At 71.0% G+C, this 56,087-nt stretch carries 52 protein-coding genes, 1 tRNA gene and 1 riboswitch (1 of these 54 running past the window's edge); of the genes, 19 read left to right on the forward strand and 34 right to left on the reverse strand.

Features of this window, described 5'->3' with window-relative positions; all coding sequences use genetic code 11:
* Positions 1 to 287 precede the first annotated feature (287 nt).
* A complete protein-coding gene (locus tag RIC31_RS13350; RefSeq protein WP_350108090.1) occupies positions 288 to 1,502 on the forward strand; it encodes an argininosuccinate synthase in 1,215 nt (404 codons plus the stop codon).
* Positions 1,503 to 1,599: 97 nt separating this feature from the next.
* Here RIC31_RS13350 and RIC31_RS13355 read toward each other — a convergent pair whose 3' ends face one another.
* On the reverse strand, positions 1,600 to 1,902 hold the full coding sequence (locus RIC31_RS13355) for a GIY-YIG nuclease family protein (RefSeq protein WP_350108093.1): 303 nt from the start codon (positions 1,900 to 1,902) through the stop codon (positions 1,600 to 1,602).
* 220 nt (positions 1,903 to 2,122) lie between these two features.
* Between RIC31_RS13355 and RIC31_RS13360 the strand changes: the two genes are divergently transcribed.
* The gene (locus RIC31_RS13360) at positions 2,123 to 2,929 is read left to right on the forward strand and encodes a glucose 1-dehydrogenase (protein ID WP_350108096.1); all 807 of its coding nucleotides are present in this window, start codon (positions 2,123 to 2,125) and stop codon (positions 2,927 to 2,929) included.
* 119 nt (positions 2,930 to 3,048) lie between these two features.
* The gene (locus tag RIC31_RS13365; RefSeq protein WP_350108099.1) at positions 3,049 to 4,653 is read left to right on the forward strand and encodes a flavin monoamine oxidase family protein; all 1,605 of its coding nucleotides are present in this window, start codon (positions 3,049 to 3,051) and stop codon (positions 4,651 to 4,653) included.
* A gap of 13 nt (positions 4,654 to 4,666) precedes the next feature.
* Here RIC31_RS13365 and RIC31_RS13370 read toward each other — a convergent pair whose 3' ends face one another.
* Positions 4,667 to 5,365 (reverse strand): NnrU family protein, encoded by a 699-nt coding sequence (locus RIC31_RS13370; RefSeq protein WP_350108102.1) that lies wholly within the window; start codon positions 5,363 to 5,365, stop codon positions 4,667 to 4,669.
* Between the two features lie 41 nt (positions 5,366 to 5,406).
* Here RIC31_RS13370 and RIC31_RS13375 point away from each other — a divergent pair, with 41 nt between their 5' ends.
* From RIC31_RS13375 to RIC31_RS13385, 3 genes are read left to right on the forward strand one after another with little or no spacing between them, the layout of a single operon-like run.
* Positions 5,407 to 5,751 carry a DUF3253 domain-containing protein gene (locus RIC31_RS13375; RefSeq protein ID WP_350108105.1) on the forward strand — a complete coding sequence of 115 codons (345 nt, stop codon included), beginning with the start codon at positions 5,407 to 5,409 and terminating at the stop codon, positions 5,749 to 5,751.
* A 2-nt stretch (positions 5,752 to 5,753) separates the two neighbouring features.
* Positions 5,754 to 6,650 carry a carbon-nitrogen hydrolase family protein gene (locus tag RIC31_RS13380; RefSeq protein WP_350108107.1) on the forward strand — a complete coding sequence of 299 codons (897 nt, stop codon included), beginning with the start codon at positions 5,754 to 5,756 and terminating at the stop codon, positions 6,648 to 6,650.
* Positions 6,647 to 7,126 (forward strand): pyridoxamine 5'-phosphate oxidase family protein, encoded by a 480-nt coding sequence (locus tag RIC31_RS13385; RefSeq protein ID WP_350108110.1) that lies wholly within the window; start codon positions 6,647 to 6,649, stop codon positions 7,124 to 7,126. Before RIC31_RS13380 ends, RIC31_RS13385 begins: the two co-directional genes overlap by 4 nt.
* A 452-nt stretch (positions 7,127 to 7,578) precedes the next feature.
* Here RIC31_RS13385 and folD read toward each other — a convergent pair whose 3' ends face one another.
* Genes folD through RIC31_RS13400 form a run of 3 tightly spaced genes read right to left on the reverse strand, consistent with a single transcriptional unit; the run spans position 7,579 to position 9,126 of the window.
* A complete protein-coding gene (gene folD, locus RIC31_RS13390) occupies positions 7,579 to 8,475 on the reverse strand; it encodes a bifunctional methylenetetrahydrofolate dehydrogenase/methenyltetrahydrofolate cyclohydrolase FolD (protein WP_350108113.1) in 897 nt (298 codons plus the stop codon).
* Positions 8,472 to 8,822 carry a DUF167 domain-containing protein gene (locus tag RIC31_RS13395; protein ID WP_350108116.1) on the reverse strand — a complete coding sequence of 117 codons (351 nt, stop codon included), beginning with the start codon at positions 8,820 to 8,822 and terminating at the stop codon, positions 8,472 to 8,474. The genes folD and RIC31_RS13395 overlap by 4 nt, the downstream gene beginning before the upstream one ends.
* Positions 8,823 to 8,835: 13 nt before the next feature.
* On the reverse strand, positions 8,836 to 9,126 hold the full coding sequence (locus RIC31_RS13400; protein WP_350108119.1) for a YggT family protein: 291 nt from the start codon (positions 9,124 to 9,126) through the stop codon (positions 8,836 to 8,838).
* Positions 9,127 to 9,364: 238 nt separating this feature from the next.
* Between RIC31_RS13400 and RIC31_RS13405 the strand changes: the two genes are divergently transcribed.
* The gene (locus RIC31_RS13405) at positions 9,365 to 10,498 is read left to right on the forward strand and encodes a sensor histidine kinase (protein ID WP_350108123.1); all 1,134 of its coding nucleotides are present in this window, start codon (positions 9,365 to 9,367) and stop codon (positions 10,496 to 10,498) included.
* A 103-nt stretch (positions 10,499 to 10,601) separates the two neighbouring features.
* A tRNA-Ala gene (locus RIC31_RS13410) sits at positions 10,602 to 10,677 on the forward strand.
* Between the two features lie 45 nt (positions 10,678 to 10,722).
* Here RIC31_RS13410 and RIC31_RS13415 read toward each other — a convergent pair.
* On the reverse strand, positions 10,723 to 11,385 hold the full coding sequence (locus tag RIC31_RS13415) for a sulfotransferase family protein (protein ID WP_350108125.1): 663 nt from the start codon (positions 11,383 to 11,385) through the stop codon (positions 10,723 to 10,725).
* A 236-nt stretch (positions 11,386 to 11,621) separates the two neighbouring features.
* Here RIC31_RS13415 and RIC31_RS13420 point away from each other — a divergent pair, with 236 nt between their 5' ends.
* Positions 11,622 to 12,821, forward strand: coding sequence for a hypothetical protein (locus tag RIC31_RS13420; RefSeq protein ID WP_350108128.1), 1,200 nt, complete (start codon positions 11,622 to 11,624; stop codon positions 12,819 to 12,821).
* A gap of 16 nt (positions 12,822 to 12,837) precedes the next feature.
* Here the strand turns inward: RIC31_RS13420 and RIC31_RS13425 are convergent, their stop codons facing one another.
* From RIC31_RS13425 to RIC31_RS13455, 7 genes are all read right to left on the reverse strand, one after another.
* Entirely contained in the window at positions 12,838 to 13,533 is a 696-nt protein-coding gene (locus tag RIC31_RS13425) for a class I SAM-dependent methyltransferase (protein WP_350108131.1), read from the reverse strand.
* 233 nt (positions 13,534 to 13,766) lie between these two features.
* Entirely contained in the window at positions 13,767 to 14,417 is a 651-nt protein-coding gene (locus RIC31_RS13430) for a WbqC family protein (RefSeq protein ID WP_350108555.1), read from the reverse strand.
* A 5-nt stretch (positions 14,418 to 14,422) separates the two neighbouring features.
* Positions 14,423 to 15,604: a DegT/DnrJ/EryC1/StrS family aminotransferase gene (locus RIC31_RS13435; RefSeq protein ID WP_350108558.1), complete on the reverse strand. Its 1,182-nt coding sequence runs from the start codon at positions 15,602 to 15,604 to the stop codon at positions 14,423 to 14,425.
* Positions 15,605 to 15,745: 141 nt separating this feature from the next.
* The gene (locus RIC31_RS13440; RefSeq protein ID WP_350108134.1) at positions 15,746 to 15,931 is read right to left on the reverse strand and encodes an FAD-dependent oxidoreductase; all 186 of its coding nucleotides are present in this window, start codon (positions 15,929 to 15,931) and stop codon (positions 15,746 to 15,748) included.
* Positions 15,928 to 16,314 carry an FAD-dependent oxidoreductase gene (locus tag RIC31_RS13445; protein ID WP_350108561.1) on the reverse strand — a complete coding sequence of 129 codons (387 nt, stop codon included), beginning with the start codon at positions 16,312 to 16,314 and terminating at the stop codon, positions 15,928 to 15,930. Before RIC31_RS13445 ends, RIC31_RS13440 begins: the two co-directional genes overlap by 4 nt.
* Before the next feature lie 5 nt (positions 16,315 to 16,319).
* Positions 16,320 to 16,676, reverse strand: a complete 357-nt coding sequence (locus RIC31_RS13450) for an FAD dependent oxidoreductase family protein (RefSeq protein ID WP_350108137.1) — start codon at positions 16,674 to 16,676, stop codon at positions 16,320 to 16,322.
* Between the two features lie 182 nt (positions 16,677 to 16,858).
* The gene (locus tag RIC31_RS13455) at positions 16,859 to 19,873 is read right to left on the reverse strand and encodes a multicopper oxidase domain-containing protein (RefSeq protein WP_350108140.1); all 3,015 of its coding nucleotides are present in this window, start codon (positions 19,871 to 19,873) and stop codon (positions 16,859 to 16,861) included.
* A gap of 298 nt (positions 19,874 to 20,171) precedes the next feature.
* Between RIC31_RS13455 and iolG the strand changes: the two genes are divergently transcribed.
* Together iolG and RIC31_RS13465 are read left to right on the forward strand one after the other, a co-directional pair.
* Positions 20,172 to 21,158: an inositol 2-dehydrogenase gene (iolG, locus tag RIC31_RS13460; RefSeq protein ID WP_350108143.1), complete on the forward strand. Its 987-nt coding sequence runs from the start codon at positions 20,172 to 20,174 to the stop codon at positions 21,156 to 21,158.
* 4 nt (positions 21,159 to 21,162) lie between these two features.
* Positions 21,163 to 22,875 (forward strand): CocE/NonD family hydrolase, encoded by a 1,713-nt coding sequence (locus RIC31_RS13465; RefSeq protein ID WP_350108146.1) that lies wholly within the window; start codon positions 21,163 to 21,165, stop codon positions 22,873 to 22,875.
* Between the two features lie 105 nt (positions 22,876 to 22,980).
* Here RIC31_RS13465 and RIC31_RS13470 read toward each other — a convergent pair whose 3' ends face one another.
* Positions 22,981 to 24,411 carry a pyridoxal phosphate-dependent decarboxylase family protein gene (locus tag RIC31_RS13470; protein ID WP_350108149.1) on the reverse strand — a complete coding sequence of 477 codons (1,431 nt, stop codon included), beginning with the start codon at positions 24,409 to 24,411 and terminating at the stop codon, positions 22,981 to 22,983.
* 218 nt (positions 24,412 to 24,629) lie between these two features.
* On the opposite strand from RIC31_RS13470, the gene RIC31_RS13475 reads away from it, so the two are divergent.
* Positions 24,630 to 25,697: a cyclase family protein gene (locus RIC31_RS13475; protein ID WP_350108151.1), complete on the forward strand. Its 1,068-nt coding sequence runs from the start codon at positions 24,630 to 24,632 to the stop codon at positions 25,695 to 25,697.
* Positions 25,698 to 25,763: 66 nt separating this feature from the next.
* Here the strand turns inward: RIC31_RS13475 and RIC31_RS13480 are convergent, their stop codons facing one another.
* The 3 genes from RIC31_RS13480 to RIC31_RS13490 are packed head-to-tail and all read right to left on the reverse strand — an operon-like array spanning position 25,764 to position 30,107.
* A complete protein-coding gene (locus RIC31_RS13480) occupies positions 25,764 to 26,834 on the reverse strand; it encodes an ABC transporter ATP-binding protein (RefSeq protein ID WP_350108155.1) in 1,071 nt (356 codons plus the stop codon).
* Positions 26,831 to 29,053, reverse strand: a complete 2,223-nt coding sequence (locus RIC31_RS13485) for an ABC transporter permease (RefSeq protein WP_350108158.1) — start codon at positions 29,051 to 29,053, stop codon at positions 26,831 to 26,833. Before RIC31_RS13485 ends, RIC31_RS13480 begins: the two co-directional genes overlap by 4 nt.
* A 16-nt stretch (positions 29,054 to 29,069) precedes the next feature.
* A complete protein-coding gene (locus RIC31_RS13490; RefSeq protein WP_350108161.1) occupies positions 29,070 to 30,107 on the reverse strand; it encodes an ABC transporter substrate-binding protein in 1,038 nt (345 codons plus the stop codon).
* Positions 30,108 to 30,260: 153 nt separating this feature from the next.
* Here RIC31_RS13490 and RIC31_RS13495 point away from each other — a divergent pair, with 153 nt between their 5' ends.
* Genes RIC31_RS13495 through iolE form a run of 4 tightly spaced genes read left to right on the forward strand, consistent with a single transcriptional unit; the run spans position 30,261 to position 34,675 of the window.
* The gene (locus RIC31_RS13495) at positions 30,261 to 31,103 is read left to right on the forward strand and encodes an inositol monophosphatase family protein (RefSeq protein WP_350108164.1); all 843 of its coding nucleotides are present in this window, start codon (positions 30,261 to 30,263) and stop codon (positions 31,101 to 31,103) included.
* Positions 31,100 to 31,894 carry an SDR family oxidoreductase gene (locus tag RIC31_RS13500; protein WP_350108167.1) on the forward strand — a complete coding sequence of 265 codons (795 nt, stop codon included), beginning with the start codon at positions 31,100 to 31,102 and terminating at the stop codon, positions 31,892 to 31,894. The genes RIC31_RS13495 and RIC31_RS13500 overlap by 4 nt, the downstream gene beginning before the upstream one ends.
* 37 nt (positions 31,895 to 31,931) lie before the next feature.
* A complete protein-coding gene (gene iolD / locus RIC31_RS13505; protein WP_350108170.1) occupies positions 31,932 to 33,779 on the forward strand; it encodes a 3D-(3,5/4)-trihydroxycyclohexane-1,2-dione acylhydrolase (decyclizing) in 1,848 nt (615 codons plus the stop codon).
* Complete coding sequence (gene iolE, locus RIC31_RS13510) at positions 33,776 to 34,675, forward strand: myo-inosose-2 dehydratase (protein WP_350108173.1); 900 nt, start codon at positions 33,776 to 33,778, stop codon at positions 34,673 to 34,675. Before iolD ends, iolE begins: the two co-directional genes overlap by 4 nt.
* Positions 34,676 to 35,123: 448 nt before the next feature.
* Here the strand turns inward: iolE and RIC31_RS13515 are convergent, their stop codons facing one another.
* On the reverse strand, positions 35,124 to 35,513 hold the full coding sequence (locus RIC31_RS13515) for a response regulator (protein WP_350108176.1): 390 nt from the start codon (positions 35,511 to 35,513) through the stop codon (positions 35,124 to 35,126).
* A 219-nt stretch (positions 35,514 to 35,732) separates the two neighbouring features.
* Between RIC31_RS13515 and RIC31_RS13520 the strand changes: the two genes are divergently transcribed.
* From RIC31_RS13520 to RIC31_RS13530, 3 genes are all read left to right on the forward strand, one after another.
* Positions 35,733 to 36,305: a GNAT family N-acetyltransferase gene (locus tag RIC31_RS13520; protein ID WP_350108179.1), complete on the forward strand. Its 573-nt coding sequence runs from the start codon at positions 35,733 to 35,735 to the stop codon at positions 36,303 to 36,305.
* A gap of 62 nt (positions 36,306 to 36,367) precedes the next feature.
* The gene (locus RIC31_RS13525; protein WP_350108182.1) at positions 36,368 to 38,002 is read left to right on the forward strand and encodes a PAS domain-containing sensor histidine kinase; all 1,635 of its coding nucleotides are present in this window, start codon (positions 36,368 to 36,370) and stop codon (positions 38,000 to 38,002) included.
* A 26-nt stretch (positions 38,003 to 38,028) separates the two neighbouring features.
* Positions 38,029 to 38,460: a TerB family tellurite resistance protein gene (locus RIC31_RS13530; protein ID WP_350108185.1), complete on the forward strand. Its 432-nt coding sequence runs from the start codon at positions 38,029 to 38,031 to the stop codon at positions 38,458 to 38,460.
* A gap of 36 nt (positions 38,461 to 38,496) precedes the next feature.
* Here RIC31_RS13530 and RIC31_RS13535 read toward each other — a convergent pair whose 3' ends face one another.
* The 16 genes from RIC31_RS13535 to RIC31_RS13610 form a co-directional block, all read right to left on the reverse strand.
* The gene (locus RIC31_RS13535) at positions 38,497 to 39,693 is read right to left on the reverse strand and encodes a mandelate racemase/muconate lactonizing enzyme family protein (RefSeq protein WP_350108188.1); all 1,197 of its coding nucleotides are present in this window, start codon (positions 39,691 to 39,693) and stop codon (positions 38,497 to 38,499) included.
* Between the two features lie 406 nt (positions 39,694 to 40,099).
* Positions 40,100 to 40,609, reverse strand: a complete 510-nt coding sequence (locus RIC31_RS13540) for a hypothetical protein (protein ID WP_350108193.1) — start codon at positions 40,607 to 40,609, stop codon at positions 40,100 to 40,102.
* 13 nt (positions 40,610 to 40,622) lie between these two features.
* Entirely contained in the window at positions 40,623 to 41,834 is a 1,212-nt protein-coding gene (locus RIC31_RS13545; RefSeq protein WP_350108195.1) for an agmatinase family protein, read from the reverse strand.
* Positions 41,818 to 42,624, reverse strand: coding sequence for an ABC transporter ATP-binding protein (locus tag RIC31_RS13550; protein ID WP_350108198.1), 807 nt, complete (start codon positions 42,622 to 42,624; stop codon positions 41,818 to 41,820). The genes RIC31_RS13545 and RIC31_RS13550 overlap by 17 nt, the downstream gene beginning before the upstream one ends.
* Positions 42,621 to 43,442, reverse strand: a complete 822-nt coding sequence (locus RIC31_RS13555; RefSeq protein ID WP_350108201.1) for an ABC transporter permease — start codon at positions 43,440 to 43,442, stop codon at positions 42,621 to 42,623. The genes RIC31_RS13550 and RIC31_RS13555 overlap by 4 nt, the downstream gene beginning before the upstream one ends.
* Positions 43,443 to 43,472: 30 nt before the next feature.
* Positions 43,473 to 44,540, reverse strand: a complete 1,068-nt coding sequence (locus RIC31_RS13560) for a putative urea ABC transporter substrate-binding protein (RefSeq protein WP_350108204.1) — start codon at positions 44,538 to 44,540, stop codon at positions 43,473 to 43,475.
* 102 nt (positions 44,541 to 44,642) lie between these two features.
* A riboswitch (guanidine-I (ykkC/yxkD leader) is annotated at positions 44,643 to 44,745 on the reverse strand.
* A gap of 261 nt (positions 44,746 to 45,006) precedes the next feature.
* Positions 45,007 to 46,890: an ABC transporter ATP-binding protein gene (locus tag RIC31_RS13565; protein ID WP_350108207.1), complete on the reverse strand. Its 1,884-nt coding sequence runs from the start codon at positions 46,888 to 46,890 to the stop codon at positions 45,007 to 45,009.
* A gap of 80 nt (positions 46,891 to 46,970) precedes the next feature.
* A complete protein-coding gene (gene glk / locus RIC31_RS13570) occupies positions 46,971 to 47,933 on the reverse strand; it encodes a glucokinase (RefSeq protein WP_350108211.1) in 963 nt (320 codons plus the stop codon).
* 10 nt (positions 47,934 to 47,943) lie between these two features.
* The gene (locus RIC31_RS13575; protein ID WP_350108214.1) at positions 47,944 to 49,314 is read right to left on the reverse strand and encodes an alpha,alpha-trehalose-phosphate synthase (UDP-forming); all 1,371 of its coding nucleotides are present in this window, start codon (positions 49,312 to 49,314) and stop codon (positions 47,944 to 47,946) included.
* Positions 49,311 to 51,107, reverse strand: coding sequence for a glycoside hydrolase family 15 protein (locus tag RIC31_RS13580; protein WP_350108216.1), 1,797 nt, complete (start codon positions 51,105 to 51,107; stop codon positions 49,311 to 49,313). The genes RIC31_RS13575 and RIC31_RS13580 overlap by 4 nt, the downstream gene beginning before the upstream one ends.
* A gap of 130 nt (positions 51,108 to 51,237) precedes the next feature.
* On the reverse strand, positions 51,238 to 52,338 hold the full coding sequence (locus tag RIC31_RS13585) for a mandelate racemase/muconate lactonizing enzyme family protein (protein WP_350108218.1): 1,101 nt from the start codon (positions 52,336 to 52,338) through the stop codon (positions 51,238 to 51,240).
* A gap of 91 nt (positions 52,339 to 52,429) precedes the next feature.
* Positions 52,430 to 52,858, reverse strand: coding sequence for a tetratricopeptide repeat protein (locus RIC31_RS13590; RefSeq protein ID WP_350108220.1), 429 nt, complete (start codon positions 52,856 to 52,858; stop codon positions 52,430 to 52,432).
* Between the two features lie 11 nt (positions 52,859 to 52,869).
* Complete coding sequence (locus tag RIC31_RS13595; RefSeq protein WP_350108223.1) at positions 52,870 to 53,757, reverse strand: S-methyl-5'-thioadenosine phosphorylase; 888 nt, start codon at positions 53,755 to 53,757, stop codon at positions 52,870 to 52,872.
* A 110-nt stretch (positions 53,758 to 53,867) separates the two neighbouring features.
* Positions 53,868 to 54,434, reverse strand: a complete 567-nt coding sequence (locus tag RIC31_RS13600; RefSeq protein WP_350108226.1) for a hypothetical protein — start codon at positions 54,432 to 54,434, stop codon at positions 53,868 to 53,870.
* Between the two features lie 86 nt (positions 54,435 to 54,520).
* Positions 54,521 to 55,744 carry an HD domain-containing phosphohydrolase gene (locus RIC31_RS13605; protein ID WP_350108229.1) on the reverse strand — a complete coding sequence of 408 codons (1,224 nt, stop codon included), beginning with the start codon at positions 55,742 to 55,744 and terminating at the stop codon, positions 54,521 to 54,523.
* A 217-nt stretch (positions 55,745 to 55,961) separates the two neighbouring features.
* Positions 55,962 to 56,087, reverse strand: partial view of a cytochrome c1 gene (locus RIC31_RS13610; RefSeq protein ID WP_350108232.1) — the final stretch only. 654 nt of this gene lie beyond the right edge of the window; only the last 126 of its 780 coding nucleotides appear in the window; its start codon lies beyond the right edge, outside the window; its stop codon occupies positions 55,962 to 55,964.

Consider the following 56,087-nt stretch of genomic DNA (forward strand, 5'->3'; position numbering starts at 1 on the left):
GCACGCTCAAGCCATCGCGCAGACCATCCATGATCGATAGCCGCTCACCGTAGCTCAGGTGACTGTAGTTCTTCCCCATCGCACCGCTCCCGTTCCAGCGCACCGGAGCGTGCCCTGTTGCACTTACTTTTGGAACGCGCCACTGGAATCTCCAATTGAGTGCACTGTCACCGAAACGCGATGGGCTGCCCTCCGTCTCCCCCTTGCCCCCCGCCGCGCTCTCCCTATACAACGCAGCCGTTCCGGGCCGGCGCGCGCCCGGCGATTCGCACCATCACGAGGGCACCATGGCCGACTCCCCGAAGAAGGTCGTCCTCGCCTATTCCGGCGGGCTCGACACCTCGATCATCCTGCGCTGGCTGCAGGACACCTACCGATGCGAGGTGGTGACCTTCACCGCCGACCTCGGCCAGGGCGAGGACCTGGAGCCGGCGCGCGCCAAGGCCGCCATGCTCGGCGTCAAGGAGATCTTCGTCGAGGACCTGCGCGAGGAGTTCGTGCGCGACTTCGTGTTCCCGATGTTCCGCGCCAACACCCTGTACGAGGGCACCTACCTGCTCGGCACCTCGATCGCCCGGCCGCTGATCTCCAAGCGGCAGATCGAAATTGCCGAGGCGACCGGAGCGGATGCCGTTGCCCACGGCGCCACCGGCAAGGGCAACGACCAGGTCCGCTTCGAGCTCAGCTACTACGCGCTGAAGCCGGACATCAAGATCATCGCCCCCTGGCGCGAATGGGACCTGACCTCGCGCACCGCCCTGCTGGACTACGCCGAGAAGAACCAGATCCCGATCGCCAAGGACAAGCGCGGCGAGGCGCCGTTCTCGGTCGACGCCAACCTGCTGCACGCCTCCTCCGAGGGCAAGGTGCTGGAGGACCCCTGGGCCGAGCCGGGCGACTACATCTGGTCGCGCACCCTGTCGCCGGAAGACGCCTCGGACGTGCCGGCCTATGTGGAGATCGGCTTCGAGAAGGGCGACGCGGTCAGCATCGACGGCGAGAAGCTGTCGCCGGCCACCCTGCTGACCAGGCTGAACCAGCTCGGCCACGACCACGGCATCGGCCGCCTCGACATGGTCGAGAACCGGTTCGTCGGCATGAAGAACCGCGGCCTGTACGAGACCCCGGGCGGCACCATCCTGCACGTCGCCCACCGTGCGGTGGAGAGCGTCACCCTCGACCGCGGGCTGACGCATCTCAAGGACGAGCTGATGCCGCGCTACGCGACGCTGATCTACAACGGCTTCTGGTTCTCGCCGGAGCGCCGGATGCTGCAGGCGGCGATCGACTACAGCCAGCAGGACGTCACCGGCCGGGTCCGCCTGAAGCTGTACAAGGGCAACACCATCGTGGTCGGTCGCGACAGCGAGAAGAGCCTGTACTCGGCCGACTGGGTGACCTTCGAGGAGAGCGCGGTCGCCGACTACGACCACAAGGACGCCGCCGGCTTCATCAAGCTGAACGCGCTCCGCCTGCGCCTGAAGAAGATGCTGCAGGGCTAAGGCCGACGGGGCAGCGCCCGTCGCCTCGTGGGTTCCGGATCGGCCGCGCCGGGGGCGGCGCGTCCGTCCGGAATGACGACAGGGGGGGGGAAGTGGCTCAGCCTACCCCGGCCAGTGCCGGATACAGGTCGTTCCATTCCGGATTGGTCTGCTCGATCAACGCAGTCTTCCACGCGCGCCGCCAGCCCTTGAGGCGGGTCTCGCGCTGTATGGCGGCGAGCATGTCCGGGTGCGGCTCGAACCAGACCGGCCGATTGACGCGGTAGCGCGCGGAGAAGCCGGGCGGTTGCTCGCGATGCGCCCAGACCCGTCGAATCAGGTCCGCCGTCACCCCGACATAGAGGGTGCCATTCCGCTTCGACGCCAGGATGTAGACACAAGGACGAAGGGTGCGCGCCATGCCCCTCGTATGGATGGGGCAAGGCGGCTTTCCGCATGGGTTCCGGATGCGTGCCGCCGGCGGCGACCCGCTCCGGAATGACGGAGAGCAGGCGGGACCGTTTCCCCCCATCCTTCGTCATTCCGGAGCGGACCCCGGACCTGATCCGGGGGACGCATCCGGAACCCACGGCTCGACGGGCGGCCTGGACAGCCCGGCGCCTGCCCGGCACGCTCGTCGGATGACCGACGCTCCCACCGCTTCCGCCCCCGCTCCCGCCCCCGCTCCCGCCAACGACACCCGGCCGGCGGCCCTGGTCAGCGGCGGCGGCCAGGGCATCGGCCGGGCCACGGTCGCCCGGCTGGTGGCCGACGGCTGGCGGGTGGCGGCGGTCGACCGCGACGCCGAGGCGCTGGCCGAGGTGACCGCCCGGCACGGCGACCTGGTCTGTGCGATTCCGGCCGACATCGCCGAGTCCGAAGCGGTACCGGCCGCCGTCGAGCGCGCGGTGGCGGCGTTCGGCCGGCTCGACGCGCTGGTCAACAACGCCGGGATCGGCGCCAACGGCCCGCTCGAGCGGCTCGACCTGGCCGACTGGAACCGGGTGCTGGCCGTCAACCTGACCGCGCCGATGCTGTTCGCCCGGCACGCCGCCCCGCATCTGCGGGCCTCGGGCCAGGGCGCCATCGTCAACGTCGCCTCGACCCGGGCGCTGATGAGCGAGGCCGACACCGAGGCCTACTCGGCGTCCAAGGGCGGGATCGTGGCCCTCACCCATGCGCTGGCGGTCTCGCTCGGCCCGGCGGTCCGGGTCAACGCGGTGTCGCCCGGCTGGATCGAGACCGGCCCCTGGCAGAAGGCGAGCCGGCGGCGCGAGCCGAGCCACAGCGAGGCCGACCGCGCCCAGCACCCGGCCGGCCGGGTCGGCACGCCGGAGGACGTGGCCGAGGCGATCGCCTTCCTGCTGTCGCCGCGCAGCGGCTTCGTCACCGGCCACAACCTGGTGATCGACGGCGGCATGACCCGGAAGATGATCTACGTCGAGTAGGCCCGGTATGTCGGATCGGTCAGGCCGGTTTCGGGCGACAGCCGGCTCCCGATCCGACACAGTCGGATCGGACGGCGACGGAACGATCGCGCCGGCGGGATACCGAGGGAGGGAACACCATGAAACAGCAGAGCAGCGCGCTGTCGCGCCGCGGATTCCTGACACGGCTGGCGGCGCTCGGCGGCGCCGGCGCGGTCTATCACGGGCTCACCACGCTCGGGCTGCTGGCGGTGCCGCCGGCCTATGCCGGGATCCCGGCCTACCCCGCCGGGATCGGCAAGGGCCGGCGGGTGGCGATCCTGGGCGCCGGCATGGCCGGGCTGACCGCGGCGCTGCTGCTGGCGCGCGCCGGCTTCGAGGTGAAGGTGATCGAGGCCAACAAGCACATCGGCGGCCGCAGCCTGACGGTCCGCCCGGGCGACAGCTTTGCCGAGGCCGGCCGCGAGGCGATGGTCTGCCGGTTCGACGACGGCCTGTACCTGAACGCCGGCCCCGGGCGCATCCCGCACCACCACACCGCGGTCCTGGAGTACTGCCGCGAGCTGGGGGTGGCGATGGAGCCCTACATCTTCGCCAGCCGCGCCAATCTGCTGCAGAGCGACAAGGCGTTCGGCGGCCAGCCGATCCAGCTGCGGCGGATCAAGCACGACCTGCGCGGCCAGCTCGCCGAGATGCTGGCCAAGGTGCCGGACCCGGCGGCGCTGGACGCCACCCTGGGCCCGGCCGACCGCTCGGCGTTCCTGGAGATGCTGCGCGAGTTCGGGGCGCTGCAGAGCCAGGGCGGCGGTCTGGTCTACCGCGGGTCGAACCGGGCCGGCTACGCGATCCCGCCCGGCGCCGCGCGCACCCCCGGCACCCTGAACCCGGAGATCGAGCTCAAGGCCCTGCTGGACTCGGACTTCTGGAAGAACGGCCTGTTCAACGACATGGTCGACTACTGGCAGACCAGCCTGATGCAGCCGGTCGGCGGCATGGACATGATCGTCCAGGGCCTGCTGCGCGCCGCCGTCCCGGGCGGCCGCACGGTCCGCGACCTGGTGGTCACCGAGAGCCCGGTCGCCGAGGTCGCCAATACCGCTACCGGCGTCCGGGTCGTCCACGCCAACGGCACCGAGGTCGCGGATTTCTGCATCTCGACCATGGCGCCGTCGCTGCTGGCGAAGGTGAAGAACAACTTCACGCCGGCCTATGCCGGGGCGCTGCGCCGCATCCAGGACGCCGCCGCCTTCAAGCTGGGCTGGCAGGCGACCCGGCGGTTCTGGGAAGAGGACGACCAGATCTACGGCGGCATCAGCTGGACCGACCATCCGGTCACCCAGATCTGGTATCCGTCCGACGAGTTCTTCGCGAAGACCGGGGTGCTGACCGGCGCCTACAACAACGGCGCCACCGCCGAACTGTTCGGCCGGCTGCCGCATGACGGGCGGGTGGCGCTGGCCCTCGAGGGCGGCGAGAAGCTGCACCCCGGATTCTCGAACTGGGTCTACCGGGACCGGGCGCTGTCGATCGCCTGGCAGAACATGCCGCATTTCGCCGGCGGCTGGCAGAACAACCCGCCCGAGGCCGATCCGGACGCCTATTTCCGCCTGACGGTCCCCGAGGGCAACGTCATGCTTGCGGGCGACTTCCTGAGCTACTGGTGGGGCTGGAAGGAGGGCGCGATCCGCTCCGCCGACCTGGCGGTCGAGGCGATCGTCGCGCGGGTCGGCGCGGCACGGCAGTAGCGCCGGCCGAAGCTCAGGACAGCGGGTGCGGCCAGACGCCGGTGTACATCGGATGCAGGCCGTACAGCGCCAGCCACAGCAGCAGGCCGAGCGCCACCCGCCACAGGCCGATGCCGCGCCAGTCGACCCGTACCCGGCCCTGCAGGGCGGCCAGGAACGGGATGCGCGAGGTGGTGAGGGCCATCGGCCCCCAGGCCGGCTCGGTCCGGCGGCGGACCTTGGCGTCGATCGCCGGCATGCCGCCATAGGACAGCAGGGCGATCCCGCCGAACAGCAGGATCGAGGCCAGGTCGCCGTTGGTCGACAGGTGGACCAGCCCCCACAGCCCGGTGGCGTTCAGGAACGGGTGGCGGGTGACGGTCAGGATGCCGCGCACCGGGTTCGGCTCGTCCAGGGCCGATTCCCCGCCGACCGCCGTCGGGTTGCGGGTGGTGACGCCGGCGACCAGCAGGACCGCCGCGACCGGCATCAGCAGGTTGGGGATCCAGCGCGTCCACAGCGGCGGCGTCCAGACCTCGACGAACGGGGCGTCGCGGAACGCCAGCACCGTCCAGGTCAGCGACGCCAGGGCCAGCAGGGCGTATAGCCCGCGGAACCGCTCCTCGCCGACGGCCTTCACCGCCGGCTCGCGCAGCGGCGGCGACGACAGGGCGAAATGGCCGCCGACGAACACCACGAGCCCCAGGAGCAGCGCGTCGATGGTGCCGAGCATCGCGGTCTGGCCCCTTTTCGCAGTTCGAGTACAGTGCCGATATGACATGCCCTCCCGATGAAGCCAACCCCGGCCCCGAGCCGGACCTTGAGCCGGACGCGGCACCGGCGCCGAGCGTCGACGAGCCGGTGCGCGCCGCCATCCTGCAGCACTGCACCGCCGCCGGCCCCGGCAAGTCCGCCGACGTCTCGGCGATCGCCCAGGCGCTCGGCGGAAAGCCGGCCGACGTGGTGCCGTGGCGGGCGCTGATCCGCCGCATCCGGGCCGAGGCGGCGGCCATGCAGGACCAGGGCCTGATCGTGGTGCTGCGCAAGGGCAGGCCGGTCGACATCCGCGCCGCCAAGGGCGTGATCCGCCTGGCGCTGGCGGGCGCCGCGGCGGGCTGACGATGGCCGGGCCGGCGGTGACCGTGGCGACCGTGCAGTGCCCGGTCACCGGCAGCCCGGCGCACAACGCCGCCGCGATCGTCCGCGCCATGCGCCGGGCCGCCGCCCGCGGCGCCCGCGTCGTGCACTGCACCGAGGGCGCGCTGTCGGGCTACACCCGGGAGCAGATCCCGTCGTGGGACGCGGTCGACTTCGCCGCGGTCCGCGCCGGCCTGGAGCGGATCGCCGCGGAGGCCCGGCGTCTCGGGGTCTGGGCAGTGGTCGGCTCGGCGCATGCCCTGACGCCGCCGAACCGGCCGCACAACGCCCTGTATGTCGTCTCCGACCGCGGCGAGATCGCCGGCCGCTACGACAAGCGGCGGTGCTCGAACAACGAGATCAACAACTGGTACTCGCCGGGCTTCGAGCCCTGCGTCTTCGCGGTCGACGGCATCCGCTTCGGCTGCGCGCTCTGCATCGAGGTGAATTTCCCCGAGCTGTTCGTCGAGGCGGCCGGACTCGGCGTCGACGTGATGCTGCTGTCGGCCTATTCGCGCGACCCGATTTACGGCGTACTGGCACAGGCGCACGCGGCGGCCAACAACCTTTGGGTCAGCTACAGCGTCCCGGTCGACGCCAGCCCCGCCTATGCCAGCCGGATGTTCGGGCCGGACGGCAGCGAGGTCGCCCGCTGCCGGCGCCGTCGCGACCAGGTCCTGGTGACCCCCGTGGTCCCCGGCGACCCGGCCTGGGAGATCCCGCTGCGCCGCGCCCGGCCATGGCGGGCCCTGGCGCGGGCCGGCGGGATCTACGAGGCCCGGCGCGTCGACGACCCGCGCAGCCGCGCGCTCGAACCGCTGGCGCGTCGGCTCCCGTCCGGGACCGGCAGCGATGTCCGCACGAAAGGAAGGCCCGGATGAGCACCGACCACTGGCTGACGGTGGCGCGCGAGACGATCGCGCAGGTCAAGTTCTGCTGGGCCATCACGATCGCCGCCGACGGCAGCCCCAGCGCCCGCGTCATCCAGCCGATGCCGCTCGCCGACGACTGGTCGGTCCGGTTCCTGACCCGTCGGGATGGCCGCAAGGTCGCCGAGATCGAGAGCGCGGGCCGGCTGACCCTCGGCTATCAGCACGACCCGGAGTTCGCCTATGTCACCCTGACCGGCCGGCCACGGGTGCTGGACGACGTCGCGTACAAGCGCGGGATCTGGTCGCCGGTCTCCGAGCGCTACTACCCGGGCGGCCCGGACGACCCGAACGTCGCGGTCGTCCATCTCGATACCGACCGGATCGAGCTGTGGAGCTCGCTCCGGAAGGTAGCGCCGGAGCCCTACGCGCTCAGTGCCGCAATTCTCGAGCGCGACGGCGCCGGGTGGCGGACCTCGCAAACCTGAGGCAGCCCCTGGGAAAGCTCGGAGCGGCGGGTGGGTTCCGGCTCGACCGCGCCGAGGCGGCGCGTCCGTCCGGAATGACGAAAAGAGGAGATCAGCCCTCTATTTCTTCGTCATCCCGGCCGTGGCGAAGCGAACAGCCGGGACCCACGAAGCGACGGGCGATCGCCGCCCTACATCCCCGGCTCGGCCGCGCCGAGGCGGCGCGTCCGTCCGGAATGACGAAAAGAAAAGATCAGCCCTCTATTTCTTCGTCATCCCGGCCGTAGCGAAGCGAAGAGCCGGAACCCACGAAGCGACGGGCGATCGCCGCCCTACATCCCCGGCTCGGCCGCGCCGGGGCGGCGCGTCCGTCCGGAATGACGAAAAGCAGAGATCAGCCCTCTATTTCTTCGTCATCCCGGCCGTAGCGAAGCGAAGAGCCGGAACCCACGAAGCGACGGGCGATCGCCGCCCTACATCCCCGGCACCGGCAGCCCGCGCCGGCGGCAGGCGGCCTCGACGGTGTTGCGCAGCAGCACGGCGATGGTCATCGGCCCGACGCCGCCCGGCACCGGGGTGATGGCGCCGGCGACCGCGGCGGCCTCCGCGAAGGCGACGTCGCCGACCAGCCGGGTCCTGCCCTCGCCCCGGTCGGGCGCCGGCACCCGGTTGATGCCGACGTCGATCACCGTCGCGCCCGGCTTCACCCAGTCGCCGCGCACCATCTCCGGCCGGCCGACGGCGGCCACCAGGATGTCGGCCTGGCGGCACATGGCGGCCAGGTCGCGGGTCCGGGAATGCGCGATCGTGACCGTGCAGTTGGCGCCCAGCAGCAGCTGCGCCATCGGCTTGCCGACGATGTTGGAGCGCCCGACCACCACGGCGTGCAGGCCCGACAGGTCGCCCAGCCGGTCCTTCAGCAGCAGCAGGCAGCCGAGCGGCGTGCATGGCACCAGGGCGGCGCCGCCGGTCGCCAGCCGGCCGGCGTTGACCACGTGGAAGCCGTCGACGTCCTTGGCCGGATCGATGGCGTCGAGCACGGCCTGGCTGTCGATCTGCGCCGGCAGCGGCAGCTGCACCAGGATGCCGTCGACGGCGTCGTCGGCGTTCAGGTCGGCGATCAGCGCCAGCAGGGTCTCCTGGTCGGTGCCGGCGTCCAACCGGTGCTCGACCGAGTGCATGCCGGTCTCGACGGTCTGCTTCGCCTTGTTGCGGACATAGACCTGGCTGGCCGGGTCCTCGCCGACCAGCACCACCGCCAGCCCCGGCTTGAAGCCGGGGTCGCGGGCCAGCCCGGCGACCGCCCCGGCCACCCGCCCGCGCAGCCCCTCGGCGAACGCCTTGCCGTCGATGATCGCGCCCGTGCTCATCCGCCCGTTTCCCCGCTCTGCCGTTCGATGTCGCGCAGCCAGTCGTCCAGCCGGGTCGCCAGCCCGGCCGGGTCGTCGTCCCGTATCAGCAGGGTCTTGCGCCGGTCGGTCGCCCCCTGCACCACCTCGACCGCCGTTTTCGGCACCCGCCAGCGCCTGGCCAGCAGTGCCGTCACCGCCTTGTTGGCGCGGCCATCCTCGGGCACCGCGGTGACGGAGACTTGCAGCCAGGCGACGCCGGCTTGGTCGAGGGCGACGCCGCGCACCCGGTCGGCGGAGGCCTTCGGCGTCACCCGGACCGCCACCCGCACGCCGCCGGCCGCGACCTGGAACGGCGACGCCGTCACCGCCGGACGCCGGTCAGCGCACCATGGCGCCGACCAGCTCGTGCAGCAGCCGCAGGCCGAACTGCAGCGCCAGCACGAGCACCACCGGCGAAATGTCGATGCCGCCGAGATTCGGCATGACGTTGCGGATCGGCCGCAGCAGCGGCTCGATGATCCGCGAGAGGAAGTCCATCACCACGTAGACGACGCGGTTGTAGGCGTTGACCACGCCGAACTTCACCAGCAGGTCGATCACGATGTAGGCGAACAGGAGGTAGGTGTACGCCTGGACCACCCAGTCGATCAGCCAGAGAATCGAGTACATCGCGATCCGCCCTCCATGGTGTGCGCCGCACCCTAACCAGGGTGGCCGGCGACGGCAAGATTCCGCGGTATCCGGCATCGGCCGCCGCGGTTCGTCGGGCGCGCGCCGGACAATGGTTGCGGAGCGCCCCGCCGGGACTCGCCATGGTGAGCCGAATCGGACGATTCATGTAACGTTCCTAATGTTTTGTTGGCCATTCCTACAGTTTCATATAATTTTGAGGGTAATGAGGGCGTCCATGTCACCGATCGGCGATTCGCTGCCAGTCGAAGGGATCTTTGACGCGCTGGCGTCGATCGACGTGGCGGTGGCGATCTACGACCGCAACGACTGCGTGGTGGCGGTCAGCCCCTACTACCGGTCGATGTTTCCCGAGGAGGAACTGACGGTCGGGCTGTCGTACCGCGACGCCCTGCAGCGCTTCGCCCAGCGCCACGACCGCGTCAGGGTGCTCGGCTACCCGGACATGGAGAGCTACCTCGACGCCGAGATCAAGCGTCACCGGACCCCGTACGCCCACCAGGTCTACAAGCTCGCCAGCGGACGCTGGATCGAGTCGCGCAAGGTACCGCTGCCCGACGGCGGGATCGTCGGCCTGTGGCGCGACATCACCGTCCAGAAGGACGCCGAGGCGGCGATGCTGCGCTCCAAGGAGGCGTCCGACCTGGCGAGCCGGGCCAAGGCCGACTTCCTCGCGCTCATGAGCCACGAACTGCGCACCCCGCTGAACGCGGTGATCGGCTTCGCCCAGCTCCTGGAGCGCTCCAGCGGCACCATGCCGGTCGAGACCATGGGCGAGTATGCCGGGCTGATCCGCAGCAGCGGCGAGCAGCTGCTGCAGACCATCAACGACATCCTCGACCTGACCCGGCTCGCCGGGAACGGCGCCAACATCCCGATGGCGCTGGTGCAGCTCGACGCGGTGACCGCGACCTGCATGCGGATCGCCGAACCGTTCGCCCGGCCGCGCCAAGTCACGCTGCTGGACGAGGTGCCCGAAGGCCTGCCGCCGCTGCGCGCCGACGCGGCGTCGCTCCGGCGGATGATCACCCACCTGATGTCGAACGCCGTGAAGATGTCCCTGGCCGGGTCCCGGGTCAGCCTGACCGCGGAGCGGCTGCCGGACGGCGGCCTGGCCGTGGTGGTGGCGGACGACGGCCCGGGCATGACGCCGGCGCAGATCCAGGCGGCCATGCAGCCGTTCACCCAGAACGACGAGGTGCGGTCGCGGCGGATGTCCGGCGCCGGCATCGGGCTGCCGCTGATCAAGACCCTGATCGAACTGCATGGCGGCCGGCTGGTGCTGGATTCCGCGCCCGGCAGGGGCACCCGCGCCCGCCTGGAGTTCCCGCCGGCCACGGTGGCGAACTGAGCCTCCGGAGCCGCCGTCAACGACACCTCTTGAACCGGCGGTGCGAAGTTCTTATAACCCCGGTCACTCGACGGGCGGCCCGCGCCGCCCGGTCCAGCACGGTGGGGCGGTAGCTCAGCTGGGAGAGCGTCGCGTTCGCAATGCGAAGGTCGGGAGTTCGATCCTCCTCCGCTCCACCAAAATTCTCCTGAAATCAACATGTTGCGGGGCGCCAGGCCGGCGCGCTACCGGCAGCCCCATTTCGCGACGTCGATTCCCCATTCTCGCCCGAAACGGTCGATATCCGGCGCCAGGCGCGACCGCAGGAACCGCTGCTGTCCGACGGTAAAGATTTCGTCCGTCCTCAGCCGGCTCCTCGACCGATTGCCGTGCGAGATGCCGACCGCATCGCAAGCCGGCAAACCGAGCCAGTCCAGCATCCGGGAAAGCACGTCGCTCTGCGGGTCGATAACGTCGTCATAGTCGAACACGGCGAGTTCGCAGTCCGGCCAGCCCGACCGGAACCGCTCCAGTTGCTCGGCGTACCGGGACACGTACTCGACCAGTGCCAGGTGCCGGAACCGCCGCTCGACCGTGACCGTGCCGTCGTCGATCTGATTGCGAATATGCGATGCCATCCGCTCGATCGGGTCCCGGACGAGATACATGAACCGGAACCGGCGCCCGCTCCGTCGCATTGCGGCAGCCGTCGCGCATGGGTCCGTCAACGGCGCCTTCGTGTAGGCCGTGCTCGCCTCGAGCGCGTACACGTGACGGTCGGGATCGAAGTCGTACTGGGCGTCGTATTCCGCGTAGTCGACGCTGGTCGGATCCGCTTTGCAGAAGAAGGCTGGTTCCTTGACGCGCGCCGCCGCGATCATCGGATGCGCCGACAGCGCGTCGAACACGCTGCTGGTCGCGCATTTCATGGCGCCGATGATGATGCAGTGAGCGTCGATCATTCCGCGAGTTCTAGAGTCCCCGGACGCTCCGGCGCAACACTCGGCCGCGCCGGCGAACCGGCGCACGTGACGCGGCGGCTACCCGTCCGGTATGGTCGCGGCGGGGACGGAACGTCGTTTGTCGAACTCGACGGAATGGTGGTCGATTGCCGAATCGCGAGACACGGCCGGGGGTAGCGCTGGTGCTGCCCTGGCTGGAAGCCGGGTTGGACCGGGATCTCTATCAACTGGACTACGCTTGCCTGCACGCTGCGCTGACCGGTCTCGGCCACGCCGTCCGACTGGTCGACCCGCTCGACGCACGCTGCCTGCGTGAGGTTCTCGCGGCCCCCGAATACCCGCTGGTCGTGACGGTCCGCAGTCAGTCCAAGGACTGGCCGACCCCCGACCGTGGAACCCCCGAGTTCGAGGTTGTCCGGCGCAAGACGCTCGTCACGCTGATCGGCAATCCGCCCTACTACGACGGGTCGACCGGCTTCCACGACGCCGTGTTCGACCGCAAGCTCGGGATGCTCATGGATCACGACTCGCTCGACTACGCCGCGCGGGTGGGTCGCGCCGGGACCAGGCTTCTGCCCTACCGCCCGGCCTACAACGACGTCGGCCTGCGGGACGAGCCGCGGTGGCTGCCAACGTCGCGCCGACCCGTGCCGATCCTGTTCGTCGGGAACTGCGACGATCCGGAGCACTTCCGGGCGTCGTGGCGGGTGGCTTTCGGCCGGCATCCCGAGGTCGTCCGCGCCATCGAGGCCGCGGCCGAGGCTCTCGACGCGGACCTGGCGCTTCCGGTCATCGGCGCCCTGGAGCGGTCGACCGCCGATCTGAGCGTGGAGCTGGACCTGCGAAGCAAGGCCGGGCGTCTGGCGCTCACGCTCCTGACAAGGTTCGCGACCAACCGGTCGCGCCAGCGGTTGCTGGCCCGCTTGACCCTGTATCCGTCGCTGATCGTCGTCGCCGGAAACAGCCGCGTGACGAGCCGGCACAAGGATTGTGTCGTCGCTGGACCGATGACCTTTGCCGGCATGCTGGAAACCATGAAGCGTACGAGGTGCCTGATCTCTCTCAACGCGAACAGCATGACCGGCGCGATCACCGAACGCGTGACCAACGCCATGCGGCGCGGTGTCGTGGTAGTCAACGCCCCCAACACGGCGATGCGTCGCTACGCCGGCACAAGTCTGGGCCTGCTGGGGCCGGCAATGGAGGGCCTGGAAGGCTGGCTCGACTCGGCCCTCGCAGGTCATCCGGCACTCGACGAACTGGGCGCGTCCGCCATTCGGGTCGCCCGATCGACGTTCCGAATGGACGACGCCATCGGCTCCATTCTCCGCTACGCGTCCGATCCCGCCACCTGGGAAGCGCAGCTTGTCGCCACACGGTAGGCATGCGGACCGGCACTCATCGATGCAGCACGACATCGTAGCGATAGTGAGCCGCGTAGTATCCCGGATCCATCGGGCGGACTGTCGCGGTCCAGCCGCACGCCGCCGAAAGCGCCTCGACTTCGTCGATCGACCGCCAGATACCGAGCGGCGACGCCGCTTCGTGCTCGACATTCGCGGCGCGCGGGCGCGTGCCGAAGAACGCGTCGATCCGGTTCCTGTCCGGAAGATTGCCGAGGAAGACACGCTGCACGTTGGTGAAGCGCCGGTGCAGCAATTCAAGCAGCTCCTGGGCGTCCGATCGGGGCAGATACTGGAAGCCCCCGTGGCAGACGGCCTTGGTGAAGAGGGACGGATCCGCCGCGCATCGGACATAGTCCAGGACATCCTGGAGGCGGAATGACTCCTGCGGGCGACGGACGAAGTGCTTGTTCGCCACCCCGATCAAGGTCGGAGAAAAGTCGATCCCCAGTCCGCCCTCGCAGGCCGCAAAGAACCTCGTGGTCAGCGCTCCATTCCCGCAGCAGAGGTCCAGAATCCGGTCGGCCGGTTCGAGGGCGAGTCCGCGCAGCACGGCCTCGACGATCATCGAGATCTGCTCGTCCGAGACCGTCTTGCCGGCAACGGTGTGCTTCACCTGCCCGAAGAAGTCGTCGGGCCCGCTGGCGCCTGCGTAGGACTCGTAGAGATTGCGGACGAACGCCTTGGACACTTGCGAATCTCCGATGGGTCTCAATGCACGTTTCCCGCAGCCAGGTCCGGGACGCTTCGGAGATCGGGTTCGGGACGCGATGCAGCGGGCGACCGGTCGCCGGTATATCCGGCGTCGGGCCAAGCCGCAATCAGCCCGGATCCGTCCGGCAGATCGACCGTCGGATCGTCCCCCACGGGCGCAACGCTTTCCGGGCCCGGGTTGCCGCGAACCGTGGGCTCGCCTCGGCCGCGTCACATGGCGGTCAGGTCCCGGGCCAGCAGGTTGTGCGGCTCCGTCAACAGTCTGTGAAGCATGCTGTCGTCGGGACCGTTCCAGGCCGGCAGGAATCGGAGTTCGACACCGCGACGACGGAACTCGTCATGGTCGTACAAACCCCGGCCGCCAGGCGCGTTGACGTATCGGCGGGCGCCCGTCAATCGACAGATCTCGAGGATACGGTCGGCGCCGCGCAGGTCTGCCGGCAGACCCAGGGCGCTTGACCGGATCCGCGGAGTCGACATCCCCAGGAAGCCGCCGGCGATCCCCAGCAGGTCGTCCAGATAGTCCACCACCCGCCCCTCGACCGCGAACAGGGCCAGGCGAAGCTCCTCGAATTCCGGAAGATCGAGCCGGTCTAGGCCTGGAAATCGACACATCCGCCGCGCGAGCTCGGATCGGGCATCAGCCGGGAAGGCCAGGTTTTCGATCACGGTATCGCGCCGGCACTTGCGCAGCGGCAGCGTCAGCCAGTCGAGCCTCCCCGAGCGGTCGGGCAGGCGGTTGCGGTGGACAAAGCCGCGTCGGGGGAACTGAACGCAGTCGTAGACGACGAAGAGGTCGGCGGCCGCGAATAGCCGGAAGTAGCCCGCATAGGGAAAGAAATAGGGCTGCATCACCGCCACGGTGGTCAACGATCGGCTCCCAGGACGATCCGCACGGCGTCGACGACGTAGTCGATGTCGGCGATGCTCAGATCCGGGGTCATCGGCAGACCCAGCGTCATGGCAGCGGCTCGCTCGCTCTCCGGTGCGGGCAGCCGGGGCATCCCGGCGAAGGCGGGATGCCGGTGGCAGGCCTCCTGCCACCAGCGCAGCGTGCCGATCCCGGCCGCCTCCAGTTCGCGGCCGAGTTCCTCGGCGGTCGTCCACGGGTTCTGCACGACGCAGGTCGCGACGGCGTGCTCGGCGAATCCTGGCGGAAACGTGACTAGATCGCCGATCCCGGCACGGTAGCGGCAGGCATTGTCGATCCACCGCAGCCGGCGCGTCGGCCATTCGTCGAGTGCCGCCAGCCCGACTGCCGCCGTATGCTCGGCGAGCTTGCCGTTGATTCCGATGCTCTGGGAGATCCGGCTTCCATAGAGGCCGAAATTGCCGCGCTCCTCGACCTGGGCGATCAGCGCCGCGTCGGTACTCACGACTACTCCGGCCTCGCCGACGCCGAGCGCCTTGGTCGCATGCAGGCTGACCACCGCCGGTGCGCGCCCTGGTTCGAGGGCGTCCCAGGCGGCCGCCGCGTCGATCACCACCGGGATACCGGTCGCGTCCCGGAAGTCATCCCATTCGGGGCAGGGCACCGCCGCTCCGAACGGGGATACCGGAACCACGGCCGACACCGGCCCCGGGGCCGAGCGCAGGGCCTCGCGCGCGAGCGCAGGGGTGAGCGCCCAGGCGTCCCGGTCGATGTCGACGAACCACGGCGTCAGGCCGGCCCAATGCGCCGCCCCCGGCGTGGCGGCGAAGGTCCAGGACGGCACCATGCAGAGGCCGCCATTCGGCGCCAGCAGACGCAGCGCCAGCATCAGCGCCTGAGTCCCGCTGCTGACCACCGCGAGCTGCGTCTCCTGCAGTCCCTTGGCTTCGGCCAGCCGGCGCTTCAGTTCGAGGACGAGCGGGGCGAAGTTGGCGTAGCGACGGGATTCGTCGATACGTTCGATGTAGCGGGAGATCGACGCCGCAGGCGGCAGCAATGGCCGGCAGACCGGAATCGATGCGGCGGGCCGGTTCAGCAGAAGCCCGCTGCCGCCCGCGCCGGAGTCGCTCCACAGATTCCGTCCATGCTTCACTGCCGCAGCCCCTCCCGGCAGCATCAAAGACCGCAATTCGATAGCCCCACGCAATACCCTTGGCCACCCCGTTCGCGGTACGACGCGCCAGCCGGAATCCGCCTCCTTGACCTCGGCGTCGTCCGGACGCCATGGGCGGCCGCGCCGCCCGGTTCCGCCTCCCGGCTACTGCCCGTAGCGGGCCGCCGTCAGGCCGGCCATGTCGATCTCCGGGGCACGGCCCATGGCCAGGTCGGCGACCGCGCGGGCGGAGCCGCACGCCATCGTCCAGCCGAGCGTGCCGTGCCCGGTGTTCAGGAACAGGTTCGCGTACCGGGTCGGCCCCAGCACCGGGGTCCCGTCCGGCGTCATCGGCCGCAGGCCGGTCCAGCCCTGCGCCCGGCCGAGGTCGCGCAGACGTAGCGGTCGCCGCTGACCCGCCCGTCGGTGGTGTCGACGCCGGCGATCCGGTCGCCCTCGACCGTCAGCCCGCCGATGGTGACGTTGTAGTGGAAGCTGACGCCGAGCGCGGCGGCCCTGGCGGCCAGCGCCTGGGTGAACATCCGGCAGTCGCCGGTCCGGTCGGAGACCAGCCGCAGGCCGCCCATGAACTTGTCGGCCACATGCGCGAGGCCGGGTTCCGCGGCGATGCAGCCGTCGCGGTCCAGCACCTCGAAGGGCGAGTCGTACTCGGCGAGCACCGCCTGGTCGGCCCGCGAGGCGTCGATCTGCTTCCGCGTCCGGAACAGCTGCAGGGTGCCTAGTGGTCGAAGTCGACCACTTGCTCCTTCAGGTCGAAGTCGACCGGGACCTCCCGTAGCAGTTCCGGCAGGACATCGCGGCTGTAGTTCGAGATCCGGACCATGCGCCCCTTGTTCAGCGCGTAGGACCGGGCATTGCAGTTGGCGACCATCCGGGCGCACCAGCCCCACATCGCGGGGTCCGTCCGCGGCCGGATCGTCAGCGGCCGATGCCGCATGAACATCCATTTGAGCGCCTTCAACGGCACCCCCGGCGCCGCCCAGGGGGACGTCATGCCGTATGACAGTTCGCCCGCGTTGGCCAAGCTGGTCTCCATCCCGGGCTCGCGCTGGCGGTCCAGGACCTCGACCTCCACGCCCCGCCGGCCAGGTAGTAACGGGCCAGGTAATAGGCGGTCGTGACCCCGATGATCCCGGCGCCCAGAATGACGACCCGCATTTCCACGACCTCCCCGAAGTCGTCAGGACGCGATCCCGAAGGACCGTCACAAGCAACCCTATCGGCCGGGGACCGGGGTGACGAGCGGGACCCGGGCGGCTATCGCCCGGCCGCCCAGGGCCTGGTCTCGATCCGGCCGCCGATGGCGAAATACGAGACCGTCTGCCGGGTCGGGTCCAGCGCCGCCACCAGGCCGGTAATCGGCGTGTCCGGATCGGCCACCGTGGTCAGCCCGGTCGCCAGCACCAGCCCACTGCCGGGCGCACGCCCGCCGGGGAACGGCGTGAACAGGCCGACCGGCCGCAGATAGACGGTCGGGTCGCCGCCGATGCCTTCATGCTCGTGCCCGCTCGGGCCGGTGTATTCGAAGATCGCGACCTCCGGATCGTCCCGCGCCGCCGCCCGCGTCGCCACGATCTGGGCGCGGTAGGGCGACCTGACCACCGGGTTGAATCCGACTTCGGCGAGCGGCGGATAGGTGGCGAAGCCCGCGCCGAGCATGCCGGCGGCGATGTTGAGGCCGTCGCTGCCGGACAGCGGATCGACCTTGTCGACAATGACCGCGCCCTGCCCGGTCGCCGAGCAGATCGACAGCTTCATGTCGCGGTCGAGCAGAGGATCGCCGGTCGAGGCGGCGAAGGCGTCGCCGCCGAGCGTCGCCTCCGACAGGATCTGGCCGCTCAGGGCGGCGATGCGGTTGCGCACGCCCGGGCCGTTCGCGACGACGATGTCGTCCCAGTTGTCGCCGTCGATGTCGGCCACCGCGACGCGCACGCCGCCGACGGCGTAGGACGGATCGAACACCGGCACTTCCAGCTTCAGCCGCGCCGTCCAGCCGCCGCTTCCGTCGGCGACGATGTCGAAGACCGCCACCGACGGCCGGGTGCCCGGACCGGAGCCGACCACCACCTCGTCGACCGCGTCGCCGTCGATGTCGCCCAGCGCCACGGTCGCGCCGTCGCCGGCGCCGCCGAACGGCCGGAACTGCACAACGGTTCCCCCGGGGTCACGCGGGTCGACCAGCCGCACCGCCGGCCGGCCCTGCAGCGGCGCGACCGCGAGGACGGCGCCGTAGCCGCCGAGCGCGTTTCCCACGTCGGCGCTCACGCCGCCCCGGTAGTCGCGGTCGAAGGCATGGAACCGGGCGATCTCCCGGCCGCCGGCCGCCTCGACCAGGCTGACCAGCGGGGCGCCGCCGGGACCGGCGGCGACGGCGACCAGTTCCTGTCCGCGCGGCCGCGAGATCGCGACCGAGGCCATCATGCCGCTGTCCTCGTGCAGCAGCATATGGCAGTGCATGACGAACTTGCCCGGAAAGGCCGAGGCCCGGAGCCGCAGATGGACCTTGCTGCGCCCCGGCAGGGTCAGCGTGTCCATCATCCGCAGATACGGGTAGAAGACCGGGTTCTCCGGCAGGTCGCGGCGCAGCTTGGTCAGCGCCTGGTCCTCGTAATACTCCATGCGCTCGACGTAGAAGTCGCCCTGGTGGATGTGGATCGGGTGCGCGACCTGGGAATAGGTGCTCACGATCCAGGTCTCGACGTCGCCGGAATAGCCCTGGATGACCGGTGTCGCCGGGAAATAGCCGAAATTGACGCGCCCCCGCAGATACTGCTCGTCGAAGTCGAAGGCGATCTCGCGGGTCAGGACGGACGGTGCGCCGGCGACCGACGGCGGGTCGGTCGGGCCGAAATCGGGCGGCGCGCGCATCTCGGCGTCGCCGGCGACCTGCACCGTGGCGAGGATGAGCGAGGGCACGAACGCCTGCGGCGGCTGGAAGGTCAGCATGGCCGGCAGGTTGCCGACCTGGCGCGTGTAGGCGCGGTCGACGGCGTTGATCAGGTAGTAGGTGCCGGGCTCCGGCGGCGCGGTGACCGCCCAGGTCAGGCGTTCGCCCGGGGCGATGAAGAAGTCGGCGATCGGGTCGCGATGCTTGACCAGGTAGCCGGGCAGCGGCGTGTAGTGATCGTTGCCGTCCTGCCCGAGCATGGTGGTGCGGAACAACGGCGTGGCGGGATCGACCCTGCCGTCGGCGCCGACCCGCAGCAGCGCCAGCGAATAGGCCGAGGAGGCGTTGAAGTTGGCGGCCGTCCAGACCTGGGTCTCGTTCCGCCGCATGGCGATCGTCGGGTTGAGCTGGCCGTTGACCAGGTGGCTGGGCCGGTAGTCGGGCGCGATGCGGGGCCCGCCCTCCGCGGCCGTCGGGTTGGGGTCGGTGAAGGTCGGGCTGGTGGCGTTGGTCACCGGGCCCAGGACGAACAGGCCGGGATCCGCCGGGCTCGGCGCCACCGCCAGCCCGCTGAAGACCAGCTGCCGTGTCGCCAGCCCTTCGACCAGGGCCCGATGCCGGGGAGCGACCACCGAGCCGACCTGGATCAGCCCCGCCATGCCGCCGAACACCTGCGGCGCCGTCGAGCCGTGCATATGCGGGTGGTACCAGTCCATGCCTTCGCTGTGGTCCTCGCCGAGCCGCATCTCGGTCCGGTAGCGGCCGCCTGGCAGGAACGAGCGGTAGACGTTGTCGCCCCGGCCGGCCGGGCTGACCAGCAGGCCGTGGGTGTGGATGTTCGAGGCGTCCGGGACCGGTTCGGTCGGATCGAAATGCGCGTCGCTCCTCTGCACCACCGACGTGGGGACCCGCTCGTCGTTGATCGTGAGCTTCAGCGTGTCGCCGGGCTCGATCATCAGGGTCGGCGCCGGGAACACCCCGTTGAAGGACGAGACCATGCCGCCGAGACGGCCCTGGCCCTGGTAGCTCGTCAGCCTGTAGGGCCGCGAGCCGACCAGCATCGGGTTCTCGGGCGTGCCGGTGACCAGTCGCAGGTCGGCCTCGAGCAGGCCGCCGGACGACCGCAGGGCGCGATCGCCGGCCGTCAGGTCGAGCAGCGGACCGTCCGACGGCGGCGGCGTGCCGGCATAGGGCGTGATCGCCACGCCGAGCCTCGGCTGGAAGGAGATCACCTCGCCGCAGGGCAGGAACACCACGTCTCCGGGTCTGGCCGGGCACTGCGGCGCCGGCAGGCCGTTCCCGGACGCCTGGGACGGCAGCGTCAGGAGTGCGGCCAGCAGCAGGACCGGGGCGGCAAGCCCCGCCGCCCGGGGCGCACGCGTCATTGTGCCGGTTCCGTTCGATGGCATGGCCGTCGCCTCCCAAGGAATTCCTGGCACGAACCCGCCGCGCCGCTCGGTCGCAATCATTCGGACAGGCCGGCCGGCGGCCCCGTGGATCCGGAGTGTAGCCGGACCGAGCGACAATGGTCGTCCATTCGACATCGCGGACCCGATGGCGATCCGGAGCAGCCGACCCGGTGCGCCGATCCGGACCTCCTCTTCCGAGCGGATGGCGCGCCTGCGGGATTGATCGCATGATCCGGGGCAGTCCCGCGCTCGACGGGAGAGTCCTGGAGGAACGATGCTCACCTTCGCCCTGTTCGGGGCCGGCCGGATCGGCCGCCTGCACGCCGCCAACATCGCAGGCCACCCCAACGCCCGGCTCGCCGCCGTGGCCGACACCGTGCCGGCCGCCGCCGAGGAACTCGCCGCCCGCTTCGGCACGGTGGTCGCCGGCGTCGACGAGGCGCTGGCCTCGCCGGCCATCGACGCGGTGCTGATCGCCACCTCCACCGACACCCACGCGCCGCTGATCGAGGCCGCCGCCGCCGCCGGCAAGGCGATCCTGTGCGAGAAGCCGATCGACCTGGACATTGCCCGCGCCACCGCCGCGGTCGGCGCCGCGACCGCCGCCGGGGTGCCGCTGGCGGTCGGTTTCAACCGCCGCTTCGATGCCAGCTTCGCCAGCCTGAAGGCCAGGCTCGACGCCGGCGCCATCGGGTCGCCCGAGATCGTCTCGATCGCCAGCCGCGACCCGGCACCGCCGCCGCTGTCCTATGTCAGGGTCAGCGGCGGCCTGTTCCGCGACATGATGATCCACGACCTGGACATGGCGCGCTGGCTGCTGGGCGAGGAGCCGGTCGAGGTGCACGCCATGGGCTCGGCCCTGGTCGACCCGGCGATCGCCGGGGCCGGCGACGTCGACACCGCCGTCGTCACCCTGCGCACCGCCTCCGGGCGGCTCGCCCAGATCAGCAATTCGCGCCGCGCCGCCTACGGCTACGACCAGCGCATCGAGTGCCACGGCTCCGCGGGCATGCTGCGGGCCGAGAACCTGCGCGCCACCACGGTCGAACTGGCGACCGCCGACGGCTTCTCGCGCGACCCGGTGCTGCACTTCTTCCTGGAGCGCTACGGTCCCGCCTACCGGGCGGAACTGGACGCCTTCGTCGATGCCGTCACCAGCGGCCGGCCGCCGGCCCCGACCGGCGAGGACGGCCTGGCGGCCCTGCGCCTCGCCGACGCGGCACAGAAGTCGCTCGAGACCGGCATGCCGGTGAGGCTGTAGGCATATGCCCGAGGCGGCAGCCGGCATCGTCGTCGAGAACGACGTGGAATGCGTCGTCCGCGACGGCACGGTGCTGCGCGCCGACGTCTACCGCCCGGGCGACGGCGGCCGCCGCCCGGTGCTGGTCAACCGCACGCCCTACGGCAAGCGCGAGCCGCGCTACGTCGACGACGCCCTGGCGCTCGCCGCCCGCGGCTACACGGTCGTGGTGCAGGATCACCGCGGCCGCTACGCCTCCGACGGCGAGTATCGCTGGATGTTCCGCGACCGGCTGGAGACGCCCGACGCCGAGGACGGCTACGACACCGTGGAGTGGGCGGCGAGATTGCCGTGGAGCGACGGCCGGGTCGGCACCTGGGGGCATTCGAACGCATCCTGGGCGTCGTGGATGCTGGCCGGCGCGCAGCCGCCGTCGCTGGCGGCGGCGCTGTGCACCGGCATGGGCGCCGACCTGCTGTCGATGACCTTCGGGATCTTCGAGACCGGCCGCCGCCTGGAATGGACCTACATGCAGGCGGCCGACACCCGGCGCCGGGCCGGCGCGCCGTTCGGCCCCTACACCGCCGCCGAGGCGATGCGGCACTGGAACCAGGTCGAGCGCGGCAAGTATCTGTGGTGGCTGCCGCTCGGTGACATCCCGGCCGACGTGTTCGCCGGCCTGGACGACCAGCTGCAGGCCTATCACCGCGCCCAGAACCGCGAGTTCATGCGGTTCGCCGAACTGCACCCGCAGGTCCGGGTCCCGGTGATGATGATCACCGGCTGGTGGGACCGGCTGGTCGGCACCATCGACAACTATGTCGGCATGGCGACCCGCGGCCCGGAGCATCTGCGCCGGCAGCACAGGCTGGTGGTCGGACCGTGGGGCCACGACATCACCGCCCTGCACGGCCGCATCGGGCCGGTCGACCACGGCCCGGACGCGGCCCGCAGCTATGCCGGCATGATCGCGCGCTGGTACGACTTCCAGCTCAAGGGCCTGGACGACGGCATCGGCGCCGAGGCGCCGGTCCAGCTGTTCATCCTGGGCGCCGACCGCTGGCGCGGCGAGAACGAGTGGCCGCTGGCCCGCACCCGCTGGACCGACTTCCACCTGCACGGGTCAGGCAGCGCCAACACGGTGCGCGGCGACGGCGTGCTGGCCGAGACAGCGCCGCCGGCCGACGCGCCGCCCGACCGCTACGTCTACGACCCGCGCGACCCGGTCATGTCGCTGATGTCGGCGGACGCCCAGGCCGCCCCGGTCGACCAGTCGCCGCACGACCACCGCGCCGACATCCTGGTCTACCAGACCCCACCGCTGGCGGCCGAGCTGGAGGTGGTCGGGCCGGTGACCCTGACCCTGTGGGCCGCCACCGACGCCCCCGACACCGACTGGACCGCCAGGCTGGCGGTGGTCCACGAGGACGGGCTGTGCGTGAACCTGACCTACGGGATCCTGCGGGCCCGGTACCGCGACGGCTACGAGAACCCGACGCCGATCGAGCCCGGCCGGCCCTGCGCTTACACCGTCCGCCTCAACCCGGTCGGGATCCGCTTCAAGCGCGGCCAGCGCATCCGGCTGTACGTGTCGAGCTCGGACTTCCCGAATTTCGACCGCAACCACAACACCGGCCGCGACTACTGGTCGGACGCCGAGCTCAGGGTGGCCCGCCAGACCGTGTTCCACGACGCCGCCCGGCCGTCGCGGCTGACCCTGCCGGTGATCCCGGACTGAGGGCGCCCTTCGTGGCCCCCGCATTCGCGGGGGCACCTCAGGGTGACAGAGAGAATGCGGATGCCGTCGATCTCTTGACCGCGTCATCCTGAGGTGCCCCCCGCGTCAGCGGAGGGCCGCGAAGGACGCCGCCGCGTGCCGGCGGATGCATTCCCACACCGCGTCGACGTCGTCGCGCTCGGTCCCCGGCGCCCCGACCGAGACCCGCACCATCCAGCGGCCGTCGACCGCGGCCGGCGTCAGGTAGCCCTCGCCCGACCGGTTCACCGCCTCGGCCCAGGCCCGGGTGTAGGCGTCCAGCGCCTCGCCCTCGACCCCCGCCGGCTCGTGCCGGATGCACACCGTCTGCAGATGGACCGGCGCCACCACCGTCCAGCCCGGCGTGGACTCGACCATCGCCGCCAGCGCCCGCGCGTTCTCGATGTCGCGCCGCAGCCGGGCCTGCAGCCCGGACACGCCCTGCTCGCGGATCAGGAACCACAGCTTGAGCGCCCGGAACCGGCGGCCGAGCGGGATGCCGGTGTCGCGCAGGTTGCGGACCTGGCCGTCGACCGACGACTGCAGGAAGCTCGGGTTGGTCGACATCACGCGGAGCAGGTGCTGCTCGTCGCGCACGTAGTACAGCGAGCAGTCGAACGGTGCCCCCAGCCACTTGTGGGCGTTGATGACCAGGCTGTCGGCGCCCTCGACCCCGTCCCACATCCAGCGGCATTCGGGCAGGATCATCGCCGAGCCGGCCATCGCCGCGTCGACGTGCAGCCACAGGCCGTACCGGCGCGCGACCTCGGCGACCGCGCCGACCGGGTCGATCGAGGCGGTCGCCGTGCCGCCGACGCAGGCCGCGACCGCGCAGGGCTGCAGCCCGTCGGCGAGGTCGCGCTCGATGGCCGCCTGCAACGCCGCCGGCTGCATGCCGTGGTCGTCGCCGAGCGGCACCATGCGCAGGTTCTCGCGCCCGAAGCCGGCGAGGAACGCGCCCTTGGCCACCGAGGAATGGCTGCCGGCGGAGGCGTAGACCACCAGCGGCGCCGGCTCCGCCTGCAGGCCGCCGCGGGCGAAGGCGTAGTCGGTCGCGCGCTCCCGCGCCGAGATCAGGGCGACCAGGGTGCCGGTGGAGGCGGTGTCGCCGATCACGCCGACCCAGTCGTCCGACAGCCCGACCATCTGGCGGAGCCAGTCCACCACGACCTCCTCGACCTCGGTGAGGGCGGGCGCGGACTGCCAGGACAGGCCGATCGTCCCGAGGCCGGTGCTGACCAGGTCGCCGAGCACGCCGGCGAGCAGCGCGTTGGCCGGGAAGTACCCGAAGAACCGGGGATGCTGCCAGTGGGTCAGGTTCGGCGCGACCACCCGGTCCAGGTCGGCGACGCAGGCCTCGAACGGCTCGGGATCCTGCGGCGGCGCGGCCGGCAGCAGGGCGCGCACCTCGCCCGGGCGGGTCGGCGGCTGGACGGGCCGCGCCGCGATGCCCTCGTGGTAGTCGGCCAGCCAGTCGACGAGGGCATGGCCGTGGCGGCGGAAGTCTTCGGCGTTCATGGCGTTTCCCCAGTAGTCGGCCGGGCTTCTTCAGGCCGGCCGCCACAGCCTACCCCACCCGGCAGCGACGGCGCCGGCGTACCGGTCCCGAGCAGCACGATCGTCATGGCGGGTCTCCTGCGGTGGCGCCGCCGGCGGGCGACGGCGGTTGAAATATTGCGGCAAATGCGCCCGTAATAGTGACCTCAAATAAGAACGAAACCGGGAGGAGCTCATCCATGGGTACCATTTCGCGATATTGCCTGGGCGGTGCCGTCGGCACCGTGATGGCGCTGACCGCCGGCGCCGCCTACGCGGCCTGCGACGACAAGGACTACAGCGGCTGCGCGGGCAAGCCGTGGGTGATCGGCAAGGCCGATACCCCGATCGGCGAGAAGTGGTGGCCGAACAAGCTGTGGGGCGAGGGCGACGAGGCCGGCTCGACCAACTGGTACACCAAGCCCGAGGTGGTGGCGCGCGCCGTCGCCGAGGCCGACAAGGGCAAGGTCTACGCGCTCGGCCGGCCCTACACCGCCGACATGCCGCTGTTCGGCACCCGCAAGTTCACGCTGCGCATCCCCGGCGCGCCGACCGGCGGCCCCTACGGCGCCAACAAGGTGATCTGGCACGACGAGTTCCTGGCCACCGAGATCGGCCAGGTCGGCACCCAGTTCGACGGCCTGGGCCATATCGGCGTGGTGATCGGCGGCGCCGGCGACAAGGACAACATGCGCTACTACAACGGCTTCACCGAGACCGAGGTGGCATCGGCGAACGGCCTGCTGAAGCTGGGCACCGAGAAGCTGCACCCGATCGTGGCGCGCGGCATCCTGATCGACGTCGCCGGCTACAAGGGCGTCGAGGCCATGGAGGCCGGCCAGGAGATCACCATGGCCGACGTGCGGGGCGCCCTGAAGAAGCAGGGCATGGAAGGCTACAAGTTCATGCCCGGCGACGGCGTGTTCTTCCGCACCGGCTGGGGCAAGCACTGGATCACCGACAACGCCAAGTACAACGGCGGCGAGCCGGGCATCGGCGCCGAGGTGGCGCGCTGGCTGTCGGACGAGGTGCAGGCCGGGGTCTTCGGGGCCGACACCTGGGCCACCGAGGTGGTCCCCAACCCCGACCCGGCCTGTGCCTTCTGCGTGCACCAGCACATGCTGGTCCGCCACGGCATCGTCAACCAGGAGAACATGAACCTGGACGGGCCGGCGGCCGACAAGGCCTACACCTTCCTGTACATGTACAGCCCGTCACCGATCGCCGGCGCGACCGGGTCGATGGGCTCGCCGGTCGCGATCGACTGAGCGTTTCGCCGCGAGATCAGGGGCGGTCGCCGCGGCGGCCGCCCTTTTTCGTGCCCTCTCGCCCGCTCACCCCTCGCCCGGCACCAGGGCGATCCGGTCGCCGAACCGCAGGGTCACCCCGCTCCCGACCGCCCGCGGGGAATCCACCCGGCGGTCGATCACGAACAGCTCCCCGACCGGCGAGGCGATCGTGTACTCCAGGTGCCTGCCGAGATAGGCCGCCTTGCCGATGGTGCCGGGCAGCCCGTCGCCGCCGTCCACCAGCAGCACCGCCTCCGGGCGGATCGCCGCCAGCACCGGGCCGGGCGGCAGCCCCCGGCCGGGCACCCGGACCTCGACGCCGCCGATCGACACGGTCGCCAGGCCGCCGTCGGTCGCCAGGATCGTCGCCTCCACCAGGTTGGCGTCGCCGATGAAGTCGGCGACGAAGCGGTCGGCCGGCTGCTCGTAGAGCTCGCGCGGCGCGCCCTCCTGGGCGATCTGCGCGTTGCGCATCACGATCACCTTGTCGGACACCGCCAGCGCCTCCTCCTGGTCGTGGGTGACGTAGACCACGGTCAGGCCGAGGTTGCGCTGGATGTCGCGGATCTCCTCGCGGACCCGGCGGCGCAGCTTGGCGTCGAGGTTCGACAGCGGCTCGTCGAACAGCAGCACCTGCGGTTCCAGCACCAGGGCGCGGGCGACCGCCACGCGCTGCTGCTGGCCGCCCGACAGCTCGCTCGGCAGCCGGGCGCCGTAGCCCTTGAGGCCGACCAGCTCCAGCCCCAGCTCGGCCCGGGCCTGGGCCTCGGCCTTCGGGGTCCCGGACACCAGGAAGCCGTAGGCGACGTTCTCGATCACCGTCATGTGCGGGAACAGCGCGTAGGACTGGAACACCATCGACACGTCCCGTCGGGTCGCCGGCAGGCCGGTGACGTCCTGTTCGCCGATCCAGATCCGCCCGGAAGTCGACAGCTCCAGGCCGGCGATCATCCGCAGGGTCGTGGTCTTGCCGCAGCCGCTCGGCCCCAGCAGGGTGGCCAGGGTGCCGGGCGCGACCTCGAACGACACCGCGTCGACCGCCCGGAAGTCGCCGAACGCCTTGGTCACCCGCTCGAAGCGGACCGAGCTGGCGCGGCCGCCGAAGGATGCGGTCATGCGGGTTGTCCTCCGAGATCCAGTTTGGCGGCCTGGGCGCCGCTGCGGCGGCCGAGGCGGCGCTCGCCGACCATCAGCTGCAGCAGCAGGATGGCGGCGAACATCACCACGATCAGCACCGAGGAATAGGCGATCGACAGGCCGTAGTCGTTGTTCTCGACCCGCCCCAGGATGTAGGCGGTGGCCATGTCGTACTCGGCGCTGACCAGGAAGATCACCGCGCTGATCGCGGTCATGGCCCGCACGAAGCTGTAGACCAGCGCCGCCAGGATGGCGGGGCGCAGCAGCGGCAGCACCACCCGCCGGATGGTCTGCCAGGAACTGCCGCCCAGGGTCAGCGAGGCCTCGTCCAGGCTGGCATCGAGCTGGCTCATCGCCGCCACCCCGGCGCGCACCCCGACCGGCATGTTCCGGAACACGAAGGAGATCACCAGGATCACGCCGGTGCCGGTCAGCTCCAGCGGCGGCACGTTGAACGCCAGCACGTAGCTGACGCCGATCACCGTGCCGGGGATCGCGAAGCTGAGCATGGTGCCGAACTCGAAGGCCTGCTTGCCGAGGAAGCGCTGGCGCACCAGCAGGTAGGCGGTCAGCAGGCCGATCGCCGCGGTCAGCGGCGCCGAGATCGTCGAGATCGCGATGGTCGTGAAGAACGAGTTCCAGGCGCCGCCGCTCCACACCAGCCCGTGGTCGCCGACCGTCACCCCGAAGGCGTCGATGTAGTGGCGCAGGGTCAGGGTGTTGTCGAGGCCCCACAGGTTCACGAAGCCGCCGAACAGAATGGTCACGTACAGCACCGCGGTCATCGCCGCCCAGGGGACCGTGACGCCGAGGATCAGGCCGGTGAAGCGGCCGGGCAGCGCCACCGGGATCCCGGCGTCGCCCTTGCCGGTGACCGAGGTGTAGGACTTGCGGCCGAGCCAGCGGCGCTGGGCCCAGAACGCCAGCAGGGTGAAGAACAGCAGCACCAGCGCCAGCACCGCCGCCCGGCCCTGGTCGTACTGGGCGCCGACGATGGCGAAGAAGATCTCGGTCGACAGCACGTTGAAGTTGCCGCCCAGCACCATCGGATTGCCGAAATCCGCCATGCTCTCGATGAAGCCGAGCAGGAAGGCGTTGGCGAGGCCCGGCCGCATCAGCGGCAGCGACACCGTGCGCAGGGTCGTCCAGGCGTCGGCCCGCAGGGTCTGGGCCGCCTCCTCGACCGACGGGCTGACGCCCTCGACCACGCCGATCAGCACCAGGAAGGCGATCGGCGTGAACGCCAGCATCTGCGCCAGCCAGACCCCGGTGAATCCGTACAGCCAGCGGCTGGCCGGGATGCCCAGCGACCATTCCAGGAAGCTGGTGACCGCGCCCGACTGGCCGAACAGCAGGATCAGCGCCAGGCCGATGACGAAGGGCGGGGTGATGATCGGCAGCACCGTCAGGCCGCGGAACAGCCGCTTGGCCGGGAAGCCGGTGCGGGTCACCACCAGGGCGAAGGCGAGGCCCAGCAAGGTGGTGCCGGCGCCGACCGCGACCGCCAGCGCCAGCGAGTTCCAGGCCACCCCGCAGGCCCGGTAGCTGTAGACGCAGTCCAGTCCCCAGATCTTGCCGGTCAGCAGCTTGTCCAGGAACGCCGTCAGCGACAGCACGCCCTCGTTGGTCTGCAGCGCGCTGACCAGGATCCGCGACACCGGGAAGAAGATGAACAGGGCGACGACCATCACGATCAGGCCGATCGACCCGACCACGAAGCCGTCGCCGTTGACCGCGCCGCGGGCGGCGCAGCCGAGGGTGAACAGGAAGAACAGACCGCCGGCCGCCAGCAGCGCGCCGTAGCCCATGCCGAACTGGCGGTCGCCGAGCGGCCCGAACCAGGCCTCCAGCCCGGCGAAGCTCCACCCCCGGATGCCGATCGAGAAGCCCTGGCCGAGGATGTAGGCGACGCCGAGGCCGCCGGCCGCCAGCAGCACCCACTGGGCGAGGCGGTCGGTGCGCGGCCGGCCGACCGCCAGCAGCGGCAGCGCCAGGAACCCGACCACCGGCCACAGCCAGGGCTTCTCGCCCTGCAGCAGCAGAACGATCGCCGGCGCGTAGTCCGGGTCGAGCGGCCAGCCGTCGAGCAGCCAGCCGAACCCCCAGAACCCGTCCTCGACGGCATACCAGGGCAGCAGCAGGAAGCCCGCCGCCGCCAGGGCCTGCCAGCCGAGGACGTGCCTGTTCAGTTCATTCACGATGCCGGCCGCGGGCTCACTGCGGCAGCGGCTTCACGTCGCTGTCCCACTTCGCCAGCAGGCGCTTGCGCTCGTCCGACGAGCCGTATTTCACGAAGTCGTAGTCGATCAGCTTGATCGAGTTCAGGTCCGGCGACTCCTTGGCCGGCTTGGCGGCCTTGTTGGACATCACCTGGTAGGCCTTGGCCTGCACGGCGAGTTCCTGGACGTCGGCGCGCAGCGCGAAGTCGTAGAACTTCTGCGCCTCTTCCAGATTGCGCGCGCCCTTGATGATGCTCATCGAGCCGATCTCGTAGCCGGTGCCCTCGCACGGCGCCACCGGCACCACCGGGAAGCCCGACACCACCTGGGTCACGGCGTCGTGCAGGAACACGATCCCGACCGTCGTCTCGCCGCGCGCCGCCGCCTTGATCGGGGCCGAGCCGGACTTGGTGTACTGGTTGATGTTCTTGTGCAGGGCCTTCATGAAGTCGAAGCCCTTATCCTCGCCCATGATCTGGATGATGGTCGCCAGGGTGGTGTAGGCGGTGCCGGACGAGTTCGGGTTGGCCATCTGCACGTGGCCCTTGAACGCCGGCTTGGTCAGGTCGGCCCAGCATTTCGGCTCGGGCAGCCCGGCCTTGGCCAGCAGGTCCTTGTTGTAGCCGAAGCCGAGCGCCCCGGCGTAGATGCCGATGGTCTTGTCGCCGGCCGCCTTGGCCTGAGACAGCGCCCAGTCGTGCAGCTGGTTGCGCATCGGCGAGACGTAGACCTCGGTCAGTCCCTCCTCGGCCGCCTGCAGATGCGGGTCGCCGGTGCCGCCCCACCACACGTCGCCCTTCGGGTTGCTCGCCTCGGCCTTGATCTGGGCGAAGGTCTCGCCCGAGCTCTTGCGGGTCATCGCGACCTTGATGCCGGTCTCCTTCTCGAAGGACTCGACCATCAGGTTGCACCACTCGATCTGCGGGCTGCAGTACAGCGTCAGCTTGCCGGCCGCGGCGGCCGGGCCGGCGCCGAGGGCGAGCAGCCCGGCTGCGAGCGCGCCGAAACCGGCGAGCCGTGCGAAACGAGTCATGGTTTCCTCCCTCTGGCCGGGATCGTTGCGCCCCGGCCGTTGTTTGTCGTTGCGACGGTCCCGGTGTTTGAGGCCATCTATTCGATATTCTTCAAAATAAACGGGGCTTCCGCAATGTGTCCCGCGCGTCGGCCGAGAAAGGGCAGCAGTGGCATGAGCACATCGGATGGCGTGGCCCAGGCGGTGCGCGAGCGGCTCGCCTTCGCGGAGGCCGTGACGCGCGCGGCCGGCGCCGCGGCGCTGCGGCATTTCCGCGAGCGCGACGCCCTGGTGGTCGAGAGCAAGGGGCTGCAGGACGTGGTCAGCCGGGCCGACCGCGAGGTCGAGGACATCATCCGCGGGGCGCTGGCCGAGCGGTTCCCGCAGGACGGCTTCCTCGGCGAGGAATCCGGCGGCGGCGGACAATACGGCAGCGGTCCGGTCTGGGTGGTCGATCCGATCGACGGCACCCAGTGCTTCCTGGCCGGCCTGCCGACCTGGTGCGTGTCGGTCGGCCTGATGGTCAACGGCCGGATCGCCGCCGGGGTGATCGTCGACCCGTGCGCGGACGAATGCTTCGTCGGTGCCGTCGGGGGCGGCGCCGCCTGCAACGGCCGGCCGATCGCCCCGGCCGACGTCGCCGACTTCCGGTCCGGCATGACCGAGGTCGGCTACTCGTTCCGGGTGCCGCGGCAGCCGACCGTGGGCTTCCTCGACCGGCTCATCGACGCCGGCGGCATGTATCACCGCTCGGGTTCCGGCGCGCTCGGCCTCGCCCATGTCGCGGCCGGCCGCTACCTCGCCTACATCGAGGGCCACATGAACTCCTGGGATTCGTTCGCCGGCGCCGCCCTGGTGCTGGCGGCCGGCGGCTGGGTCAACGACCTGACCGTCGACGACGGGGTCACCCGCGGGTCGGTCGTGATGGCCAGCGGGCGGCGGCTGGCGCCGGCGCTGCACGCCATGGCCGGCGCCGCCGGCTTCCCGATGCCCGCCGCGCCGGAGGCCGGGCGATGAGCGCCTGGAACAGCCAGGCCGACCTGGCAGGCGGCGTGTTCGTGGTCACCGGCTCGACCCAGGGCATCGGCGAGGCGGTCGCGCGGCGGCTCGCGGAGCGCGGCGCGCAGGGGATCGTCGTCACCGGCCGCGACCGCGAACGCGGCGAGGCAGTGGCCGCCGACCTGCGGTCGATCGGGGCCGAGACGCGGTTCGTGCCGGCCGACCTGGCCGACGTGGAGGCCTGCCGCAGGATCATGGCCGAAGCCGACAGGGCGTTCGGCCGGCTCGACGGCCTGGTCAACGCCGCCGGGGTGACCGACCGCGGCACCGTCGACGACACCACGCCGGAGCTCTGGGACCGGATCTTCGCGGTCAACGCGCGGGCGCCGTTCTTCCTGGCCCAGGAGGCGGTGCGGATCATGCGGCGCGAGCGCACGCCCGGCCGGATCGTCAACATCGTCACCATGTCGAGCCACGGCGGCCAGCCCAAGCTGGTGCCCTACAGCGCGTCGAAGGCGGCGCTGGCCGCCCTGACCCGCAACCTGGCGCACGGCCTGCGCGGCGACCGCATCCGGGTCAACGCCATCAACATCGGCTGGGCCGACACCCCGAACGAGGACGCGGTGCAGCGTGCCGAGGGCAAGCCCGCGGGCTGGCTCGCCGCGGCCGAGGCGGCGCAGCCGTTCGGCCGGCTGATCAAGCCGGACGACGTGGCCCGCCTGACGCTGTTCCTGCTGTCCTCGGACTCCGGGGTCATGACAGGCTCGGTGATCGACCACGACCAGAACGTGATGGGCGCCTACGACTGAACGGCCGGACAACGGCCCGGCGCCGAGGGAGGAGTGCATGAACACCATCCGGCTGACGGCCGCCCAGGCCGTGGTCCGCTACCTGTCGGCCCAGCGCACGGCGATCGCCGGCGCGGAGCTGCCGCTGTTCGCCGGCTGCTGGGCGATCTTCGGGCACGGCAACGTCGCCGGCCTGGGCGAGGCGCTGTGGCATGCCCGCGAGACCCTGCCGACCTTCCGCGCGCACAACGAGCAGGCGATGGCGCACGCCGCGATCGCCTTCGCCAAGGCGACCAATCGCCGCCGCATGATGGCCTGCACCACCTCGATCGGTCCGGGTGCGCTGAACATGGTCACGGCGGCCGCGGTGGCGCATGTCAACCGGCTGCCGGTGCTGCTGCTGCCCGGCGACACCTTCGCCGGCCGGTTGCCGGACCCGGTGCTGCAGCAGGTCGAGGACTTCGGCGACGGCACGGTGACGGCGAACGACTGCTTCCGGCCGGTGTCGCGGTTCTTCGACCGCATCGCCCGGCCCGAGCAGCTGCTGGCCGCGCTGCCGCGCGCGCTGCAGGTCCTCACCGACCCGGCCGACTGCGGGCCGGTCACCCTGTCGCTGTCGCAGGACGTGCAGGCCGAGGCCTGGGACTTCCCGGCGGCGTTCTTCGCGCCGCGCCTGCACGCGCCGCGCCGGCAGGCCGCCGACCCGGACGAGCTGGCACGCGCCGTCGACCGCCTGCGCCGGGCCGAACGGCCGCTGATCGTCGCCGGCGGCGGGGTGCTGTACGCCGAGGCGGCCGGCACGCTGGCGGCGTTCGCGAGCCGGCACCGGATTCCGGTCGCCGAGACCCAGGCCGGCAAGGGCAGCCTGCCCTGGGACCATCCGCAGAATGTCGGCGCCATCGGCGTCACCGGGTCGGCCGCCGCCAACGAACTGGCGCGCGACGCCGACCTGGTGCTGGCGATCGGCACCCGGCTGCAGGACTTCACCACCGGCTCGCGGGCGCTGATCGCGGGCGGCCCGCGCCTGATCCAGCTGAACGTCGCCGCCTTCGACGCCGGCAAGCACGGGGCCGAGCCGCTGGTCGGCGACGCGCGGCGCACGCTGGAGGATCTCGGCGCCGCCCTGGCGGACCATGCCGCGCCGGCCGCCTGGCAGGACCGGGCGCGGTCGCTGGCGGCGGCCTGGAGCGCGACGGTCGACCGGGTCACCGCCGCCGGCAACGCCGACCGCCCGACCGACGCCCAGGTCCTGGGCGCGGTCAACCGCAAGGCCGATGCCGGCGACGTGGTGGTGTGCGCCTCAGGCGGCCTGCCCGGCGAACTGCACAAGCTGTGGCGGGCCGCCGGCCCCGGCGCCTACCACCTGGAATACGGCTTCTCCTGCATGGGCTACGAGATCGCCGGCGGCCTGGGCGTGCGGATGGCGCGCCCCGACGGCGAGGTGTTCGTGCTGGTCGGCGACGGCTCCTACCTGATGCTGAACTCCGAGATCGCCACCTCGGTGACGCTCGGCCGCAAGCTGATCGTCGTGGTGCTCGACAACGGCGGCTTCGGCTGCATCAACCGCCTGCAGCAGGCCACCGGCGGCGCCCCATTCAACAACCTGTTCGAGCATGTCGACCATCGCGTCGGCGAGCCCGGCATCGACTTCGCCGCCCACGCCCGCAGCCTGGGCGCCGGCGCCGAGACGGTGACCGGGATCGCCGAGCTTGAAGCCGCGCTCGACCGCGCCCGCGCCGCCGACCGGACCGCGGTCGTCGTGCTCGCCACCGACCCGCTGGCCGCGACCGCCGAGGGCGGCGCCTGGTGGGACGTGGCCGTTCCGGAGGTTTCCGGGCGCGACGCCGTGCGGCGGGCCCGGGTCGACTACCAGCACGCCCTCGAGCGCCGGAAGGAAGGCCCATGACCGTTCGCCTCGGCACCAACCCGATCGCCTGGAGCAACGACGACCTGCCCGAGCTGGGCGGCGACACCCCGCTGGAGACCTGCCTCGCCCAGGCCCGGCAGGCCGGCTTCGCCGGCATCGAGCTCGGCAACAAGTTCCCGCGCGAGCCGGGCGCCCTGGCCCGGACCCTGGCGCCGCACGGCCTGGCGCTGGTCTCCGGCTGGTACGGCGCCGAGCTGCGGTTCCGCTCGGTCGACGACGAGATCGCCGCGATGCAGCCGCATCTCGACCTGCTGGCGGCCATGGGCTGCGAAGTGATGGTGTTCGCGGAGGTCGGCGGCAGCGTGCAGGGCCTGCGCGGCACCCCGGTGGCCGACCGGCCGACCATGTCCGAGGCGGAGTGGCGGGACTACCCGGCGAAGATCGCGGCGGTCGCCGGGCACATGGCGGCCCGCGGCGTCCGCCTCGCCTACCACCACCACATGGGCACGGTGATCGAGACGGCGTCCGAGATCGACCGGCTGATGGCGGCGACGCCGGACAGCGTCGGCCTGCTGTACGACACCGGCCACCTGGCCTTCGCCGGCGACGACCCGGCCGCGGTCGCGGAGCGCTGGGCCGGCCGCATCGCGCATGTGCACGCCAAGGACGTCCGGCCCGACGTGCTGCGGCGGGCGCTGGCCGAACGCTGGAGCTTCCTGGACGCGGTGGTCGCCGGGGTGTTCACCGTGCCCGGCGACGGCTGCGTCGACTTCGGGCGGGCGCTGGCACCGGTGGCGCGGGCCGGCTATGCCGGCTGGTGGATCGTCGAGGCCGAGCAGGACCCGGCGAAGGCCGAGCCGCTGGCCCATGCCCGGATCGGACACGCCCATCTGACGGCCGCCGCCCGGGCGCTCGGGGTCGCCCTGGCGGCCTGAGGCCCTTGGGCGGAAGGATGCCCCCGGCGCAGATGCTCAGCTCGACTTTGGCCAGAATTGGCAGCGACGCTACCACTGCCGTGAGAACTCCCTGCTGTCCCGGTCGGCCGGCGACAGCGGGAAATTCTCATATGGCTGCGATCGTCCCACCCCCCTTTGTCGTCATTCCGGCCGCCCGCGCGGCGGCGAGGCCGGCATGACGACAAAGGGGGGAAGCCCGCCTCCCGCCGGCGCGACGAGCGCTGCGCGAAACCGGCCAGAATTGGCAGCGTCGCTACCACTGCCGTGAGAACTCCCTGCTGTCCCGGTCGGCCGGCGACAGCGGGAAATTCTCATATGGCTGCGATCGTCCACCCCCCTTTGTCGTCATTCCGGACGCCCGCGCGCCGGCGCGGGCGAGCCGGAACCCACGCGGCGAGCGCCCCGCCGTTTTTGGCCGAAGTCGAGCTCAGGACCGGGTCACAGGCGGCACCGCGACCGGAGGAACGCCGAGCACCGCCGCGATTGCCCTGGAGACCGATTTGGCGTCGAACGGCTTGGACACCTGTACCGACGAAGGCGCACGCCGGCGGAGCTCGGCGTCGCTGCTGGTGACGTAGACCACCGGGACCGGGGTCGCGGCGGTGATACGCCCGACCGCGGCGATCCCGTCGCCGGACCGCAGCCGGACATCGGCGGTGATCAGGTCAGGGCGCTGCCGTGCCGCCGCCTCGACCGCCTCTTCCTCGGTATCGACGATCGCACACACGGCGTGACCGAGTTCCTCCAGGACCGTCGCCAGTTCCATGGCGGTCAGAAACTCGTCCTCGATCACGAGAACCCGGCGGGCTTCGGTCATGATTCAGGGACCGAAGCCCGGCCCGGTTTATTTCAGCCCGTCGACAATAAACGTGCAGATTCGCACGGAACCCGGCGGCGCCCCGCTCGAGGCCCGAGCCGGGCGCGTGCCAGCGTCGGGCGGATCGTCCGGCCGGCACGCAAGGTTACGGCCGGCCGAGGCGGTCGTATAGTCGGCCACCCGACCGGACGGCGCGCCGGCAAGGCCGAGAGGAGATCGATGCTGCATCCGGACTACCCGATCCGGACCGACCGCCTGCTGCTGCGGCCGTTCCGGGGCGACGACCTGGACGGCCTGTACGCGATCCAGTCGCGGCCCGCGGTCGCCCGGTACCTCTACTGGGAGGCCCGGACGATGGACGAGGTCCGCATCGTGCTGGCCGAGCGGATCAAGCAGGACCGCATCGCCGAAGAGGGCGAGAAGCTGAACCTGGCGCTGCAGCGGCGGGACACCGGGGCGCTGATCGGCGACGTAAACCTGGTCTGGCTGAGCCGCCCGCACCGGCAGGGCGAGATCGGGTTCGTCCTGCACCCGGACCACCACGGCCAGGGCTTCGCGCGCGAGGCGGCGACGGAAATGCTGCGGCTCGGTTTCGAGAATCTCGGCCTGCACCGGATCATCGGCCGCTGCGACGGTCGCAACCGCGCCTCTGCCCGGGTCCTGGAGAAGCTCGGGATGCGCCGCGAGGCGCATCTGCGGGAGAACGAGATCGTGAAGGGCGAATGGACCGACGAGATGGTTTACGCGATGCTGAGGTCGGAATGGGCACGGCCGGGCGAGTTGACCGCGTAACCTAACCTTAACCGGCGCCATGCTGTTCTGAGCGGGACCCGTTCCCTCGGAGGTATCGCCGGATGTGGCTGCCGATCGTCCTGAGCGCCGCGGTGGCAGGCATAGGCCTGGTGGCCGCCTATGCCGTCCGTCGCGCCGACCGCGCGGCGGATCGTGCTCGCCGGGAAGTCGACACCGTCAATCGCCGGCTGTCCGACTATGTGCAGATGTCCTCCGACTGGTTCTGGGAACAGGATGCCGACCTGCGGTTCACCTACCTCTCGCAGTCGGTCTGGCAGCATTCCCGGCTGACCCCCGACGAGCATTACGGCAAGACCCGGCGCGAGACCGCCCCGCTCGGCGTCAGCAACGACGAATGGGACGCCCACGAGGCCGCGCTGGCCCGTCGCGAGCCGTTCAAGGACTTCCGCTTCTTCCGCATCGACCCGAACGGCGAGCGCCGCTACCTGTCGATCAGCGGCGTGCCGCTGTTCGACGAGGCCGGCGGGTTCCGCGGCTACCGCGGCACCGGCCGCGACATCACCGATCTGATCCAGGCCGAGCAACGGGCCAGCGAGACCGACACCCGGCTGATGCACGCCGTCGACTCGCGCTCGGAGGGGCTGTCGTTCTGGGACGCCGACGACCGGCTGGTCATGTGCAACCAGGCCTATCGGGTGCAGTCCGGCAAGGCCGGGCACGTCCTGGTGCCCGGGGTCTCCTGGCTCGACTACGTGCAGGCGAGCCTCGCGGCCGGCGAGATCCCGGCGGCGATCGGCCGCGAGGACGAATGGCTCGCCGAGCGGATCGAGCAGCGACGCCAGATCCCCTACACGATCGAGGTGTTCCGGAGCGAGCGCTGGCTGCTGATCCGCGAGCAGCAGACGCCGGACGGCGGCCGGCTCATCACGGTGACCGACATCTCCGAGCTGAAGCGCCGCGAGGACGCCCTGGTCGAGGCGGTCGCCTCCGCCCAGATCGCGAACCGGGCCAAGATGGCGTTTCTCGCGACCATGAGCCATGAGTTGCGAACCCCGCTGAACGCCATCATCGGCTTCGCCGAGATCATTCAGTCCGGCCAGTTCGCCGCCGACGGCGCCGTCCAGAAGGAGTATGCCGGCTACATCCACGAGAGCGGCGCCCACCTGCTGTCGGTGATCAACGACCTGCTGGACGTGTCCCGCATCGAGGCCGGTCGCCTGACCCTGGACGAGCGGCCGTTCTCGCTGTCCAGCCTGCTCGAGGAATGCGACCGCATGATCCGCCAGCGCGCCCAGCGCGAGGGCCTGCGCCTGGCGATCACCGCGGTCGATTCCGGGCTCGGCATCCGCGGCGACCGCCGCGCCCTCAAGCAGGTGCTGATCAACCTGCTGTCCAATGCCGTGAAGTTCACCCAGCAGGGCGGGGCGGTGACCCTGACGGTCGACCGCACCGCCGGCGGCGGCCTGCAGATCGTCGTCGGCGACACCGGCATCGGGGTCGAGCCGGACCGGGTCGCCGAGCTGTTCCAGCCGTTCAGGCAGCTGGAGAACGTCCACGCGCGCCGGCACCACGGCACCGGCCTTGGGTTGTATATCTCGAAGAATCTGGTCGAAGCCCATGGCGGTAGCATAGGCTTCGAGAGCGCGGTCGGTCGCGGAAGCACCGTGACCGTCCGGCTGGGCGCCGACCGGGTGATCGATGCCGAGAGCCCGGATCGCAGGAGGATTGCCAGCTAGGGTGGTTCGCAAGCCGGGACGGATCGATGGCCGAGGGTTTTCTGCAGACCGTGCGCCGCGAGGTCGAGCGCTTCCAGAACCGCAGTTTCCTCGAGGCTGTGATGGCGGTCGCCGCCCTCGCCGCCATGGCCGACGGCGAATACGGGCTGGCCGAGAAGTACCGGGCCGAGGAACTGCTGGCCGAGATCCCGATCTTCGACGTGTTCGACCTGTCGGAGGCCATGGAGATCCTCGACGAGGACGTGTTCGCCCTGCGTGAGAACCGGGCGGCGGCCAGCCGGGAGCTGGAGGCCCGGGTGGCGGCCTATGCGGACGAGCCCGACCGGGCCCGGACCCTGCTCCGGGCCGCGCACGCGATCATCACCAGCGACGGCGTGACCACCGAATCCGAGCGCGCCGAGTTCGAGCGGCTGGCCGGCCTGCTCGCCCTGAGCGTCGTCGCCCTGGCGCTGAAGTAGCCCGGCGCCGCCGCCAATCCCTACGCCACGCTGCCCCTACGCCACGCTCCGCCGGACCGCGGCGTCCTTGCGCTTCGTCACGTCCGGCAGCAGCTCGATCCCGAGCCCCGGCCCCTGCGGCGCCCGGATCATGCCGTTCTCGACCGGCGGCAGGGCGGTCACCAGTTCGCCGTACCAGCCGTGGTAGAACGCCCGCACCATCTCCTGGATGAAGCAGTTGCGGGTGTGCAGCGCCAGGTGGGTGGAGGCGGTCAGCGCCACCGGGCCGGTGCAGTCGTGGAACGCCACCGGCAGGTGCCAGGCGTCGGCCATGGCGGCGATCTTGCGGCCCTCGGTCAGGCCGCCGCACCAGGTCAGGTCGGCGATCACCAGCGACAGCTCGCCGAGCTCGACTAGGTAGCGGAAGTCGGCCTTGCCGCCGCGCGTCTCGCCGACCGCGATCGGCGACCGGGTCGAGCGCGCCACCTCGCCGAGCGACGACAGGTGGTCCATGAACACCGGGTCCTCGACCCACAGCGGGTCGTAGGGCTCCAGCGCCCGGGCGATCTTGACCGCGGTCGGCCGGTTCCACATGGAGTGCAGCTCGGCCATCACGTCCATCCTGTCGCCGACCGCCCGGCGGATCTTCTCGAACGGCTCCAGCGCCTTCCTGAGGTCGGCGGCCGAGATGTAGGCCCCGGACGACGCCTCGGCGGCATAGTCGAACGGCCAGATCTTCATGGCCGTGATGCCCATCTCCAGCAGCGAGTGCGCGACCTCGTCGGCCCGGTTCAGGAAGCCCTCCAGGTCCTCGTACGGCCCGTCCTCGGCGCCGATGCCGAAGTTGGCGGTGCCCTGGACCGGCCGGTTGCGGACGTACTGGTAGCCGGCGCAGGTGTTGTAGACCCGGATGTCGTCGCGCACCGCGCCGCCCAGCAGCTGGTGGATCGGCTGGCCGGTCGCCTTGCCCCACAGGTCCCAGAGCGCGATGTCGACCGCCGAGCGGCCGCGCTGCTCGGCGCTGACGCCGGCGAACCCGACATAGCCGATCAGGTGGGCCTGGTGCTGCTCGATCCTGAGCGGGTCCTTGCCGAGCAGATACGGGGCGATGATGCCGTGGACATGGGCCTCGGCCGAAGCCGCCCCGTAGAAGGTCTCGCCGAGCCCGGTCGGCCCCTCGTCGGTCTCGAGGCGGACCCACAGCAGGTTCGGAAACTCCTCGAGCCGGATCGTCTCGATCGCGGTGACCTTCACGGCATGTCCTCCCGGCGGTTTTGCCGGGAGTATGCGGAGCCGGCGCGGTTGGTGGAAGAGCCACTGGTGCGGCGGGTGGGTTCCGGAGCCGGACGCTCGCGCGTCCCCTCCGGAATGACGAAGGTGGGCAGGATTTGGCCGGTTTCCCTCCCGGATCCACCCCTCACTTCGTCATCCCGGAGGGGACGCGCGAGCAGCCGGCTCCGGGATCCACGACGTGACGGGCGCCGCCAAATACCTTGAGCAGCCGGGGTTTTCGCGATGTGTGAACACCGTAGCTCCCGCCATCGGCGGCCCGGCCCGGGATGAGAGCCGGAAGGTGATCGCTTCCGACGCCCTCATCCCGGACGAATGCGCGGCAGCGCGTTCGAGCCGGGACCCACTGGGTACCGCGCCGACCGAGCGCCTACGCGCCCCCGAACGCCGCCTCGCCGCCTTCCTCGCGCAGGGTCTCGTCGGCCAGGCCCTTGGCCTCGCCCAGGGTCAGCGGCGCGACGGCGCGGCCGTCGGTGTACAGGAACCGCAGATGGCGGCGGCGCGACACCAGCTTCTCCGGCAGCGGCGCGTAGCGCACGGACTGGCCGCCGAGCGACGGCGTCACCGAGCCGACGTCGACCGCCTCCTCGGTCTCGACCCTGAGCAGGAACAGCCGCGTGCCGTCGCCGCGCCGGCCGACGAACGGGATGCCGGCCAGCCGCAGGAAGGAGGTCGCGTCCGGGGCCTTCGGGAAAGCGTCGGCGAAGGCCGCCTCGACCAGGTCGAAATCCGGCTCGGGGGCGGCCTCGGGTGCCGCCGCCCCGTCCGGCGCGTGCGGCGTCTGCCACTGGGCGACCGGGCGGTCCGGGTGGTTGTGGCCCGGGCCATGCGAGTGCGGGTACTCGCCGTGCGGGTGATGGTGATGGTGTCCGCGATGCATGGCGCTGCCTCCCTCAGAACGACACGGGCTTGTCGATGATCGCCCTGTGCTTGCCCATGGTGCCGTGGGCGACCATCGAGCCGAGCGCCTCGACCACCACGCGGGTGCCGAACAGGGCGGTGATGTCCGAGGTGTCGTAGGGCGGGCTGACCTCGACCACCTCGATGCCGCAGACCCCCGGCGCGGTCACCAGCCCCAGCAGCTTCAGCGCCTCGCGCGGCAGGAAGCCGCCGGGCTCCGGCCAGCCGGTGCCGGGCACGAAGCCGCAGTCGACCGAGTCGACGTCGAACGAGATGTAGACCGCGTCGGCGTCCTTCCAGGCCAGCTCCAGCGCCACCTCGGCGGTCTTCTCCAGGCCCATCCGCTCGATGTCGGCGATGGTCAGCACGTTGGTGTTGCGCTTGCGGGCCTCCTGCACGCCGGCGCGCGGCACCTGCCAGCCGCCAATGCCGAGCTGCACCAGGTTGACCGCCGGCACGTTGGCCAGGTTGGTCGCCCAGTACCAGGGCGTGGTGTGCATGCGCTCGTCCAGGTCCTTCTCCTGGATGTCGATGTGGCGGTCGAAATGGATGATGCCGATGCGCTTGGAGGTGCATTCGGCGATGCCGCGCACGCAGGGGAAGCCGATCGAGTGGTCGCCGCCCAGCATCACCGGCAGGGCGCCCGACGAGAAGATATGCGACACCCCGCGGGTGATCTGGTCGAAGCTCTTCTCCAGGTTGGCCGGGATGGTGAATACGTCGCCGGCGTCGCACAGGGTCATCTGCTCGCGCAGGTCCACGCCCAGCTCGTAGTTGTAGGGCGTGTACAGCGCCGAGATCCGGCGGATGCCCTGCGGCCCGAAGCGGGTGCCGGGGCGGTAGGTGGTGCCGCTGTCGAACGGGATGCCGACCACCGCCGCGTCGTAGCGGCCGACGTCGCGGACGTCCTCGACATAGGGCGCCTTCAGGAAGGTGTTGATGCCGGCGAAATGCGGCAGCTCGCCGCGCGCGAAGGTCGGGATCGAGCGGTCGGTCAGGCTTTCGGACCCGGGCAACCCCATCTTCAGCGCCCATTCCTGCTCGCGCCGCCAGCCGTCCTCGGGCAGCCGGCCCTCGGCGTCCAGCGCCTTCCAGCCCTGGCTCTCGCGGGCACTGAAATCCGGGTGGTGGCGGCGCACGCCGGTCGGCGAGGGTGCTAGGCCGGCGCGGCGGGTCCGGAACCGGCGTTCAGGATTGCGGATCATGGTGGTCGCTTCCTCGTTCCTGGTCGTTGCAGTCGTCGCTCGCGGCGGTGTCCTCGCTCGGGGCCGCTGGCGGCCGCTCGATCGGCAGGTCGTAGGTGACCGTAGCACCGTATGCGTCCGGGTGGTCCGGGTCGTGGCGGACCTTGTCGAAGGCCAGCAGCCGGGTGCCCAGCGCGAAGGCTTCCGAGAGGTCGTGGGTGACCATGAGCACGGTCATGCCGCGCTGGCGCCAAAGGCCGTGCAGCAGGGCGTGCATGTCGGCGCGGATGCCGGGATCGAGCGCCCCGAACGGCTCGTCCATCAGCAGCACCTTCGGCGCCATCAGCAGGGCCTGGCCGATCGCCAGGCGCTGCTGCATGCCGCCCGACAGCTGCGCCGGGTACAAAGTGCGGGCGTGGCCGAGGCCGATGGCGCCGAGAATCGCCTCGGCATCCTCGACCGCCCGGCGGCGGGCCGCGCCGAACAGCCGGCCGAGCCGGGGCGCGCGCCGGAACTCCAGGCCGAGGATCAGATTCTCCTGGACCGTCAGGTGCGGGAACACCGAGTAGCGCTGGAACACGATGCCGCGGTCCGGCATCGGCTCCGGCGCGATCGGCGTGCCGTCGACCAGGATCTCGCCACGGTCCGGCCGCTCCTGCGACAGCAGCAGTCTGAGAAACGTCGACTTGCCGCAGCCGGACGCCCCGACCACGGCGACGAACGACCCGGCGGCGATGTCCAGCTCGACACGCTCCAGCACCGGCCGGTCGCCGTAGGACTTGTGCAGGCCACGGACCTCGATCCTGCTCACAGGCCGGCCCCGTCACCGTGCGCCCAGCCGAAGGCCCGCCGCGACAGCCGGCGCAGCGCCAGGTCGATGCAATAGGCCAGGATGGTGATCCAGGCGACGTAGGGCAGGATGATGTCCATCGCCAGGTAGCGGCGCACCAGGAAGATCCGGTAGCCGAGCCCGCCGGTGGCGGCGATCGCCTCGGCGGCGATCAGGAACAGCCAGGCCGGGCCGAGGCACAGCCGCACCGTGGTGATCAGCCGCGGCAGGATCTGCGGCAGCACGACCCGCAGGATCATCTGCCAGGTGCTCGCCCCCAGGGTCTGCGCCTTGACGATCTGCTCCTCCGGGATCTCGGCGACCCGTTGGGCGATGTCGCGGGTCATCACCGGGGCGACGCCGATGACGATCAGCACCACCTTGGACAGTTCGCCCAGACCGAAAGCGATGAACAGGATCGGCAGCACCGCCAGCGGTGGCACCAGTGACAGCGCCGCCACGAACGGCGCCAGGCCGGCCCGCAGGCGCGGTACGAAGCCGATGGCGATGCCCAGGACCAGCGCCGTGGCCGCCGCCGTCCCGACGCCGAGCGACAGCCGGAACAGGCTCTCGGCGGTGTCGGTCCAAAGCAGCACGGCGCCGCTGCGCCGATCCTCCTGGAAGGCGTAGGCGACGATCTGCCGCCAGATCTCCGGCAGCGGCGGGAACAGCTTGTCGTTCGGGTTCTCCGCCCGGCGTGCCGCCGAGACCGCCGCATAGGCGACCGCGACGATCACGAACGGGATCGCCCCGAGGACGATCCGTCCCCGCCGGCCGGGCCGGGCGTTGATCCAGCGCACGGGTGGCGACCGCGGGCGAGCCGGTCGGACTCAGAGCCCCTTGGCCGCCATCCGCATGTAGGCCGGGTCGAAGCGCAGCTTGACGTTCCCGGTGTCGCCCAGGGTCTTGCCGCCCGGGAACGCCATGCCGACGTAGTCGGCGCTCGGCGCTCCCTCGCCCAGGATGCCGTGGCTGAACAGGAAGTTGCGGACGTAGTCCATGGTCTTCACCACCTCCGGGCCCTCGGTGAAGGCGACCGCCTCGGCCGGGGTGTAGAACATCCTGGTGGTCGCCAGCTGGGCGTCGTAGCCGGCCAGGTCGGTGCCGGAGGCCTCGGCCATCGCCGTGCGCGCCTTCTTTCCGGCGGCATCGTCCTTGGACATCACCGCCATCGCCTCGTACCAGGCGCCGACCAGCGCCTTGCCGAGCGCCGGGTTGTCGGCCAGCGTCCCGGTGTTCACCACCATCATGTCGATGATCTCGCCCGGGATCTTCGCGCTGTCGAACACCTTGTGGCTGTCCGGGGTCTCCAGGATGGCCGACAGCAGCGGGTTCCAGGTGACCACCGCGGTCACGTCGGCGGTCTGGTAGGCCGCCACCATGTCGGCGTCGGAGGTGTTGACGACCGTCAGGTCCTTCTCGGTCAGGCCGACGCTGTCGAGCGCCCGGGCCAGCAGGTAGTGCGACACCGACAGCTCGACCAGGTTGACGGTCTGGCCCTTGATCGCCGGCAGGTCCTTCTTGCCCTTCAGGACGATACCGTCATTGCCGTTCGAGAAGTCGCCGACGATCAGTGCGGTGGTGTCGACGCCGCCGCCGGACGGGATCGACAGCGCGTCCATGTTGGTCATCGAGCAGCCGTCATAGGTGCCGGCGGTGTACTGGTTGATCGACTCGACATAGTCGTTGATCTGCACGACCTCGACCGAGATGCCGTATTTGTCGGCCCACTTCTTCATCAGGCCGGAATCCTGGATCCAGCCCCAGGGCATCCAGCCGACATAGATCGACCAGCAGACCTTGAAGTCCTTCTTCGCCTCGGCCCGGGCCTCGGGGGCGGCGAGCGCCAGCACGGCGGCCAGTGCCAGAGCGCAGCAACGGATGAGATAGAGTCGCATGGGTTCGGCTCTCCTTCCTCTCGGGCCGCTCGAACGGCCGGTTGGATGGGATCTGCCGAGACCAAACCGGGAGGCAGGTTTGCTCGGCAAACCCGTGCAGTGACCTCCCGGGATTTTGTCCCGCCGTGTCTCCGGCAACCCGCCGGAGTGCGTCTCTCGGACCAGCGCCGCCGATCCGGCGGCCGGAACCCTAGACGCGCTGCACGAGCATCCCTCCGCAGGATGCGTGCCAGCTCGGAAGCGGGGGAATCCGCCGGAGCCCGCGCAAGGCCAGCGGCGTGCCCTGCCCACCCGGGCGCCAACTGCCCAAATCTGGGGCAACGGGCGGGTTCCGGCTCGGCCGCGCGAGGCGCGTCCGTCCGGAATGACGACAAGCGGGGAAGGGCCGCCACCGCGCCCTCCCCCATCCTCGTCATTCCGGACCGGACCGCCGCAAGCGGGCCGGAGCCGGAACCCACCCGCCGCCTCAGTCGGCCGCGTCCTCGCGATCACCGTCCACGTCCAGGAAGCCGCCGGTCTGGCGCTCCCACAGCCGGGCGTACAGGCCGCCGCGCGCGACCAGTTCCCGGTGGCTGCCGGCCTCGACCACCCGGCCGCGGTCCAGCACCACCAGCCGGTCCATGGCCGCGATGGTCGACAGCCGGTGGGCGATGACGATCACCGTCTTGCCCGCCATCAGCGGCCCGAGGCCGTCCTGGATCGCCGCCTCGACCTCGGAGTCGAGGGCCGAAGTCGCCTCGTCCAGCACCAGGATCGGGGCGTCCTTCAGCAGCGCCCGCGCGACCGCCAGGCGCTGGCGCTGGCCGCCCGACAGCTTGACCCCGCGCTCACCGACATGGGCGTCGTAGCCGCGCCGACCGCGGCCGTCGACCAGCTCGACGATGAAATCGTGGGCGCGGGCCGTCCTCGCCGCCGCCACGATCTGTTCCTCGGTCGCGTCCGGCCGGCCGTAGCCGATGTTGTCGCGGATCGAGCGGTGCATCAGCGACGGGTCCTGGGTGACCACCGCGATGGCGTCGCGCAGGCTGTCCTGGTCGACCGCCGCGATGTCCTGGCCGTCGATCAGGATGCGCCCGGCGGCGACGTCGTAGAGCCGCAGCAGCACCATCGCCAGGGTCGACTTGCCGGCGCCCGACGGGCCGACCAGTCCGATCCGCTCGCCCGGCCGGACCGCCAGGTCGATGCCGTTCAGCGCCGCAGGCCCGCCCTCCAGTTCCTTGCCGTAGTTGAAATGCACGCCCTCGAACGCGATCTCGCCGCGGGTCACCGCCAGCGCCGGGGCGTCCGGCCGGTCGACCACGGTCTGCGGCCGGGACAGCGACTGCACGCTGTCCTCCAGGGTGCCGACGGCGTCGAACAGGTCGCCGAGGTTGAACATGGCGATGCGCGACAGGGTATGGATCTGCAGCAGCAGCGCCATGACCGCGGCGACGTCGCCGGCGGTCACCCGGCCGGCCTGCCACAGCAGCACGCCGACCGCCCCGCCGCTGGCGATCAGCGCGCCGTTCAGCAGCGACAGCCAGGAGATCTGCGCGGTGGTGTAACGCGCCTGCTCGCCGAGCCGGTCGACCGACCACTCCAGCGAGCGCCGGACGTGGTCGTCCTCGCGGGCGCGGCCGGTGAACAGCCTGACGGTCAGGTAGTTGGAGTAGCCGTCGACGATCCGGCCGGTAAACACCGAGGCCGCCTCGGCCACCCGCCGGGCGGCCCGCCGATTGCGCGGCAGGTAGAGCCGAAGCGAGACCGCGTAGAGCGCGATCCAGCACAGCACCGGCAGCGCGAACACCGGGCTTCGATACATCAGGAAGATCAGGGTGCCGGCCAGGAACAGCACGGCGTATAGCAACTGGTCGGTCAGCACCCGCAGCAGGGTGCGGATCGACCGGCCGGTCTGCACCACCCGCGAGGCGATACGGCCGACGAAGTCGTTCTGGAAGAACGCCACGTCGTGGCCCGCGACGTATTCGTGGAACCGCCAGCGCACCAGCGAGCTGACGTTGCGGGCGATCGTCTGGTTGCGCAGCAGCGAGGCCAGCAGCGTGATCGCCGGGCGCACCAGCACCAGCAGCCCGACCAGGATCGCGACCTCGCGCCAGGGCTCGGCCGCCGCCGCGGGATCGCCGGCCACCAGGTCGACGATCCGGCCGATCGACCACGGAATCGCGATCTCGACCGCGCTGACCGCCGCCGAGGCGGCCACCAGCAGGCCCAGCGGCCAGCCGATCTCGCGGACCAGGGCGAACAGGATCCGCCAGACCGTGGTCGGCGGAGTCAGCGGATGCGGCACCGCCGCCGGCGCCAGCGGGTCGATGCGGTGCTCGAACCATTCGACGATGCGCCGGAACGGCATGACCGGCTTCCCTTCGCGATCGGGACACTCTGGAGGTCAAGATAGTCGTGACGGCCGGGATCGCGGAGCCCCGGGCCCGACTATTCGGCGACCAGCGCGCTCAGGCCCAGCAGCCCCGGCTGCGGATGGGTGACGATCGCCGTCGGGATGCGCCGGACATAGCGGCTCGACCGGCCCTTGGCCTCGAAGCGGGCGCGGAAGCGCCCATGATCGAACAGGTCGCCCAGATAATGCGGCATGCCGCCGGCGAGGTAGACGCCACCGGTGGCCCCGAAGGTCAGGGCGAGGTCGCCGGCGACGGTCGCCAGCAGGTCGACGAACATCCCGACCGCCCGCAGGGCCCGCGCCTCGCCGTCGCGCGCCGCGGCCAGGACGACCTCGCTCTCGCGGTCCGGCCGCGGCGGCTCGCCCTCGACGACGGCGATCGCGGCGTCCAGGGCCGGCAGCCCGATTCCCGACAGCACCCGCTCCGCCGAGACGTGGTCAACCCGGCGGCGCAGCACCGCCAGCACCGCGCTCTCGGCGTCGGTCATCACCGGCAGGGTGACGTGACCGCCCTCCCCGGCCACCGGCAGCCAGCCGTCGTCGCCGACCGGGACCAGCCCGGCGACCCCGAGGCCGGTCCCCGGGCCAAGCGCCACCATGGCGCCGCGCGGCTCCGGCGCCCAGTCGCCGAGCGGCGCGCGCGCGTCGTCGCCGAGCAGCGGCAGCGAGCGCGCCACCGCCACGAAGTCGTTCACCAGGCGCGCGCTCCGGAAGCCGAAGGCACGGGCCAGTTCGTTGCCGTCGATATCCCAGTCGGCGTTGGTCAGCCGCACCCGGTTGCCGACCACGGGCCCGGCCACCGCCAGCATCGCCCGGCCGGGCCGCTCACCGCCGGTTGCCTGGGAGAGATAGTCGGCGATCGCCTGCTCGGCACTGTCGAAGTCGCCGGTGTGGACGACCTCGACCGCCCGGTAGCGGCCGACCCCGTCCGACAGCGCCAGTCGGGTATGAGTCCCGCCGACATCGGCAAGCAGTGACGGTGCGGATCCGGCCATCATGCGACCCTCCTCAGCGTCCCCGCAGGGAGCGCAGGAAACTGCGCCGCCAGGCCCCGAGGTCGTTGGCCCGCAGCACCGACATCATCGACGCCCAGCGCGCCCGGCGCTCCTCGACCGACATCGCCAGCGCCCGCTGCAGGCCGTCGGCCACATACTCCGTGTCGTAGGGATTGACGGTCACCGCGCCGTCGAGCTCGGCGGCGGCGCCGGCGAACTGCGACAGCACCAGCACCCCCGGATCCTCCGGGTTCTGCGAGGCGACGTACTCCTTGGCGACCAGGTTCATGCCGTCGCGCAAAGGGGTGACGAAGCCGACCCGCGCGGTGCGGAAGAAGCCGGTCAGCTGCTCGCGCTGGAACGACTTGTTCAGGTAGCGCAGCGGCATCCAGTCGAACTCGGCGAACCGGCCGTTGATGTGCCCGGCCTTGCCCTCCAGGGTCTCGCGGATCGCGCGGTAGCTCTGCACGTCGGAGCGCGACGGCGGGGCGATCTGCATGTAGGTGACGTGGCCGCGCAGGCTGGGCGCGGTCTCCAGCAGGGTCTCGTAGGCGTCGAACCGGCGGTCCAGGCCCTTGGAGTAGTCGAGCCGGTCGACGCCGACGATCAGGTCCTTGCCGGCCAGCGATTCGACCAGTCGCCGGGTCTGCCGGGTCCGCACCGAGTCCGCCGCCTGCGCCGCAAGCTGGTCCGGGTAGATGCCGATCGGGAAGGCGGCGGCCCGCGACTTCTCGCCATAGGCCTCGAAGCGGCCGTTACGGCCGACCGTACCGCCGGCGACCGTGCGGATATAGGCCAGGAAGTTCTGGACGTCGTTCTCGGTCTGGAAGCCGACCACGTCGTAGGCGCACAGGGACTGCACCAGGTAGGCGTGGTCCGAACACGACGTCAGCAGGTCGGGCGGCGGGAACGGGATGTGCAGGAAGAAGCCGATCCGGTTGCGGTGCCCCATCATCCGCAAGTCGCGGCCGAGCGGTATCAGGTGGTAGTCGTGCACCCAGATCAGGTCGTCCGACTCCAGCATGGTCGACAGCCGGCCGGCGAACTCCTCGTTGACCCGCCGGTAACCGACCACGTAGCTGCGGTGGTACTCGACGAATTCCATGCGGTAGTGGAACAGCGGCCACAGCGTGGCGTTGGCGTAGCCCTTGTAGAACGCGTCGTAGTCGCGGCGTGCCAGCGGCATCGTCGCATAGGTGATCTTGCCCTTGGTCTCGGTCCTCACCCGGCCCGAGCCGCTGGTGTAGATCTCGCCCGACCAGCCGAACCAGACCCCGCCGATCTCGGACAGCGCCTCCTGCACCGCGACCGCCAGGCCGCCGGAGGTCGTCTTGCCCTCCTGGATCGGCGCGACCCGATTGGATACGACGACGAGACGGCTCAAACCACGTCCTCCCAGGGTCGCGACAACCGCATGGCGCATTTGATCAGGCCGACCATCGAGTAGGTCTGGGGGAAGTTGCCCCACAGCTCGCCGGTCACCGGATCGACATCCTCCGACAGCAGCCCGAGCCCGTTCCGGCAGGCCAGGATCTCCTCGAACATCGCGCGCGCCTCGTCCTTGCGCCCGATCACGGCCAGCGCCTCGATGAACCAGAAGGTGCAGACGGTGAAGGCCACCTCCGGGGTCCCGAAATCGTCGGGCGCGTCGTATCGGAACACGTGGCTGCCGCGCTTCAGCCCCTTCTCGATCGCCTCCACGGTGCCGACGAAGCGCGGGTCCGACGCGGCCAGGAAGCCGAGTTCGTGCATCAGCAGCAGGCTGGCGTCCAGGTCGTCGCCCCCGAAGGTCGCCGCGAAGCCGCCGAGCCTGTCGCTCCAGGCCCGCTCGCAGAGCCGGGCGTGCATGGTATCGGCGTGGCCGCGCCAGTCGGCGGCCTCGTCGGCCAGACCGAGCTGGGTGGCGATCCGGGCCAGCCGGTCCGCCGCCGCCCAACACATCATGGCCGAGAAGGTGTGGACCGAGGCGCGGGTCCGCAGCTCCCAGATGCCGGCGTCCGGCACCTCGAAGCGTTCGATCGCCGCCCGCCCGAGCGGCGTCAGCTGGCGGTACAGGGCCTCGTCGCCCATCCGCACCAGGCGGGTGTCGAAGAAGCTCTGGGTGACCGCCAGGATGACCGCGCCGAACACGTCGTGCTGGACCTGCAGATAGGCCTGATTGCCGACCCGCACCGGTCCCATGCCGCGATAGCCCGGCAGGGTGTCGACGATCATTTCCTCGACCCGGTCCTCCAGGGTCAGCGAGTACAGCGGCTGCAGCACCTCGCCCTCGGTGCTCTTGGCGACCACGTTCTGGATGAACCGCAGGTAGTGCTCCAGCGTCCGGGTCGCCGACAGCCGGTTGAGGGTGTGGACCACGAAATACGCGTCGCGCAGCCAGCAGTAGCGGTAGTCCCAGTTGCGCTGGCTGTTCGGCGCCTCCGGGATCGAGGTTGTCATGGCGGCGATGACCGCGCCGGTTTCCTCGAAGGTGCAGAGCTTGAGGGTGATCGCCGCCCGGATCACCTCTTCCTGCCACTCGAACGAGATGTTCAGCGACCGTGTCCAGTCGCGCCAGTAGCGGACGGTATTGTCAAAGAACACCCGGGCGGTCTCGGGCACCGAGTCGCGCAGGCTCTCGTCGGCACCCAGCAGGAAGGTGGCCGGGCCGTCCAGCAGGAACCAGGACTCGTCCATGACATAGGCCGGCACCGCGTCGGTGGTCAGCCGCACGGTCTGCGACGGGCCGACCCAGCGGATGTGGTTGGAGCCGCGCGTCACCTGCGGCTCGACCGCGCCCCAGCCGAAGGCCGGGCGGATCCGGACCCGGACGCGCGGCAGGCCGGCGACCGGCCGGACGTGGCGCACGATGGTGGTCGGGCGGAACATGCGGTCGTGCTGCGCGAACCGCGGGGCGAAGTCGGTGATCTCGATCGCCGATCCGTCAGCCGCCTCGACCCGCGTGACCAGCACCGGCGTGTTCGACACGTAGCGCCGCTCGGCCTTGACCGCGCCGGACAGGTCGACCGCGAAGAAGCCGCGCTCCGCCGGAGCCGCCTCCTCGTCGATCCGCAGCAGCGCGTCGAACACCGGCTCGCCGTCGAAGCGCGGCAGGCAGCACCACACGATCCGGGCATAGGGGTCGACCAGTGCGCCGAAGCAGCAATTGCCGATGAGTCCGAGGTCGAGCGTGCTCACGGGCCGCGAGTCTCCGTGCCGGTGGGTGCCCCGAGACGTTAGGCAAGTGGGCCGGGGGGGTCAAACGCGGGCTCTGGTAACCCGCCGCGCGCGCCGGGGTTGCACGGCGCCCGCCGGCCGCCGGCGCCGCTCAGGCCACCCGGTAGCGGTCGATCACCGCCGGATCCGGGTCGACGCCCAGCCCCGGCCCGTCGGGCACCCGCAGCCGGCCGCCGCGGACCATCGCCGCCTCGCCGAACAGCTCGGCCTCGAAGTCGAGATACAGCCGCTCGAACAGCGGCGGTCGTACCTCGGCCGCGGTCAGGTGGATGGTGGCGATCTGGCCCGGGCCGAACAGCGCGCAGTGCGGCGAGTAGGTCAGGCCGTTCGCCTCGCAGAACCGGGCGATCTTCAGCAGCTCGGTCACCCCGCCGGTCTTGGCGACGTCGGGCTGGGCGATGTCGATGGCCCCGGCCCGGTGCATGGCCACGAAGTCGAACAGGCTGCCGGCGTTCTCGCCGGCCGCGATGCGGTGCCGGCCGGTCGCCCTGACGGCCGCCAGCCCGCCGTAGTTCTCGGGCGGCCAGACCGGCTCCTCGAACCAGTGCAGCCCGAGGCCGTCGAGCGCCGCGTCGACCGCCAACGCCTCCTCGACCGACCACGGGCAGTTGGTATCGAGCATCACCACCGCATCGTCGCCCGCCGCCTCGCAGGCCGCCGCGATCACCGGCACCGCGACCTCGTGCAGCTTGATCCAGCGGTAGCCGCGGTCGATCGACCGGCGCACCGCCCGCGCCACCGCCTCCTCGGTGCCGTAGCGTACCAGGCTGGCATAGACCTCGACCTCGGCCGCGCTCGCCCCGCCGACCAGCTCGGCCAGCGGTCGGCCGGCCCGCTTGCCGGCGAGATCCCAGAGCGCGATGTCGACCGCCGAGATGCCGTACATGATCGAGCCGACCCGGCCGAAATTGTGCAGGTTGAACTCGACGTCGTGCTTGATGCGGGCGATCTGCCGGGCGTCGCGCCCGACAACCAGCGGCAGCACCCGGGTGTCGATCAGCTGCTTGAGGGCAGTGTCGGCCATTCGCGAGAACGCCTCGCCCCAGCCGACCAGGCCGTCCTCGGTCTCCAGCCGCACCATCAGCATGTCGAAGGTGTCCGCCGGCGCGCCGCCCCAGCCCCATGGCGGCAGGCCGCCGCCGGTCTCGAACGGGACCGACACCAGGACCGATTCCGCCTTGGCGATTCGCATGACGACCTCCCTCGATACCGGGGGACAGCCTACCGCGCCGCCGGATGCCCGGCGAACCCGCCGGAACGGCATCGCTGTCGTGACGTCGCCGTCAGCGCTGCAGCTTCGCCAGCGCCTCCTGGGCGCCGGCATGGCCGGGCTCGAACAGCAGGCATTGCTGCCAGCACACGGCGGCCTGATCGGGCTCGCCGAGCTCGCCGAACGCCACGCCGAGGCCGTACCAGGACTCGGCATCGCGCGGGTCGACATAGATCGCCCGGCGCAGGGCGTCGGCCGCCTCGTGCCACCAGCCGCCGCGCGCGCAGACCTTGGCCATGTGGAACAGGTAGGTGCGCTCGCTCGGCTCGTGCACCAGCGCCCGGCCGATCAGCTCGGCGGCCTCGGCCACCCGGCCGTTCTCCAGGGCCAGCACCGACTTGACATTGAGCGTGCGGGCGTCGTCCGGGCGCGAGGCCGTGACCTTGCGATACAGGCCCTCCAGGCCACCGATGCCGCCCCGGCCCCGTCCGCGTCCCCGCACCGCCCCGGCCCCTAGCCGCCGAGGACCCGGCCGGCGACGGCGTCGAGACGGGCGACCACCTCGGGATCGCGGGACTCGGCGTGGGTGATCATCGCGTGGTCGAGGGCCCGGTCGCCGCCCTGCTCGTCGACCATCGGCCGGCGGCGCAGCTTCGGCGCGGCCGTCTTGATCAGCGAGCGGGCCTTGTCGGCGTTCGACAGCAGCACCCGCACCACCACCTCGACGGTGACGTGGTCGTGGTCGGGATGCCAGCAGTCGTAGTCGGTCACCATGGCGACCGTCGCATAGGGGATCTCCGCCTCGCGGGCCAGCTTGGCCTCCGGCATGTTGGTCATGCCGATCACGTCGCAGCCCCAGGACCGGTACAGGTTCGATTCCGCCAGGGTCGAGAACTGCGGCCCTTCCATCGTCATGTAGGTCCCGCCCCGGCTGTGCGGCAGCCCCAGCTCCCGGCAGGCCTCCTCGAGCGCGTCGCCGATCCGGGTGCTGACCGGATGCGCCATCGACACATGCGCCACGCAGCCCCGGCCGAAGAAGCTCTTCTCGCGCGCGAAGGTCCGGTCGATGAACTGGTCGACCAGGACGAAATGCCCGGGGGCGTACTCGTGCTTCAGCGAACCGACCGCCGACACCGAGATGATGTCGGTGACCCCGGCGCGCTTCATGGCGTCGATATTGGCCCGGTAGTTGATGTCGCTCGGGCTGTGCCGGTGGCCGCGGCCGTGGCGGGGCAGGAACACCAGTTGCTGGCCGTCGAGCTCGCCGAACAGCAACTGGTCGGACGGTTCGCCGAACGACGACGGCACCGTCTCCCACCGCGTGTCGGCGAGTCCGTCGATCTGGTACACGCCACTGCCGCCGATAACGCCGATCAGGGCTTCCCGGGTATCCTCCGCCATCGCTCGTCTTTCCGCTGCGCCAAGCCGTCCCGACACCTATAGCGCGGGGCAGCGGGCAAGCGAAAGGGCGAGGGCCGACGGCGGCGTCGCCGGCGAGCCGTCGACCGCGGTCAGAGCGCGGGTTCGAGGTCGACCCGGACCAGGCGGATGCGCCGGACCACCCGACCGCGAAGCGACCGGTTCACCGTCTCGGTCAGTGCCATCTCGGCGCGAGCCCGGTCCGGACGATGTACCGCGCGCGGCCCCAGCAGGGCGAGCGCCTCGGCCGCCGCCTGGGCGATCTCGTCGGCCCGGTCGCGCACCACGGCGGCGAAGGCGCGCCGCGCCTCCACCGCGATCCTGGCCTCGACCCGCCAACGGTCCGGGCTGAGCGGGCGGCCGTGGAAACCGATGATCGGCCGGTCGAACTCGATCCGCACGTTCTCGCGGTCGTCGGACTCCAGCCGCTGGAACAGGGCGTAGACCAGCAGGCCGGCCAGAATCGACAGGCAGGCGACGCCGAAGATATTGCGGCCGACCTCCGATGCCTGAATCCCGGCACCGAACCGCACCGCCGACACCGCCTCGACCGCCGCCCAGCCGACGCCGAACGCCAGGAACACGGTGCCGCACAGCAGCAGCATGGTGCTGCCGAGCCAGACGCTTCTGTTGATGAGAGGAGAGACGGAGTCGAGCATGGTCGCACCGAGTATCGCCGTCCCCCGTCAGTCGAACGCCCCTGAGCCGCGCCGGTTCCCCGGGTCTCGCGGATTTCGCCTACGGGTCAGTAGCTGTGCACGGGAAACTCGAACCCGCCCCGGCAGACCGTCAGGCAGGCGTCGACGACGGCCGCATCGTACCGGACGCCCCGGCCGTCGCGCAGTTCATCGAGCGCCGCCGGCATTCCCAGCGCCGGCCGGTACGGCCGATGGCTGCACATGGCTTCGACGACGTCGGCCACGCCGATGATCCGGGCCTCGAGCCGGATCGCCGATCCGGCCAGGCCGCGCGGGTACCCGCTGCCGTCCAGGCGCTCGTGGTGCTGGTGGACGATGTCGGCGACCGGCCAGGGGAAATCGACCTCGCGGAGGATCTCGTAGCCTTGTTCCGCATGGGTCCTGACGATCGCGAGTTCGCTGTCGCTCAGGCGGGCCGGCCGCACGAGGATGTCCGCCGGCACCGCGATCTCGCCGAGGTCGTGCAGCAGGGCGGCATATTCGAGCCCCGCCCTTTCCTCGTCCGGAAGTCCGAGTTCGTCGGCGAGTGCGAGCGCGAGCGCCGCTACCCGGCGCTCGTGCCCGGCGGTGTAGGCCCCTCGCTTCTCGATCGCCAGGCCAAGGGTGTCTACCGTCTGCCGCAGTATCCGCTCGGCCCTGAGCAGAGACCGCTTCAGGTCCTCCTGGGCGTTCCTGATATCGGTGAGGTCGACGCCGACGACGACGATGCCCTGGATCGCTCCCGATGCCTCACGGATCGGCGCGCCGTGCCAGCGATGGAGGAGGGCCCGGCCGTCCGCAGTGGCCAGCCGCACGTCCGCGACGTCCGGCTGGCCGGTTCGCAGGATCCTTTCGATCGCCCTCCGCGCAAGGGCCAGGTCGTAGGGATAGGCGAGGTCGGCGATGGTCATCCCGGCGAGTTGCGCGGCGGTATACCCGCTCACCGCCTCCAGGGCATTGTTCCATTCGAGGATCCCGCCCTCCGGATCGTTGACGAACAACGGGCTGGGGAGTGCTCTGCCGATCGCCTCCAGGCGCCGCAGCGCGGTCTCCCGGCGTTCATGCTCGCGGGCCGCACGCCCGGCCAGCATGAACCACACGGCGAACAGCCCGATGGCGGTCGCCAGGACGAATGCCACCCCTTTGTAGGTGCCGTACTGGACGAGCCGGTCCGGGTCGGTCGTCAGGAGCGCAAGGGCCTGGTCGGAGAACACGATGTAGGCCGTCGCCAACACGCAGTAGCCGCCTCCGATCGCCGTGGCCTCGGTCAGTACATGCCTGCGCTTCGGCACGACCTCCAAGTTCGCTGACCCGCCCCCCCGCATACCGCCTCCTCGCCACCGCCGGCCCTTGCAGTCGGACGGACCCACTCGTCCCAAAGGCCACGGCCGCCCCGAGCCGGCATTGATCCGCGTCAACCCCGCGACGGCCGCGGACCCGGCCCGGAACGGGAAAGGGCCGGAAGGTTTCCCCTCCGGCCCCGGTCCCTCGTGTCGGCGGTCGCCGGCGTCAGTGCACGGCGGCCCAGATCTTCCGCTTGGTCGCGTACAGCAGGCCTGTGAACACCAGCAGGAACAGGATGGACATCACCCCGGCCCGCTTGCGCTGCTCCAGGTTCGGCTCGGACGCCCAGGC

Source organism: Thalassobaculum sp. (genome assembly GCF_040219615.1).
Lineage (GTDB): Bacteria > Pseudomonadota > Alphaproteobacteria > Thalassobaculales > Thalassobaculaceae > Thalassobaculum_A.

What these genes read in the sequence shown, in the direction of transcription:
- RIC31_RS13350 (WP_350108090.1), top strand. Translation starts at nt 288, where the DNA reads ATGGCCGACTCCCCGAAGAAGGTCGTCCTCGCCTATTCCGGCGGGCTC.
- RIC31_RS13355 (WP_350108093.1), bottom strand. Translation starts at nt 1,902, where the DNA reads ATGGCGCGCACCCTTCGTCCTTGTGTCTACATCCTGGCGTCGAAGCGG.
- RIC31_RS13360 (WP_350108096.1), top strand. Translation starts at nt 2,123, where the DNA reads ATGACCGACGCTCCCACCGCTTCCGCCCCCGCTCCCGCCCCCGCTCCC.
- RIC31_RS13365 (WP_350108099.1), top strand. Translation starts at nt 3,049, where the DNA reads ATGAAACAGCAGAGCAGCGCGCTGTCGCGCCGCGGATTCCTGACACGG.
- RIC31_RS13370 (WP_350108102.1), bottom strand. Translation starts at nt 5,365, where the DNA reads ATGCTCGGCACCATCGACGCGCTGCTCCTGGGGCTCGTGGTGTTCGTC.
- RIC31_RS13375 (WP_350108105.1), top strand. Translation starts at nt 5,407, where the DNA reads ATGACATGCCCTCCCGATGAAGCCAACCCCGGCCCCGAGCCGGACCTT.
- RIC31_RS13380 (WP_350108107.1), top strand. Translation starts at nt 5,754, where the DNA reads ATGGCCGGGCCGGCGGTGACCGTGGCGACCGTGCAGTGCCCGGTCACC.
- RIC31_RS13385 (WP_350108110.1), top strand. Translation starts at nt 6,647, where the DNA reads ATGAGCACCGACCACTGGCTGACGGTGGCGCGCGAGACGATCGCGCAG.
- folD (WP_350108113.1), bottom strand. Translation starts at nt 8,475, where the DNA reads ATGAGCACGGGCGCGATCATCGACGGCAAGGCGTTCGCCGAGGGGCTG.
- RIC31_RS13400 (WP_350108119.1), bottom strand. Translation starts at nt 9,126, where the DNA reads ATGTACTCGATTCTCTGGCTGATCGACTGGGTGGTCCAGGCGTACACC.
- RIC31_RS13405 (WP_350108123.1), top strand. Translation starts at nt 9,365, where the DNA reads ATGTCACCGATCGGCGATTCGCTGCCAGTCGAAGGGATCTTTGACGCG.
- RIC31_RS13435 (WP_350108558.1), bottom strand. Translation starts at nt 15,604, where the DNA reads ATGCTGCCGGGAGGGGCTGCGGCAGTGAAGCATGGACGGAATCTGTGG.
- RIC31_RS13440 (WP_350108134.1), bottom strand. Translation starts at nt 15,931, where the DNA reads ATGACGCCGGACGGGACCCCGGTGCTGGGGCCGACCCGGTACGCGAAC.
- RIC31_RS13455 (WP_350108140.1), bottom strand. Translation starts at nt 19,873, where the DNA reads ATGACGCGTGCGCCCCGGGCGGCGGGGCTTGCCGCCCCGGTCCTGCTG.
- iolG (WP_350108143.1), top strand. Translation starts at nt 20,172, where the DNA reads ATGCTCACCTTCGCCCTGTTCGGGGCCGGCCGGATCGGCCGCCTGCAC.
- RIC31_RS13465 (WP_350108146.1), top strand. Translation starts at nt 21,163, where the DNA reads ATGCCCGAGGCGGCAGCCGGCATCGTCGTCGAGAACGACGTGGAATGC.
- RIC31_RS13470 (WP_350108149.1), bottom strand. Translation starts at nt 24,411, where the DNA reads ATGAACGCCGAAGACTTCCGCCGCCACGGCCATGCCCTCGTCGACTGG.
- RIC31_RS13475 (WP_350108151.1), top strand. Translation starts at nt 24,630, where the DNA reads ATGGGTACCATTTCGCGATATTGCCTGGGCGGTGCCGTCGGCACCGTG.
- RIC31_RS13480 (WP_350108155.1), bottom strand. Translation starts at nt 26,834, where the DNA reads ATGACCGCATCCTTCGGCGGCCGCGCCAGCTCGGTCCGCTTCGAGCGG.
- RIC31_RS13490 (WP_350108161.1), bottom strand. Translation starts at nt 30,107, where the DNA reads ATGACTCGTTTCGCACGGCTCGCCGGTTTCGGCGCGCTCGCAGCCGGG.
- RIC31_RS13495 (WP_350108164.1), top strand. Translation starts at nt 30,261, where the DNA reads ATGAGCACATCGGATGGCGTGGCCCAGGCGGTGCGCGAGCGGCTCGCC.
- RIC31_RS13500 (WP_350108167.1), top strand. Translation starts at nt 31,100, where the DNA reads ATGAGCGCCTGGAACAGCCAGGCCGACCTGGCAGGCGGCGTGTTCGTG.
- iolD (WP_350108170.1), top strand. Translation starts at nt 31,932, where the DNA reads ATGAACACCATCCGGCTGACGGCCGCCCAGGCCGTGGTCCGCTACCTG.
- iolE (WP_350108173.1), top strand. Translation starts at nt 33,776, where the DNA reads ATGACCGTTCGCCTCGGCACCAACCCGATCGCCTGGAGCAACGACGAC.
- RIC31_RS13515 (WP_350108176.1), bottom strand. Translation starts at nt 35,513, where the DNA reads ATGACCGAAGCCCGCCGGGTTCTCGTGATCGAGGACGAGTTTCTGACC.
- RIC31_RS13520 (WP_350108179.1), top strand. Translation starts at nt 35,733, where the DNA reads ATGCTGCATCCGGACTACCCGATCCGGACCGACCGCCTGCTGCTGCGG.
- RIC31_RS13525 (WP_350108182.1), top strand. Translation starts at nt 36,368, where the DNA reads ATGTGGCTGCCGATCGTCCTGAGCGCCGCGGTGGCAGGCATAGGCCTG.
- RIC31_RS13530 (WP_350108185.1), top strand. Translation starts at nt 38,029, where the DNA reads ATGGCCGAGGGTTTTCTGCAGACCGTGCGCCGCGAGGTCGAGCGCTTC.
- RIC31_RS13540 (WP_350108193.1), bottom strand. Translation starts at nt 40,609, where the DNA reads ATGCATCGCGGACACCATCACCATCACCCGCACGGCGAGTACCCGCAC.
- RIC31_RS13545 (WP_350108195.1), bottom strand. Translation starts at nt 41,834, where the DNA reads ATGATCCGCAATCCTGAACGCCGGTTCCGGACCCGCCGCGCCGGCCTA.
- RIC31_RS13560 (WP_350108204.1), bottom strand. Translation starts at nt 44,540, where the DNA reads ATGCGACTCTATCTCATCCGTTGCTGCGCTCTGGCACTGGCCGCCGTG.
- RIC31_RS13565 (WP_350108207.1), bottom strand. Translation starts at nt 46,890, where the DNA reads ATGCCGTTCCGGCGCATCGTCGAATGGTTCGAGCACCGCATCGACCCG.
- glk (WP_350108211.1), bottom strand. Translation starts at nt 47,933, where the DNA reads ATGATGGCCGGATCCGCACCGTCACTGCTTGCCGATGTCGGCGGGACT.
- RIC31_RS13585 (WP_350108218.1), bottom strand. Translation starts at nt 52,338, where the DNA reads ATGCGAATCGCCAAGGCGGAATCGGTCCTGGTGTCGGTCCCGTTCGAG.
- RIC31_RS13595 (WP_350108223.1), bottom strand. Translation starts at nt 53,757, where the DNA reads ATGGCGGAGGATACCCGGGAAGCCCTGATCGGCGTTATCGGCGGCAGT.
- RIC31_RS13600 (WP_350108226.1), bottom strand. Translation starts at nt 54,434, where the DNA reads ATGCTCGACTCCGTCTCTCCTCTCATCAACAGAAGCGTCTGGCTCGGC.